We start from the raw sequence: 57,671 nt of genomic DNA, 5'->3' as shown, positions 1-57,671 counted from the left end.
AGTAGGCATATCCCGCTTGTTTGGCATGACCATCAGGATAAATCACCCAGACATTGCTGTTATTGGCGCTCGATAATAATGTTGTTTGGTTAAGGTAATCTGCGACAGTTAATCCACCAATAAACGGTTTAGTGACCGGAGAGAAAAGTAACCCTTCAATACGAACTGTTTTGGGCCTTTTGGGCGTAATTATCTCGAAATTGCCTTCTAGCTGAGGGTTGTTCTTCGGTGCGATCCGTATTACATCATAATCAAGATTGATGAATTCACGATAACCAACATTCCAACGACTGATTTGCTCATTCAATAAAGCAATGCTTGCTTTAGATTTTGGATGATCATGTGTGTAGGCAGTTAAACGTTGAAGTAAGGTTTGTTTTATTTTTTCCACTTCGCTCGCTTTATCTTGATTAAAAAGCATATTGTTCAATGGATAAGTGGTTAATGCAGCGAGTGGTCCGTTTGGGTTGTTATAAGCCATTTCTACGGTTTTTTGTTGGTTAATAATGTCAGTGAATATTTTTTCCAGCCGTTCTGGTTGGCTATATTCAAGTACTTTTTTTTCATCGGGTAAGTGTATCGTTAACACGGAAGCAAAGCCGCTTGCTGAAAAAGCAGCCATAAATAGTGCTAGAAGACAATAATTCATAAATGACAGCCTATAATTACTGAGGTTTGTAAGGTTTTAATATTTCCATGTCGATTTTTAAGGCATCAGGAATTAACCATTGTGAGGACTTAACGACATTGCCGTTTCTATCAACCCAGAAAGTGTTGCTCATGCTTTTACCACTTTTATCGAACTGAACGTTTTCTTGCCACACACTTGTATTTTCTTGCCACAGTACTGATTCGATATATTCGGTGGCGACTTGACGAGTTGATATGGTGGCTCGTTGACCGAATTGATACTCAGGTTGCCAATCGTATTGGGCTTGCCATTGATTATCGTTGGTTAAAGACGGGAAGTTTTTTAGAGGCAATACGCTGTAAAGGTTTGCGGTCGGCATATTGATTGTTTTGATGATTCTACCATTTTCAGTAACGATCATTGCACTGTCAGAAGAGAGCCATTTATACTGTTTTTTACCTGAAGTTGGATGTATATCAATGAATGCCAATACCATGAAAATTTGTGCTTTATCGTTGATAGTCACGTAGCTGCTTAAATAAGGGATCTGCTCGATTTGTTGCTTGGTTAATGTCACATTATCGACGCCGAATGCGGCAAATTTAATCGAATCATTAATACTAGAAAACTTAGTTGAACAGCCACTAGCGGTCATTAATCCCAAAGACAGCAGAGCCGAGATCAGAGGTTTCGCCGTTTTTATTTTGCTCGACATCGATATTATCCGTTTTATGTCAGTAATTTGTTGTTTCTGGTAAGCATAAAAAACATCCTTAACAAAGTTAAGGATGTTTGTAGGAGCAAACTTAGTTTGTTGTGCCGTCAGTGCCTGTTGTCCCATCACTGTCTGATGCAGCAACAACTGCTACAACAGCAACAGCAAGGGCACCAGCTACGATACCTGATGTAGCAACAGCGCCAGTAGCAGCGGCTGATGCACCTTCTGCTCCTGCAGCTACCGCAGCTTCTTCAGCAAACGCTGTACTTGATAAACTCAAAGCAACTAATGCCGCTAATGCAATTTTTTTCATAGTATATCCTTGTAAATTTACAAATAAAAACATCGATGTCGGCAATGCATAAGCACACCTATTAACATGGTATGCAAAATAGACACCAAAGTAAAAGTTTATCAATAGTCATTGAGTGTTTTAAAGAGTGATATCCCATTTAATTGTATTCATTTTTTTAATATAAATGCAGTCACTATGAATTAGTTGAGTAGGTATGATGTATTTAGTATGCTACGCGCCAGTGTCCACTTTAGTTTATTTAATAATATTAGTATTTAGGACTTTGCAGTGGTTAATAATGGATGGATGATGAAATCACTGGTTGTGCTCTTAGGGGGCTGCATTGTTTGCAAGCAAGCTTTTGCTTCCCCATGGTTAGAAACATCCGATCCTTTTGTGCGCTCAGATCTTGCGGCTCTGTCAGATTCAGGGAGGGTCAATAGCCCTACCAATCACTTTCCAATGCTCTGGTCGATGTTAGATAGTTCCATATCTCAGTTTAATGTTCTTTCTTCCTCTTTAAATTCTGAATATTCTCATCTCAGATACCGTTATCAAGCCGCTCAGTTAGAACGTGGAAATCGCAAATTTGCCGTAATTGTAAATAGCGAACCATTGGTAAATAATGCTTTTGGTCGAGAGAGTAATGATCATTGGGGCGCTTATGCTAGCTATGAAATGCTTAAGCCGCATTACGCTTTTCGTCTAACGACAGGGTATTCTGATGATGGTGAAGATCGCGATATCCGTTGGCAAGACAGTTACTTAGCGCTTAATACTGGTGGGTGGGTTTTTAGCATTGGTACTTTGCCTCGCTGGTGGGGACAAGGTTGGCAGCATAATTTGGTATTGAATACACACGAGTCGGTACCTGAGATTAGCCTTAGCTATACGAGCGAAAATAACTGGTTGGGTGTTTGGAGTTTGGAAACATTAGTCAGTGATGTTGATGATATTTACCAATACCAATGGTCTTCTCGATTAATAAGTAAGCCATTTTCTATACTGGAATATGGCCTTACTTACCATCAGTGGCTGAAACCTATTGATGACAGTGATTATCTAGATGAGCAAGTAACCTTCGATGCTAAGTTATCGCTACCTAGCGTTTGTGATTTTTATCATAGCGTCTATGTTGAAGTTGCTTCGGATCTTAGAGCCTCTCAGCTTGGGGCATTATTGTTTGGTTGGTCTGGTTTTATACCCTTCGATAAATACTCTTTTCGTTTGGTTATTGAACGACAACAAGGTCGTGATGATGATTTACATGTCTTGACAGACATGAAGTTATTTAATGATAAGTTCATGAGAAATAGCTATTTAGTGGAAGATGGTTGGTCTGTATCTGGTTACGTGCAGTTAGCGAATGACCATCAAATAGAAGCGACATATCAAGAGCAAACACAGTACCAACAGCAGGGCAAAGAATTGTATCAGGTAAGTTATCGACTCCCAGCGTTGAGTGGAAGACTTACCTTTGGTGTGGACAGAGAGCAAAGTGAAAGTAGTCAGACGAATTATTGGTCGAACTACGAATTTCGATTTTAACGTAGCTCTTTTAGATAAAAATAACTAATTAAAGATGATGGCTAGCATAAAATGATGAAGTGTAATTTTTTCTTTAACTCTTTCCTGCTGGTGTTTGTGGCTATTTTGCCAAGCACTGCGTTAAGTTTTACTCCAACAGCAGCGCAAATATCTCAATTTAAATCGCTTCCAAAGGCCCAGCAAGAGCAGTTAGCAAAGCAGTATGGGTTTGATTTAAATGCTATCTCTTCAGCATCTGCATCAAACGGAGTAAATGGAAAAGAAAAAATTGCTGAGCCGAAAAGAGCAACTTCCATTCAAGAGAATTCGAATGTTGAGTCGTTAAACTTAAAAGAATCTGATGAATCTGATGAATCTGAACTTCCGCTATTTGGTTACGATTTATTTGTTGGCACTCCAATGGATTTTACGCCAGTGGATAATCTTCCAATCCCTTTAGATTATGTAATGGCACCTGGCGATGAAATACTGGTTCAGCTTTATGGTAAATCCAATCAGCGCTATTCAGTGACTATCGATCGTGATGGTAAAGTGGATTTCCCGGAGTTAGGTGCCGAATACATTGCAGGACAAACATTTGGCGAAATTAAGCAATACATTGTAAGTTTGGTTGAAAGAAAGCTCATTGGTGTTGAGGCGGTCGTTTCTTTAGGAAGTATCAGAACGATTCAAATATACATTGCTGGTGAGGCAATTCAACCAGGTGCTTATAATGTTAATGGGCTTACTACGCTCACTCAAGCGATTGTAGCAAGTGGCGGCGTTAAAGAGAGTGGAAGTTTGCGCAACATTCAGCTCAAGCGCAAAGGTAAGGTCATTCAATATTTTGATGCTTATAATTTATTGCTTAACGGTGATAATTCACAGGATATACGGTTGCAAGCGGGTGATACATTATTTATTCCCACCAGACAAGCAAGTGTTGCCGTTAAAGGTGAAATTATTCGTCCCGCCAAATATGAGCTAAAAGGGAAAACCACTCTTGAATCCATCTTAAAAATGGCAGGTGGTGCTTTACCTAATGCCTATCTTTCATTAGTCAATGTTCGACGAGTGAGTACTAATGGCGTTGAACTTATTACCCTCGATTTTTTAAATCAACCTCACCGTTCATTTATGTTACAACCAGGGGATGAAGTGTCTCTAGCTCCTGTTAACCAAAGCTTTAGTAATGTGGTTGCCGTTCGTGGGGAGGCCATAAGGCAAGGTACCTATTCTTTTGTTCCTGGAATGAAAGTAAATGATGTGATTAAAGATATCGAACAAGATTTAAAGGAAACCGCCGATCTTCATTACGCTCTTTTAGTGAGAGAAGATGTGGCTCCCCGTAAGCTCAGAGTAAAACAATTCAGCTTACTTAACGCGATCTCTCAGCCTTCATCTGCGGATAATTTGCCACTTCAAGCTCGCGATCAAATTTTTATTTTTGATAATGGTATTGATTTGGAATATTGGTATCGCAAAGATAAAAATATAAAGGTAGATGTAGCCGCTACGGAGAAACCTAAGTTTGTTGAGGTAGTTGATCAAACTACAGGTGCGTTGGTGGAACTAGACACCACTAGTCAACTTGATCTTTTAGGGGAAGAAAAGGTTTCTAAGAGTGATAGCCTTAAAAAAAGCAGCCGAGAGTTATTACTTGAACCTATCATTGAGCGTTTGAGAGCACAGGCAACCTTTGATTCTCCTGCTCAACTTATCGAAGTAACCGGCGCAGTTAAATATCCAGGTGTTTATCCTTTACCTGACGATGTAAACTTTAAGGCGTTGATCGATGCTGCTGGTGGCTTTGCTGAGCATGCCTACCTTGCTCAGGCGGAAGTAACGCGTTCTCAGCGTGTCAATGATAGTTTTGATGTCGAGCACTATACAATTTTCCCTCGCAAACTAATCGATGGAGACATGTCGTTTGATTTTGTTGCTCAAGATTCGATCATGGTAAAACGTCAACCCGATTGGCAGCGCGATTTATCTATTGAGCTGCAAGGCGAGGTTAAGTTTCCTGGAACGTACACCTTTGCTCGTGGTGAAACCCTCTCTGATGTTATTGCTCGAGCTGGCGGTTTTACCCGATTTGCCTATCCTGCGGGTGCGGTATTTAGTCGTGAAAGTTTAAAGCGCCAAGAGCAAGAGCGATTAAAGTTACTTAATGTTCAGTTGAAACAGGAAATTGCTAGCCTAGCATTACGCCGTCAAAGCTCTTCAGCGAGCTACACCACTAGCCCTAATGATGCCATGGCGATCGCTGAAGAGTTAGAAAAAACAGAGGCGCTTGGACGGTTGGTTATCGACTTAAAGCAAGCTGTGGCGGGTGATAGTATTAATAATATCATGTTGGAGAGTGGCGATAAGTTATACGTGCCTGCTCTTCAACCAATACTCAGTGTCATGGGTGAGGTTCAATTTGCTTCGAATCATACTTATCGTCCGGGAATGAGTATAGAAGATTATATATCCGCAGCTGGAGGAACGAAAAAGCAAGCCGATACTGATAGAATCTATGTGATTCGTGCTGATGGTTCAGTTATGTTGCCAAATAATTCTTTCTGGTTTAGCCGGAAATCAAAACCACTGGAGCCAAGTGATACAATAGTGGTTCCAATTGATACCGATTACTTAGATGGGCTAAGTACTTTAACCTCTGCTACTCAGATACTGTACCAAATCGGTGTTGCTTGGAGCGCAATCAAAGATTAATGGGTTTTCGTCATTTTTATGTTGGCGTATTGAATGCGCCAACGTTTGCTAGTGTGTGATTATGAATAAACCAATGTTACAACAACCTATATTTAGTCATATGGATAAGTTAGGCGTTTCAGATGATGAGATTGACCTACGAGAACTTTTTGGGGCGTTATGGAAAGGTAAGTTGCTCATCGTATTATGTACGGCTGTTTTTGCAGTTGGTGGTGTGATTGTTGCGCTATCAAAACCGAATACCTATCAAGCGGAAGCGAGTTTAGTTGCTGCCAATGAAGATAGTGGTGGTGGATTAGCGTCAATGGCAGGGCAACTGGGCGGATTGGCATCCTTAGCTGGCATTAACCTAGGAAGTGGTCGCTCAGGAGATAAGGCGATGTCTTTGGCTGTATTGCAGTCTCGTCAGTTTATCAATGCTTTTATCAACCGCCATCAGTTACTTGTGCCTCTAATGGCCGCTGAATCTTGGGATCGTGTATCTGGTGAGATGGTTATCGACCCGGCTCTTTATGACGTAGAAACACAGCAATGGATCCGAAAAATTGAGCCTCCACTCTCTTCTACTCCTAGTGATTGGGAGGCTCATAAAGCATTCAAAGAAATCTTTTCTGTTTCAGAGGCGAAAGATAATGGGTTGGTAAAGGTATCAATTACCCATCTTTCACCACTTATAGCCCAGCAGTGGGTTGAATTGCTGGTTAAAGATTTAAATGATTGGATTAAAAATGAAAAATTGACAGAAACCCGTCAGAATATTAGTTATCTTGAGCAGCAACTAGAAAAAACCAAATTAGTTGATATGCAGTCTGTTTTTTATCAGTTGATTGAAGAGCAAATGAAAAGTTTAATGCTGGCAGAAGTTAAAGATGAATTTGCTTTTAAAACGATTGACCCAGCCGTTGTTCCTGAAGAAAAAGCAGGGCCGAAACGGGCATTGATTTGTGTTTTAGCGACGTTACTCGGTGGAATGCTCGGTGTTGCTATTGTGCTGGTTAGATTTGCTTTTAAAAAACCATAGGCTCGTTACTATCTTCATAGGTATTACATGAGCCTCTATCCATAACCGCAAGTTGTGTATTGTGCAAAAAATCCGATATCTTTGTTGCGATATCGGATTTTTTGCATTTAATTTAACCTTTATTAAGCGTGAGTTTATAAGTCTATTTTCCCTTTTCCTATTGTTAACTACACTTAGGCAGATTGGTGACTATTCCTCATCCCTGTTTTCAATGACGCCGTGTGTTTTCTTCCAACGCTCCCAGCGCTGGTAAGCAAGCTGCTGCATGTCGGTGGTTTTATCTGCTTCATCAATGATCTCTTCACCCAGTAGGTACTCAAAAATATCCTCTAAGGTCAGAATGCCTTGTACTGTGCCGTATTCATCAACGATTAACGCCAATTGCAGCCGTTTTTGCATCATTTGATCAAAGGCCTTTAATAAGCTCATTTTGTTGAGCAGCGCATGAAGCGGCCTCATGACTTCTTCTAAACGTTTACTGCCTTGGCCCTTTTGTTGCAGTTTAAATAGCTCTAAGCGATGCACAAAACCGATGATGTCCTCTTTGCTTTCGCCATAAATAAGCGGACGCGAAAAGGGCGTATCTCTATGTTGCACGAGAAACTCGTCGATAGTGAGTTGCGCGCTGGCGCGAAACAAAACCGGGCGCGGTGTCATCACTTGAGTCACTGGGACGTGCTGGATAGCCAACAAGTTATTGAGTATTTTTGATTCGCCATCGGCAAACTCACCGCTTTCATTGGCCAGCATGGCCATCGCGGAGAGTTCATCACGCATTTTGGGCGCTTCATGGTGACGCGCTAAGCGTTTGGTGATCTGCTCTGAAAACCAGACAAAAGGTGTCAGCGCCCAAACCATCCAGCGTAAAACTACCGCAGAAGCTGGCGCAAGTTGACGCCAATAGGTCGCACCAATGGTTTTCGGTACGATTTCCGACAACACCAAAATGCCTAGAGTTAGCACCGCAGAAAATACGCCGAGCCATTCGCTACCAAATACGACCGCCGCTTGTGCTCCTGCGCTGGCAGCACCGATGGTGTGAGCAATAGTGTTGAGCGTGAGAATCGATGCCAAGGGACGGTCAATGTCCGCTTTGAGTTTGTTCAGTCTGTCGGCAGAAGGGTGAGCGTTTTGGCGCAACTGAGCAAGGTAGCTTGGTGTGATGCTCAATAGCACAGCTTCAAGAACCGAACAGATAAAAGAGACACCGATGGCAACGGCAATATAAACCGTAAGCAAAAACATGATTGTTCCTTAGTTTTAATCTATACCAAATCAATACTGCGTTGAGTTTGCTCCATGCCAATGTCGGTCATTGGAGGCTCTACCTGCGTAGGATTGTACTGATATATTAGGTCGCTTAAGTGACCTGAAATATCAGGCATCCAAGCATAAGTACGCTATAAATAAGGGCTTACAGCGTCAAAAACAAGCGGATATTCTTTGTCAATCAGTAACAAATTGTGAGTTATTGCTCATATTGTGGTTAAAAGTGCGGCATAGAGACAAAAGATCAGCGACAAACCTTTGCCAGACGGGGGCTTTATGTTTTAGAGTGAGGTCAATTCGATAACACATGAGAAGGGAAACCTAATGAACAAGACCCAATTAATCGACTTTATCGCTGAAAAAGCAGACTTATCTAAAGCACAAGCAAAAGCTGCTCTTGAAGCGACTTTAGGCGCAGTTGAAGGCGCTCTCAAAGAGGGTGACCAAGTTCAACTAATTGGTTTTGGTACATTCAAAGTAAACCACCGTGCAGCGCGTACTGGCCGTAACCCGAAAACAGGTGCTGAGATTCAAATCGCAGCAGCTAACGTTCCAGCATTTGTAGCCGGTAAAGCACTGAAAGATTCAGTGAAATAATTTATACTACGCCGAGATACCCTCTCGGCGTAGATTTCTCCCATGAAAAAAATTCTTTTATCCATTCTATTTTCCCTAGTCTTAGTGGGATGCTCCTCCTCTAGCCATACGCCTAGTCTCGAACAATATTCCAATTATACCAGTGGACAAACCATGGGTGATGCCACTAGTTTTTATTGGTATACCGAGCGTTCAGCCTCTCCAAACAGCGCCGCCGATTATGTCGCATCAGGTGATTATGGTTGGTATAAAAGCAATTATCGTTGGGATGAAGGGACATTACGAGAGCTCAAGCGTGAAGGTGAGCAGCTACAAAAGAAATCGCTGGTACCTTATTCGGTTCACTTACGTTTTAATGACGCTGGTGAGGCAATTTATCAACAATACCGTGTCGATGGAAAAATACTGCCACTCGATGAAGAGCAGCTTTCCCATTATCTGCAACAAGCACAATACCTGATCTCAGAAACCAAAAATAAAGACAACCAAGGGTTAGAGCTGATTCAAGGAGTGTGGGATGGCGAAGTGTTTGAAACCTGTACGGGTCATGAATACACGCAGATGGAATTTAACCAAACGCTGCCCAGTTTTGTGGTCAGTCGTTTAGCATCATTGGATAACTACATTGCCTTTTTAGGTAAAATCCGCAATAACCGTGTCTATATCGAAGAGCTATTGATGCTGGCCGATGAGAATCATGGCTGTATCGAAAAACCGCAATTGTTGAAATGATGATTCACGTCATTTCCTGGTGGGTTTAGCACCAAGCAATACAGTCGTATGAACCTCAAGTATGAACATGAAGTATAAAAATAAGGCGCTCTATGAGCGCCTTATTGGATCATAACCTAGCTTTGTCGTTGTTATTTTGTTGTCTGTTGTTCACGAGCTATCGCGCGGTAGCCAATATCGCTGCGATAGAACATGCCATCCCAATTGACCTGTTTGGCTAATTGGTAAGCGCGCTGCTGCGCTTGTGAAACTGTGTTACCAAGTGCGGTTGCGCATAACACGCGACCACCGTTGGTGACGACTTCTCCAGCTTGGTTGCTTGTGCCTGCGTGGAAGATTTTCTCACCCGCGACTTCTTGCGTTGGTAAGCCAGAAATAACATCCCCTTTCGCGTAGTCGGCAGGGTAACCGCCAGCGGCCAAAACAATACCGATAGAAGCGCGTGGGTCCCATTTTGACTCCACTTGATCGAGTTTACCTTCTAGAGCGGCAAAGCAGAGTTCGACCAAATCCGATTGCATCCGCATCATGATCGGTTGAGTTTCAGGGTCACCAAAGCGGCAGTTGTACTCAATCACTTTCGGTGTGCCTTGCGCGTCAATCATTAGCCCAGCGTACAGAAAACCTGTGTAAGGGTTGCCTTCTGCCGCCATACCGCGCACCGTTGGATAAATGACCTCTTGCATCACGCGCTCATGGATCTCTGGCGTGACCACCGGAGCTGGCGAGTAAGCACCCATGCCGCCAGTATTGGGGCCAGTGTCTTTATCGCCGACGCGTTTATGATCTTGGCTGGTGGCCATAGGGAGAACATTTACGCCATCGACCATGACAATAAAGCTCGCTTCTTCTCCATCTAAGAACTCTTCAATCACCACGCGGCTGCCTGCATGACCAAAGGCATTGCCTGCGAGCATATCTTGAATCGCGTCTTCGGCCTCTTGCAGCGTCATCGCCACAATGACTCCTTTGCCAGCGGCAAGGCCATCAGCTTTGACCACAATCGGCGCGCCTTGCTGGCGGACGTATGCCAAAGCAGGTTCAATTTCTGTGAAATTAGCGTAAGCCGCCGTTGGAATATGATGACGAGCTAAGAAATCTTTGGTGAAGGCTTTTGAGCCTTCGAGCTGTGCTGCCGCTTGCGTCGGGCCAAAGATGGGTAAATCCGCCTTACGGAAAGCATCCACCACGCCAAGCACTAAGGGTGTTTCTGGGCCAACAATGGTCAGTTCAATACGTTTTTCTTGAGCAAAAGCGACCAAACCAGCAATGTCTTCCACTGCAATGTTGACGTTCTCAAGTTTAGGCTCAAGCGCTGTGCCCGCATTACCCGGAGCAACAAAGACAGTTTTAACATTTGGGTTTTGAGCGACTTTCCAACCCAGAGCGTGCTCACGACCGCCAGCACCTATAATCAGAATGTTCATCTATGAGTATCCTTTAACGTATAGAGTTTGTTGCCATTTACCCCCTCCTAACCTCCCCCTTAAAGGGGGAGGAACTTGGATGACAATATCTCCCCTAAAAGGGAAGTAAGGTCACTTGGTTTCTATTCCCTCCCCTTCTAGGGGAGGGCTAGGGTGGGGTAAGATTTTTAGTGACGGAAGTGACGCATACCAGTAAAAATCATCGCCATGCCGTGTTCATCGGCGGCGGCAATCACTTCGTCATCGCGCATCGAACCGCCCGGTTGAATCACACACTTGATGCCCGCTTGCGCCGCAGCATCAATGCCGTCACGGAACGGGAAGAAGGCATCAGAAGCCATTACACATCCTTCGACTTGCAAACCTTCATCGGCCGCTTTAATGCCCGCAATTTTGGCTGAATAAACGCGGCTCATTTGGCCTGCGCCCACGCCAACAGTCATGTCACCTTTTGAGTAAACAATCGCGTTTGATTTGACGTATTTAGCCACTTTCCAGCAGAAAAGAGCATCTTTGATCTCTTCTTCACTCGGTTGGCGCTTGGTTACGATTTTGAGATCATCAAGGCTAACCATGCCTTGATCGCGATCTTGCACCAGCAAGCCACCATTGACGCGTTTCACGTCAAAGCCCGTGGTTTTCGCTGACCACTCACCGCACTCAAGCAGGCGCACGTTTTTCTTCGCCGCAACCACTTCAATCGCTTCCGCTGAAACGGTTGGTGCGATGATCACTTCAACAAACTGGCGCTCAACAATCGCCGCTGCGGTTTGTGCGTCTAGCTCGCGGTTGAAAGCGATGATGCCACCAAAGGCAGACGTTGGGTCGGTTTGGTAAGCGCGGTTATAGGCTTGAAGAATATCGCTGCCCAAGGCAACGCCGCATGGGTTGGCGTGTTTGACAATCACACACGCTGGCTCAGCGAACTCTTTCACACACTCAAGAGCTGCGTCGGTATCGGCGATGTTGTTGTAAGAGAGCGCTTTACCTTGGAGTTGGCGTGCCGTAGAGACTGACGCTTCCTCTGGGTTGGCTTCAACATAGAAAGCGGCCGCTTGGTGACTGTTCTCACCGTAACGCATGTCTTGTTTTTTCAGGAATTGTTGGTTGAAGGTGCGCGGGAATTTGCTCTCTTCATCACCTTCTTTGTTCTCTCCGTAGGATGGAACCATAGTGCCGAAGTAGTTGGCGATCATGCCATCGTAAGCGGCGGTGTGTTCAAAAGCGGCAATCGCAAGGTCAAAACGTGTTTCGAGTGTTAGGGAATTGTCGTTCGCATCCATCTCGGCAATGACACGGTCGTAGTCATATGCATTCACCACTATGGTCACATCTTTGTGGTTTTTCGCCGCAGAACGCACCATAGTTGGCCCACCAATGTCGATATTTTCTACCGCATCAGCTAGGGTACAACCTGCTTTAGCAACGGTTTCGGCAAACGGGTAAAGGTTGACGACCACCATATCAATCGGCTTAATACCGTGTTGTTGCATGATGTCGTCATCTTGACCGCGGCGGCCCAGCACGCCACCGTGTACTTTCGGGTGCAATGTTTTTACGCGACCGTCCATCATCTCAGGAAAACCGGTGTAGTCAGAAACTTCTGTAACAGCAATACCTTGGTCTGCTAATAAGCGAGCGGTGCCACCAGTAGAAAGAATATCGACACCTCGCTTCGCGAGAGCTTGAGCGAACTCAACAATGCCGGTTTTGTCTGATACGCTGATCAATGCGCGGTGAATAGGACGAGCGTTATTCATGCTTCGGTCTTCCTCAAATCATGGAGTTAATGGGAAATTTGATGGCGCACATTCTAACCAAACAATCATCAAAAAGCTCGCGCAATCGTTTGGCATCGCAAATTTTTTTATAAAAACGGCGATATTGGGTATCAAACGTAATAAAAACGTTAAAGGAGAATGAGATGTTTCAAATTGGAGAGCTCGCCAAACGCTGTAAAGTTTCAACCGATACGCTGCGTTTTTATGAAAAAAATGCGCTAATAAAACCGGCGGGACGCAGTGAGTCTGGTTATCGTTTATATAATCAAAAAAATCAGCAGCAGGTGAGTTTTATTCTCAAAGCCAAAGAGCTAGGGCTCAGTTTGGATGAGATCAAAGAGTTACTGGAAATAAAGCTGGAAGCGACCGAACACAGCTGTGCAGAAGTGAAATCGATCACCAGCGCTAAGCTGGTGGTGATTGATCAAAAAATCGCCGAGTTAACGGCGATTCGTCAAGCGCTAAAAAAAATCAACGATGCGTGCTGCGGTCATATAGACGACAACGCCAGCCACTGCTCAATTTTAGCGGCATTGGAGTGATCTCATCAGCCGATAAGGCGTGAGTTGCTCACACTTTAAAATGGCTAATGCTCTGTTTCAGTTGTTGGCCACTGTCTGAGAGATATTGACTGGCTGTCGACACTTGATCGGCTTGGGCTGCAGCTTGGGAGCTGTGCTCGGCAATATGAGTCAGATTGCGATTAATCTCTTCTGTAGCGGTGGTTTGCTGGGCGCTTGCCTCAGCAATATGTTCATTGAGTGAGAGAATCTGTTTTACTTGCTCGTCGATCTCATTGAGTACTTGCTGAGCTAAAACGGCTTGTTGCTGTGTGGCGGTTGATTGTTGCTGCGTTTGAGCCATAAATTCTCCCAGCTCTTTTGCGCGAGCCTGTAATCTATTGATTATCTGCTCTATCTCGTTGGTGCTGGTTTGAGTACGCGTTGCCAGCGCCCGTACTTCATCCGCGACGACCGCAAAGCCTCGCCCTTGTTCACCAGCACGTGCTGCTTCAATCGCCGCATTCAGGGCCAATAAGTTGGTTTGTTCAGCTATCCCTTGGATGACCGCCAGTATCGCTCCGACATCTTGTGTCTCTTTCGCGAGGTTTTTAGTGGTGGTGTCAGTGGTGGTCAGTAGTGCAGACAAGGAGTCCATAAAATCAGAAGCTTTGCCAATCACCGAGCTGCCTTCTTTGCCTTTGCTGCTGGCCGTATGCGCGGCTTTCGCGGCACTACTCGCCGCATTAGCCACTTCTTGATTACTCGCATGCAGTTCGTTCATCGCTGATGCAACCGTATCGACGGATTGCTGCTGCTCTAAGGCTTTGATTGAGGCATGTTGTGAGAGTTGAGTAAGCTCATTTGCCGAGTGGTTAACATTGTCGGTGATCGGTGTGATATTGGTAATAGTATGACGAATCTTCTCTGTGAACTCATTGAAGGCTTGCGCTATGTGTGACAGCTCATCACTACCTTGCACAGAGAGCTGTTTGGTTAAATCACCGTCGCCTTTGGCGATTTCTTCGAGTGCCTGTTTGGTTTCTTCACACGGTTTAGTGATGCTATTTCCTATCACTACTGAAAGAATCAGCATCACAATAATGACGATGCTAAGAATGAGCAATATCGATTGTAGGCGTTGCCAAATCAACGCATTGACATCGTCGATGTAGACTCCAGAACCGAGGATCCAACCCCAAGGTTTAAATAATTTTACATAAGAGATTTTACCCACATCGACGCTAGAACCTGGTTTGGGCCACATATAGTCGACAAAGCCTTCACCCTGCTGTTTAGCGACTTTAGTAAATTCTACAAACAGTTTTTTTCCGGTCGGGTCTGCGGCATTGGAGAGATCTTTACCGTCCAATTGGGGCTTCATTGGGTGCATGATCATACTTGGCTGAAGGTCGTTGATCCAAAAATAATCATCAGCCTCGTAGCGCAGTTTCGCGATGGCTTGTTTGGCTTGAGTCTGTGCTTGTTGCTCGGACAAAATGCCATCGATTTGTAATTGGTGGAAGTAACTTAATACGCCGTATCCTGTTTCGACGATGTGGCGAGTTTTTGTCTGTTTTGATTGCATTAAATCGTGTTGATAACTATTGAGCATGGAGACAAATGGGATCAACAGTAGCAGTGTGGTGACCGTGATCAGCAGGTATAAACGCGTTCTAATTTTGGTCTGGCGCAAGTTCAGTAAGCTCATTGACGTCACTCCTTGTCAATCTTCCGAGTGGTTTTATCATTATAGGCCCATTTGACTTGGTGTTTAGATTGTTGCGTCGCCGAGCTCATCTTAGTCACTCCATTTTTTGGGGGATAAAGCCTTACTCATTGTATGCACTGTTCACGACAAGTGATTTGGGGATCGGTCGGTAAATTTCCATCACATGCACAATGTAACCAGTTTGTTGCGGTCGCGTAAATGCGACAACAGAAGAAGAGAGAGCCCGCTCAAACAATCAGATCTCTTTATTGCATTAATGCAAAGTAAAGCAGCCCGTTGATATTTTAGTTATCCGTTGGGTGAAAATGAAAAAACCGAGCGCAGAGGCTCGGTTTTAAAAGCGATGGTATCTAGTTGCTAGATTTGTGCAGTAGCTAGATTAGTTCATGCCGTATTTTTTTAGCTTCTTACGAAGAGTGCCGCGGTTGATGCCCATCATGGTTGCTGCGCGAGTTTGGTTACCGCGAGTGTACTGCATGATGGTGTCGAGTAGTGGCTGTTCAACTTCAGCAAGAACTAACTCGTATAGTTCTGTCACTTCTTGGCCGTTTAACTGCGCAAGGTAGTTTTTAAGAGATGCTTTAACTGAATCACGTAGTGGCTTTTGCGTGATTTGATCTTGTGAAGTTACGGTTGTTACTGTGAAAGCTTCTGAAGTCAGGTTTTGTTCGAACATATGCGGTCTAGCTCTTCTCTTAATTATGATGCAACGTTATCAAAATAACCTTCGAGCGCGTCAATTTGCAGCGGTGCTGCGTCAATAGCGTTGAAGGTACGGCGAAACTCACTCGCTTGTTCATGTTCTTTCAGATACCAACCCACATGCTTACGAGCGATGCGAGGGCCTAAATACTCACCATAGAAACTGTGGAGAGCCTGTACATGACCAAGCATAATATCTTTCACTTCCGCAGCCGGAAGTTCAGACATCGTGGTGCCGTTTTCCAAATAGTGTTGGATTTCTTGGAAAATCCACGGGCGACCTTGGGCAGGGCGTCCAATCATTAAAGCGTCAGCGCCGGTGTAATCCAGCACGTATTTCGCCTTCTCTGGGCTATCGATATCACCGTTAGCAATAACCGGAATAGAGATGGCGTTTTTCACCGCTTTAATGCTGTCGTATTCGGCCTCGCCTTTGTACATACACGCTTTGGTTCTGCCATGCAGGGCTAAAGCTTGTATGCCGCAGTCTTCGGCTAATTTAGCGATGTAGACACAGTTTTTGTTGTCTGTGTCCCAGCCAGTACGGGTCTTTAATGTCACTGGGACATCAACGGCGTTCACCACCGCTTTCAAGATCTGTTCAATCGTCTCCGGAAATTGGAGTAAGGCTGAACCCGCCAGCTTTTTATTCACTTTTTTTGCTGGGCAACCCATGTTGATGTCGATGATCTGAGCACCGTTCTCAACACTAAATTGGGCTGCATCGGCCATAAGCTGTGGGTCGGCTCCCGCAATTTGTACCGAGCGAATGCCCGATTCGCCCTCATGTACCATACGTTGCATCGACTTTGACGTATTCCATAGAGCAGGATTAGAGGACATCATTTCACTGACGGCCATGCCTGCTCCATAGCGAAGACACAACTCTCGAAATGGTCTGTCAGTTACTCCTGCCATAGGGGCAACGATAAGATTGTTCTTAAGTTGATAGTTTCCGATTTTCAAAACGTCATCACAGTTCTGTACCAGCAAGGGCGCGCATTTTACGCATTTTTTTACTGCGTGAAAAGACTAATATTTGAGCATTTACAATTTGTTTTAGTAAATCGTATAAAATACAGTCTATTAGCACGCAAAGTCTTATCTAGCCTTGCTTGCGACCCGAGATGCGGCACCACTCATTGAGCTCAATTATCGGGTCAATGTGAAGCTCGTCACGATAATGGTTGGCAACTTCTTCGGCTTGAGTGTCTAAAACACCGGACATCGCAAGTTGGCCATTGGGCTTAAGTAACCCTTTTATCACACCATTCAGGTCACGCAGTGGGCCGGCCAAAATGTTGGCCACAACCACGTCAGCGATTAAGCCTTCAGGTTGGTCTTGTGGCAAATACACTTCAAGTTGGTCAGCTACGCCATTGCGCCCTGCGTTGTCGTTAGAAGCAAGCAGTGCTTGTGGGTCGATATCAATACCGACGACTTTGGCTGCGCCCAATTTGATCGCCGCAATGGCTAAGATGCCTGAACCACAACCAAAATCGATGACGGTTTTGCCTGTCAGATCGAGCCCTTCGAGCCACTCTAAACATAATGCGGTCGTCGGGTGAGTACCTGTACCGAATGCAAGGCCCGGGTCGAGCATTACGTTGACAGCGTCAGGCTCTGGGATTTCACGCCAGCTTGGGCAAATCCACAAACGTTGACCAAATTTCATCGGGTGGAAGTTGTCCATCCATTCACGTTCCCAGTCTTTATCTTCGAGCTGTTCAACTTTGTAGGCAAAGTCATCACTCAGCAGTTTGCTTGAGCGAATTTGGTCTATGATCCATGCGCTATCGGCTTCGGCATCATACAGCGCCAGCACGTCGGTATCGCCCCAAAGGCGAGTTTCGCCCGGAAGCGGTTCAAAAACAGGGGTATCGTGAGCATCAAGAAAAGTGACGGATACTGCGCCCGTCTCTTCCATCAGCATGTCGCCAATTGGCTCGGCATTGGCGTTAGTTGCGTTCAGTTTAATTTGAATCCAAGGCATGTCAGTTGCTCTGTTATGTCGTCAGTTGGCGCAGAGTTTAGCAGAAACTGACTCGGCTGCCGAAAACAAAAATGCTCACCGAAGTGAGCATTTGGTCTCTCGCGACGCGAAAATTAGTGCTGTAAACCCAATTTCTTCTCAAGGTAGTGGATGTTCGCTCCACCGTGTTGGAAGTTCTCATCTTGCATGATTGATTGCTGCAAGGTGATATTGGTTTTAATGCCATCGACGATCATTTCGTTTAACGCATTTTTCATGCGCGCAATCGCCACGTCACGGTTTTCACCGTAAGTGATGAGCTTGCCGATCATTGAATCGTAATGTGGCGGCACTGTGTAGCCAGCATAAATGTGCGATTCCCAACGAACGCCCATACCGCCCGGCGCGTGAAAACGTTCAATTTTGCCCGGTGAAGGGAGGAAACGAACCGGATCTTCCGCGTTGATACGGCATTCAATTGCATGGCCACGGATCTTGATGTCATCTTGGGTAAACGACAGTGGTTGACCTGCGGCGACGCGAAGCTGTTCTTTGATGAGGTCAACGCCAGTGACCATTTCAGTGACTGGGTGCTCAACTTGAATACGCGTGTTCATCTCAATGAAGTAGAACTCGCCGTTTTCGTATAGGAACTCAAACGTACCGGCACCACGATAGCCAATTTCGAGACAAGCGCGTGTACAACGTTCACCAATGTATTTACGCATCTCTTCGGTAATACCTGGTGCTGGAGCTTCTTCAACCACTTTTTGGTGACGACGCTGCATTGAGCAGTCACGTTCACCAAGGTGAATTGCGCCACCTTGACCATCCGCAATAATTTGTACTTCAACGTGACGTGGGTTTTCTAGGAATTTTTCCATGTAAACCATGTCATTGTTGAATGCTGCTTTGGCTTCGGCACGCGTCATTGCGATCGCTTGGGTCAGTTCATTTTCGCTACGGACCACGCGCATACCACGACCGCCGCCGCCACCAGAAGCTTTGATGATCACAGGGTAGCCAATGCGTTTCGCATGAGCTTTGTTTTTGACTTCATCGCCATCCAGTGGGCCGTCAGAACCCGGCACACAAGGAACGCCCGCTTTTTTCATTGCGCTGATGGCTGACACTTTGTCACCCATCATGCGAATGGTATCGGCTTTCGGGCCAACAAAAATGAAGCCTGAACGCTCGACTTGTTCAGCAAAGTCGGCGTTTTCAGAAAGAAAACCGTAACCGGGGTGAATTGCTACGGCGCCAGTTACTTCTGCTGCAGAAATAATGCGTGGAATGTTTAAGTAGCTGTCAATACCACGTGCTGGGCCAATACAGATGGTTTCGTCGGCCAGCAGTACGTGTTTTAAATCACGATCGGCAGTTGAGTGCACGGCAACAGTTTTGATGCCAAGCTCTTTACATGCGCGCAGAATACGAAGTGCAATTTCACCTCGATTCGCGATGACTAATTTATCTAACATAAAACAAACCTCGATTATTCGATAACAACAAGCGGTTGGTCGAATTCAACGGTCTGGCCGTCTTCAAGTAGGATTGCAGTAACGATACCTGCTTTATCGGCTTCGATTTGGTTCATCATTTTCATCGCTTCAACGATGCATAGTGTGTCACCGACTGAAACACTTTGACCGACTTCGATGAACGCTTTTGAATCTGGACTTGGTGAGCGGTAGAAAGTACCGACCATTGGCGAAAGTACTTGGTGACCTTTTGGCGCTACAGGCGCGGCGGCTTCAGCCGTTGGCGCAGGGGCAGCGACTGGCGCGGCTTGTTGTGCTGGCGCTGGTGCAGCGTAATGCATCTGAGCCATCTGTACTGGCGCAGTGTTACGACTGATGCGTACCGATTCTTCACCTTCAGAGATTTCTAGTTCAGAAATGCCAGATTCTTCTACCAGTTCGATAAGCTTCTTGATTTTACGAATATCCATCTTTTCTTTCTCTTTATCTTGTGAATACGTCAGCCCTTAAGGTTGGGCCGTAGAGTGTTTGTTTATCGTTGATCGTATGTGGGTTATTTTGCCTGTAGCGCTTTTATGGCAGCTGCAAGAGCAAATTCATAACCTTGTGCACCTAACCCGCAAATCACCCCTTGCGCCTTATCCGACAGATAGGAGTGGTGGCGAAAAGGTTCACGTGCGTGAACGTTGGATAGATGCACTTCAATAAATGGGATGGCGACACCCAATAACGCATCGCGCAGTGCCACACTGGTGTGCGTCAATGCGGCGGGATTAATGATGATGAAGTCGACCTTGCCGTAAGCGGCATGGATGGCTTCGATCAGCTCATATTCGCGGTTCGATTGAAGATGTTCTAACTCAATATCTGCTTTTTGCGCTTGTTCGCGTAATGTCTCGACAATGTGCGCTAAGGTGTCAGAACCATAATGTGCAGGTTCACGTAGCCCTAACAGGTTAAGATTTGGCCCATTTAAGACCAGAATGCGAGATTTAGCAGTCATTGTGTCGACATCTCCCTATATCGTGAAACGAATATTAATATTCCCATATTATTCTTAGGTCAGAGTGAATTTTTCGTCAAAAATTCCCTGAATTTAAGAAATTGCCCAAGATTATAGCTAATTCAGCGCAAATGGCAGCAATTTACTGGTCTTATCAGATAGTTTACTCATTTAATTCTGCAACCGAGTTAACAGAATGAGAAGAACTGAGAGGGAAAGAAAAAGCCGCCACAAGTGTGACGGCTTAATCATCTCAATGCCTCGCGGCAGGTAGAATCGTTAGCGTTAAGACAATTCTGCTTTTTCGGCGATCAATTTATCCACTACGCTAGGATCGGCCAGTGTCGAGGTATCGCCCAAATTGCTGGTGTCGCCGGTGGCGATTTTACGCAAAATACGGCGCATGATTTTGCCAGAACGGGTTTTGGGCAGTGAATCGGTCCAGTGCAGTACATCGGGCGTTGCAATTGGGCCAATCTCTTTTCGTACCCAATCTTTGACCTCTTTGTGCAACTCGGCACTGGGGTAGACGCCATCATTTAAGGTGATGTAAGCATAAATGGCTTGGCCTTTAATATCGTGTGGTACGCCGACAATTGCCGCTTCTGCAATTTTATCAAAAGCAACCAAAGCTGATTCAATTTCCGCGGTGCCCATGCGGTGGCCAGAAACGTTTAACACGTCATCCACGCGGCCCGTTATCCAGTAGTAGCCATCCTCATCGCGGCGTGCGCCATCACTGGTGAAATACATACCTTTGAAGGTTGAAAAATAGGTTTGTTCAAAACGGTCATGATCGCCATAAACGGTGCGCATTTGGCCCGGCCATGAATCTAAAATAACCAAGTTACCTTCGGCAGCCCCTTCAATGATGTTGCCCATGTTATCGACCAAGGCTGGTTGCACGCCAAAAAATGGCCGTGTGGCCGAACCCGGTTTAAGTGCCGTCGCGCCCGGCAGTGGCGTAATTAAAATGCCACCCGTTTCGGTTTGCCACCATGTATCGACAATCGGTGATTTTTCGTTACCGATGGTTTTGTAGTACCACTCCCACGCTTCTGGGTTAATTGGTTCTCCCACCGAACCCATAATGCGCAAACTGGTGCGTGATGTCTCTTTGACGGCTTCATTGCCTTTCGCCATCAAGGCGCGAATAGCGGTCGGCGCAGTGTAAAGAATGTTGACTTGGTGTTTATCCACCACTTGACTCATGCGGTTGGTGTCTGGGTAGTTGGGAACCCCTTCAAACAGAACGGTTTTTGCACCATTGGCCAAAGGACCGTAAACCAAGTAGGTGTGGCCAGTGATCCAGCCCACATCGGCGGTACACCAAAACACTTCGCCCGGCTGATAGTCAAACACATATTTGAAGGTCATCGCCGCGTAAACAAGGTAGCCACCGGTTGTGTGCAGCACACCTTTGGGTTTACCCGTTGAACCAGAGGTATAGAGAATGAAGAGGGGATCTTCGGCTTTCATGGCTTCGGCTGGGCAGTGGTCGGAAGCTTTTGCGGTTGCTTCATGCCACCACACATCACGATGTTCGTGCCAGTCAATTTGGCCACCAGTGCGTTTAAAGACGATCACTTTGCTGATGTTTTTCACTTCAGGGTGGGTCAAGGCTTCATCGACGTTTTTCTTCAAGGGCACAGCGCGACCGCCACGTACACCTTCGTCGGCAGTGATGACTATTTTGGAATCAGAATCAATGATGCGACCGGAAAGGGCTTCCGGTGAAAAGCCACCAAACACCACAGTATGCACTGCGCCTATTCGAGTACAAGCGAGCATCGCAACGGCTGCTTCTGGCACCATAGGCATGTAAAGACAGACCACATCTCCTTTGCGAACTCCTTGATCTTTTAACACATTAGAAAAGCGACACACTTGTTGATGGAGTTCTTTAAAGGTGAGGGTTTTATCGTCAGCCGGGTCGTCACCTTCCCAGATAATCGCCACTTCATCACCACGAGTGGCAAGGTGGCGATCGATGCAGTTAGCGGAGACGTTTAATGTGCCGTCTTCAAACCAGCGAATATCTACATGGCCAGTATCAAACGAGGTTTGTTTCACTTGAGTGAAAGGCTTAATCCAATCCACAATCTTGCCGTGTTCACTCCAGAAGCCTTCTGGGTCGGTCACTGATTGTTGGTACATCGCTAGGTAAGTGTCATTATCCGCATGTGTTTTGGCTTTAATGTTCTCTTTTACCGGATAAACGTGGGCTTCACTCATTGCTTTTCTCCTTGTGAATTTGAACAATTTCCCTGTTGATTGGCGATCAAATTGCGCTGAAAGGAAAATCTGTATGTGGGTAACTGTCAGTCAGAGTGCGATTTTCTACAATTAGACTTTAGGATGAGTGTGGGGTAAGTGCTAGCGCGAGTAAGGTGCAACAAAGGGAGGCAGATCACCTTTGGTCAAGCGCACAAACACTAATGCCGCAGCGATGGCATCTTGCAGCGCGTCGTGTTTATCCTGCATCGGCAAGTCGAGATGGCGACAAATCGCCTCTAAGCTGAGGTCGATGTACGCGTTCGGCAGCATTCTCTCTAACTGATCATGATAGATTTGACTTACTTCGATGAGAGCATTGGGCAGTGGAAAGCCTAAATGTCGCCGACAAGCGAGGTCGAGGATTTTTTTGTCATAACGAATGTGATAGCCCACTAAAGGTCGGTTGCCGATAAAGTCTAATAGGTGAGTGATGGCCTCTTGCTCGTCGATGCCATCGACCAGATCTTGATGGCGAATTTTGTGGATTTTGACTGAACCCGAGTCGAGCGATTGTGGCGCGCTCAAACGCACTTCAAATGGCTGGCTGGTTAAAATGCGGTTGTCGATGATTTTGGTGGCGGCAATCGTCACTAACTCGGCGCGATTCGGGTCAAGGCTGGTGGTTTCGCAATCGAGCGACACATATTCCCCTTGCATCGGCGTCGCAAACAACGGCTGATAAGGCGAGTCTTTCAGCTTGTGAAACCAATAATGGCGTGTAAACCAATTCAATTGTTCGCCTCCACTATTCGCGAATTTGATAGTGATAGCCAAGCCACTGCTTGAATTTTTTCACCACGTGTAAACTGTGCCTGAGCAGGTCACGCTCGGTTCGGTCGAGCTGTTTTAAATCGAGTTTATTGGTGCTGTGTTGATTGCTCAGTTGCTGAGCTAAGCGCAATTTAAAGAACTGTTTGAGCGCTTCACTGAGATTATCGGCGGTTTCTTTTTCCAAAACCCGTTGCTCTACTAGCGCCTCGATGCGTTCAAAGGTGTTGTTTTGTTGAACTTGATGTTCAAGGCTTAGGGCGCGAATGCCATGCACAATCGGGAAAATGCCACCTTGTTTAATATCTAAGCCAGATTTGGAGTGTTTTACGGTGCCAAACAGCGTGAGTGGTACAGAAAAGCTCAGCGCGGGGCGAGTAAACTCCATCAAAATCAATTCTTGGTCGGCCATTAAATGGCTCAAGTGCTGTTTAATAGGGGCCAATAAGTGTTTGTTGCCCGCGACGGCGTGTGCGTCGGCCATGATCGCAATGTCCATCACTTGCTCGGGTTTGGCCGCTTTTACCCATTGGCTAAGCGTGGTTTTCCACTCATTTTGGCTTTTGACCCATTTGGGATTATTGACCATCACATTGCCCGGACAAAGCGGATAGCCGAGCTGCTGTAAGGTGTGGGTGAGCGTGTCCATGACCACCCCCATTTGATGCCACTGCAAGCCATCTTTGATGATCAGCGCGTTATCTTGGTCGGTTTTGAGGATCTGCTCTCCACGGCCTTCGGAGCCGAGTACGATCAAGCAGCAGTGATCATGCAGCGCGGGTGGCACAACCAAATGAAAGGCTTTTTCGATGATCTGTTCATTGACTGCTGAAATCAGCTCCATAATAAAACGAGTGCGAATGCCATTGTTGATTAGGCTTTCAACCAGTTGCCGTTGTTTGTTGGAGGCGAGAGCTAACTCTTCCACGCAGTTGGCGCGAGCAATACTTAACGTCAGCACGTGAGAATGAGTGGAGAAAGCACTGAGAATTTGTGTCATGTCCAGCATGCCAACGGCTTGATGACCATCACACACCATCACTCGTTTTATGCGGTTGCGCGTCATGGCAATCATCGCATTAAACAGAAAATCGCCATCGTTGATGTGCAGCACAGGAAAGGTAGCAATTTCCCCAACAGGGGTATCGAGCGGGTGGTTATCGAGCATGACGGAATGCAGCATATTGGTGCGCGTGACGATAGCATAGGGGTGCGCACTGGGGTTTTCGATTAAGCGTTGATCATGCTCGGCAAGACGAACTAAGGCCGCATCAACTCCGTTATCGCGTAATTGCTGGGTTACTTGGTTGAGCGGTTGATCTGGGCTTAAAATCATCGGTGGATGGTAAATCGAGTCATCAACCTTAGTTAAAATAAATTCGGCTAAATTCTTCTGCTGATGCGCCACATCAAGCAGAGCCTGGCGTTTGGCGAGGTTATTGTCGAAGTAGGCGGCGAACTGACCGTTGTCATTATACAGTTCGAGAAAGACGGCTTTCGGCAGCAGATAGCTTAAGGTATCTTCCAGCGCCACGTACTGATGCTTGGCTTTTTCTTCAAACAGTGCGCGTACATCAAACATGTCATCGTTGGCGTAGTGAGCAAAAATCTCTTTGCCATCTGGCGAGCGTTCTTCGACCGCGCCTTTGATCAGTACGTGTAGATACACGCTGGGTCTGTCACTGGCCTGCAGCAGATCGTTGCTACGAAAATACGCTACATCCAAGGATGAGCGAAGTCGCTGTTGCTGCGGCGGTGTTAAGCGGTCAAAGGGCGGTGACTGCATGTTGAATTTGTCAGGCATAACGATCGTCACTCAGAAGAAATTCCTATCTAAGTGTGACAAAAATCGCCACTACCTCCAGACGACTTTGGTCTAATGAGTGATATGACCCGCAAGGTTGTGAATAAGGAAACAGATTTGTCAGTAAACTTCCCTTTTTAGAAGCCTAAACTGCCTGCATAATACGGCGGTTTTCTCTCCCTCATTTTGTTCAGGATGAATCATGCTTAACCCCTCTCCATATGGTTGGATATCGCAGTACTTTATTGGTTTCTTCTTTGCGTATGGCGTCTATTTGCCATTTTGGGCGCTGTGGTTTGAAAACCAAGGCGTATCAGCAACCGATATCGGCGTATTAATCGGTATGGGCTTTGCTACGCGTTGCGTCGCTAATTTGGTGATTACGCCGCGTATCCATAAGGCCGAGCTTCTTCTACCAGCACTGCGTTGGTTAAGTTTGGCGGCGTTTTTATTTATTGGTTTTCACTTCTTTACGGGCGGCAGTTTCTGGCTGATGGCGTTAGCCACTGTGTTGTTCAACCTCTGCTGTGGCCCCGTGGTGCCGCTATCCGATGCGATGGCTAACTATTATGCGCGCTTAAAAATGCTCGATTATGGTCGCACTCGCTTATGGGGGTCGGTAGCTTTTATCGCCGGCTCTACTGTGGTTGGCGTACTTGTGGCACGTTATGGTTCTGACATGATCCTCTACACCGCCTTGGCTGGGGTGTTTGTTTCGCTATTGATTAGCTTGCGCAATCCCAACCCAATGCCCGTGACGGTTGGTGATGCACATGCCGTCCGGCCGAAACTGACGCAGTTATTGCGTGAGTGGCCAGTGATAAAATTCTTGATTTTAGCGGCGCTGATCCAAGGCAGTCACGCGGCGTATTACAGTTTCAGTTCGATTCACTGGAAAGCGGCGGGGCATTCGGAAGAGCTGATTGGCTATTTATGGAGCCTTGGGGTTGCCGCTGAAGTTGCGGTATTTGCGCTCAGCAAACGCCTTTTTTCAGGCTGGTCACTACGCACATTATTTGTTGTCGCGTCGATTGGGGTTGTGGTGCGCTGGACCTTAATGGCGTCGACCACCGCGCTGCTTGCGCTAGGGACGATTCAACTGCTGCATGGGGTGACGTTTGCGATGGCGCATATAGCGGCGATTCAATACATTCAGCACGCACCGCAAAGCAAAATGGTGGCTATGCAAGCGCTGTATAACGCCATTCCACTTGGGGCATTTATTGCGTTGATGACTACCTTGAGTGGCTGGGGTTATGAACGCTGGGGCGCGAATGTATTTTGGGCGATGGCGGCAATGGGCATTTTGGCGCTGTTGATTAAAGTCGAACCCACATCATCCAATGAGTCAGGTACTGAGGTAATGAAAGCGGCGCCTGAAGCACAGAATTAACCTTAACTGATTGAGATTAAAAATTATCCTTAGTTAAATGAAGCCTCTTCTTTGAAGAGGCTTTTTTGAACCGATAAGGATATCAAATGCAAGGATGGATCGTCGTTCCCGTTTCGCTCGCTTACTTAGGCGTGCTGTTTCTCGTCGCTTGGTATGGTGATAGGCAAAGCCAATGGCTGGCGAAATGGCGACCGTGGATCTACAGCTTATCGATCGCGGTCTATTGCACCTCTTGGACTTTTTACGGCACTGTGGGTCAAGCGGCTAGCAACCCTTGGTCATTTCTGCCTATCTACATTGCGCCTATTTTAGTGTTTACCCTTGGCTGGCGTATGTTGGCGCGGCTGATTTTGATTGCGAAGCGCGAACATATTACCTCCATCGCCGATTTTATTGCTGCTCGCTACGGAAAATCGCAAGGATTAGCGGTAACCGTAACTTTGATTGCCGTGGTGGGCATTTTACCTTACATCGCCTTGCAACTGCGCGGCATCACTATGGGGCTTGAGATTGTCGCCCCCAACCTCGCTACGCAATTTGGTTATCAGAATTATCACGTCTCGTGGTTTGTGGTCGCGGCTTTAGCGCTATTTACTATGCTGTTTGGTACACGGCATATTGATAACACCGAGCACCACCGCGGCATGATGATGGCGATTGCGTTTGAATCGATTGTTAAATTGGTCGCTTTTTTAACCGTGGGCGGTTTCATCATTTATCTGGCTTCAAGCCGTGAAACGGTTGATCTAAGTGCGATTGCCCAGCAGACGTATCAAGCGCCCAACTGGCCAACGCTGTTGATCCACACCGTATTAACCATGATGGCGATCATCTGCTTACCGCGTCAGTTTCATACCATGGTGGTAGAAAATGAACGCGCGCAAGATCTACACACGGCGCGCTGGTTATTTCCTCTTTACCTGACTTTAATGGGATTATTTGTTCTACCTATTGCATGGGTTGGGCAAAGTTTGTTAAGTGGCAGCCCCGCCGATACTTATGTACTCAGCGTGCCTATGTCGGTGGGCGCCGAGCAGATAGCGTTACTGGCGTTTTTAGGTGGCACATCAGCGGCCAGCGGCATGGTGATTGTCTCGACCATTGCATTGGCGATCATGGTTTCTAATGATTTGGTGATGCCGCTTCTGCTGCGCCGCATGCGCTTAACTCAGCGCAACTACCGTCATTTATCTGGGTTGTTGCTCAACATCCGTCGCGGGTTGATTCTGTTGCTGCTGCTTGGTGCTTGGGGCTTTTATCAGGCGTTGGATGCGATTGGTTCTTTATCGGCGATCGGTTTTCTCTCATTTGCGGCGATTACCCAATTTGCCCCTTCATTGATTGGTGGCATGTACTGGCGTGAAGGCAACCGCAAAGGCGTTTATGTTGGATTGGCGGTCGGTTTTACTGTGTGGCTAGTAACCTTAATGAGCCAAACCGACATGCTGGCGGGCGATGCACAAACTAACGTTCTGTTATGGATGATCACCCCGCCGGATTGGTTGGTGCAGATGGGGCTGAAAAACTCAGATTGGGGCATGATGCTCAGCGTTGTGCTCAACACATTCTGCTACGTTATTGTCTCTATGGTGACTCGTCCGAGTTTGAGTGAGCGTTTACAATCGGCCTCTTTTGTCGGTACGCCGCTGCCTGAGAGTGAGAATCTCAGCTTGTATCAAAGCCGCGTGACAGTGGCTGAGCTTGAAATGTTGGCCGCTCGTTTTGTGGGGCGCACTCGCGTTCGCACTGCTTTTCGCCAATATTGGAGCCAGCAGAGAGAGACGTTACTACCTAACCAACAAGCGCCATCTACCTTAATCCGTCATACAGAAAGAGTGCTGGCGGGGGTGTTTGGTGCTTCTTCAGCCAAATTAGTGCTCACTTCCGCGCTGCAAGGACGCAACATGCAGCTTGAGGAAGTGGCGACCATTGTTGATGAAGCATCCGAGCTGTACGACTTTAGTCGCGGCTTATTGCAAGGGGCCATTGAGCATATTGGTCAAGGAATTACCGTGGTCGATAAAAAGTTACGGCTGGTGGCGTGGAACCAACGCTATCTCGAACTGTTTGAGTTTCCCGCTGGACTGATTCAAGTGGGGCGACCGATTGCGGATGTGATACGGCACAATGCGCAACACGGATTGTGTGGCCCTGGTGACCCTGAGGATCACGTGCGGCGGCGGGTGTATCACCTTGAGCAAGGAACCAGACACACCTCGGCGCGTATTCGCCCAGATGGACGAGTTATTGAAGTGCAAGGCAACCCGATGCCGGGCGGCGGATTTGTGATGAGCTTTAGCGACATCACCGTTTTTCGCGAAGCGGAGCAGGCATTAAAAGAGGCCAATGAAACCTTGGAAGAGCGCGTGCACCAACGAACCCTAGAGCTTGAAACCCTCAACAAACGCTTGGTGGCGGCAACTCAAAAATCAGACCAAGAATCGCAATCAAAATCGCGCTTTTTGGCCGCTGTCAGCCACGATTTAATGCAGCCGTTGAACGCTGCGCGCCTGTTTGCCTCTTCGCTCTCGGAGGTGGCCAAAGAGACGGAAGTGAAAACGTTGGCGGGTTATATAGAGAGTGCTCTGGGCGCGGCTGAAGATCTGATTGGTGATTTGCTGGATATTTCACGTTTAGAGTCTGGCAAGCTCGATGTGCATTCTCATAGCTTTGCTATTAATGATGTATTTTCGAATCTTAACGCTGAATTTAGCGCTTTAGCTAAGCAGCAAGGGATTGATTTTAAAGTAATCCCATCCTCGCTCTATGTGATGTCTGACCCTAAATTATTGCGTCGCGTGGTACAAAACTTTCTCACTAACGCGTTTCGCTATAACCCTAAAGGTAAAGTGGTGCTGGGTGTACGCCGAGTGCGAGATCAGGTCAGGATTGATGTTTGGGATAATGGCATTGGTATCGAGCAAGATAAGCAGCAAGAAATCTTCGAAGAGTTTAACCGTGGTAGTCAAGTCCGTTCGGACCAAGGTTTGGGGCTCGGTTTAGCGATTTCAAAAGGCATTGCATATGTGCTGGGTCATGAAATTTCGATGCGCTCTTGGCATGGAAAAGGCAGCGTGTTTTCGCTCTCTTTGACGCGCGCTGAAGCTGTCAAACAGGCTCCGACCCTGGCGATAGAGCAAGGTATGCCATCTGATCTCAATCATCTGCGCGTACTGTGTGTGGACAACGAAGCTGATATTTTAGTCGGCATGAACGATCTGCTCGCAAGGTGGGGGTGTGATGTCAAAGTAGCAGCGGACTTACTGCAAAGTCTGAAAGCATTAGAAAACAATTGGTTGCCTGATGTTATTTTGTCGGATTACCGCTTAGATAATGGTCGCACTGGTTTAGAAGTGTTGCAGCAGTGTCGCTTGCGGCTTGGAGATAGCTTTGAAGGGGTCATCATCAGCGCTGATCGCACTGAAGAGATGATGGATGCGATTAAATCCAATGGCTTTAGCTTTATTCCCAAACCAATAAAACCACTCAAACTGCGCGCGCTGTTGAATCGAGTCAGTTAAGCATGCAGCATAAAGCCGATGCGTGGGCATCGGCTTTATGGTTGTTATCACACTTCACTGCGGAGCGAACATCGAGCATGACGCTCGCAGGTGAAGATTAGTGGTCGTGAGCTTGCCCCGCGCCTTTCGGGAAGCGGATTGACTCCACCATTTCTTGCACTTCGGTTGGAACTTCTGCGGTAAATTTATTCACCACAATCGATACCACGAAGTTCAAACACATACCTAACGTACCAATGCCTTCAGGGCTGATACCAAACAACCAGTTATCTGGCGTGCTGGCTGCCGGGTTAATGAATTTGAAGTAGATGATGTAGGCTGCAGTAAAGATAATCCCTGCGACCATGCCCGCGATCGCGCCTTCTTTATTCATCTTCTTGTAGAAGATGCCCAAAATAATGGCCGGGAAGAAGGAGGCGGCTGCCAAGCCGAAGGCAAACGCTACCACCTGAGCCACAAAACCCGGTGGGTTAATGCCTAGGTAACCAGCACCCACAATCGCAATGATGGCGGCTAAGCGTGCGGCTAACAGCTCTTGTTTATCGGTCATGTTTGGTTTGAAGCCTTTCTTCAATAAGTCGTGAGAAATTGACGTCGAGATAACCAGTAAAAGACCTGCGGCTGTCGAAAGCGCAGCCGCTAAACCCCCAGCGGCGAGTAAGCCAACCACCCAGTTTGGCAGTTTTGCCAATTCAGGAGACGCCAATACGATGATGTCACGGTTAATGTTCATCTCGTTGCGCTCATCGCCAGAGTAGAACATACGACCGTCGTTGTTCTTATCTTTCCAGCTTACAAGGCCAGTATTCTCCCAGTTCTTAAACCAAGTAGGCGCGTCTGTTGCGGGTACGCCTTGCATGTCTGGGCCATTAATGGTCTCAATCATGTTCACACGAGCAAAAGCAGCAACACCTGGCGCTGTGGTATATAGCAAAGAGATGAACAGCAATGCCCAACCTGCTGAGATACGCGCATCACGCACTTTAGGCACAGTGAAGAAGCGAATAATGACGTGAGGAAGACCAGCAGTACCCACCATCAAGGCTGCGCAGATAAAGAACACGTCAACCTTGCTCTTGTTGCCTTCGGTATAGGCGGTGAAGCCGAGCTCTTGAGTTAAGCCATCGAGTTTATCGAGTAGGTAAACATCGGTACCGGTAATGGTTGAGCCCATACCAATTTGTGGCAGAGGGTTACCTGTCATCATGATCGAGGTGAAAATGGCGGGAACAAGGAAGGCGAAAATGAGCACGCAGAACTGTGCAACTTGCGTATAAGTGATGCCTTTCATGCCACCGAGTACCGCATAGAAAAACACGATCCCCATACCGATGACGATACCAACGTTAATATCCACTTCGAGGAAGCGAGAGAATACCACGCCGACGCCGCGCATTTGCCCCGCAACATAAGTAAACGAGATAAAGATGGCGCAAAATACCGCCACCATACGCGCGGTCTTTGAGTAGTATCGCTCACCGATAAAATCTGGCACGGTGAACTGGCCAAATTTACGCAAGTAAGGTGCAAGGCAAAGTGCCAATAACACATAGCCGCCTGTCCAGCCCATCAAGTACACGGTACCATCATAGCCAATGAACGAGATGATACCCGCCATTGAGATAAATGAAGCGGCTGACATCCAGTCCGCTGCGGTTGCCATGCCGTTGGCAACAGGGTGAACACCACCGCCAGCAACATAGAATTCACTGGTCGATCCTGCACGGGCCCAAATGGCAATGCCGATATAGAGTGCAAACGTAATACCGACCAGAATAAACGTCCAAGTTTGAATATCCATTTCGTAAACCTCTTAGTCTTCCTGCACGTTGTATTTCTTGTCGAGCGCATTCATGCGCACAACGTAAATAAAGATCAAGGCGACAAAGGTATAGATGGACCCTTGTTGTGCGAACCAGAACCCTAGTTTGAACCCGCCTAAATGAATCGTATTAAGTGCGTCGACGAAAAGAACGCCTGCACCATATGATACCAAGAACCACACTGCCAGCAGTGAGCCCATAATTCCCAAGTTTTCCTTCCAGTAGGCTTGAGCATGTTCGGTTGATTGGAACGCCATGACCTTCTCCTTCGGTTTGCATATCGTAGTGTTAATTTAATGTTACGAAATTAAGATAGCAGTGAAAGGGTGGTGGGTCTGTGCAACTTTAGTCGGGAGGTTGTTTTTTCCAATTCATTGTAACTAAATGAAATGCCTCAATTTAGAAGGTCTTTCTTATGTTGAATAAATGTTAAATTAGCCAAAAGTATAAGATCATAAGCTCTTGATTGGAAAATCGCTCATGGCGAGTTAACGATTTTTTATGTGGTTGGTTATTCATGCCGCGATAAAAACGATCAATGTTTACATAAAGTTGTCTTAAAAACGGATTAAACTAAGGCACAATGGAACGCGAATTTATGTTGGTTACTCAATCAATAATAATTAAATCAATAAGGAAGGAATATGGATGCAATCGCTATCAATGGTTTTTTTCTCGTAGGTGCTTTGCTGATTGCATTAAGTGTGTTGTTAAGTCCAGTCTCTTCTAAGTTAGGAATTCCTATTCTGCTCGTTTTTTTATTGGTGGGTATGTTGGCTGGGGAGGATGGCCCCGGTGGCATCTTATTTGATAATTATCCGATTGCTTATTTAGTCAGTAACTTAGCGCTCGCTATCATTTTATTGGATGGCGGCATGCGTACCCGCGTTGCCAGTTTTCGGATTGCCTTTTGGCCGTCAGTCTCATTAGCGACGATTGGGGTAGCAATTACCACTATGCTAACGGGGTTAATGGCTGCATGGCTGTTTAATTTGGAGTTGCTACAAGGCCTATTGGTTGGTGCGATTGTCGGCTCAACCGATGCGGCGGCGGTTTTTTCTCTGCTGAAAGGACGAAGCTTGAATGAGCGCGTCGGTTCAACGTTAGAGATTGAATCGGGCACTAACGATCCAATGGCGGTGTTTTTAACCGTGACATTAATTGCGGTACTGGGTAGCCAAGGCGATGATCTCAGCGCAGGATTCTTGCTGCTGAGTTTTATCCAGCAATTTGGCCTCGGGGCTTTATTTGGATTAGCCGGAGGTTGGCTGCTCTGGAAGCTGATTAATAGCAATCAACTTCCAGAAGGGCTCTACTCCATTTTGGCCATCAGTGGCGGTTTGATTATCTTTGCGCTGTCCAATTCACTCGGCGGCAGTGGTATTTTATCCATCTACTTGACGGGTTTATTGCTGGGCAATAAACCGACTCGTTGCCGCTATTCCATTTTGAACGTACTGGATGGGATGACGTGGCTTAGCCAAATTGGCATGTTCTTGGTGCTTGGGTTATTGGTCACACCTTCTGAATTGCTGACCATTGCGGTGCCGGGCTTTGCGCTCGCCTTTGGTATGATTTTGTTTGCGCGCCCCATTTCTGTATGGATTGGTTTATTGCCATTCAAAGCATTTACTGCGCGTGAAAAGTGGTTTATCTCTTGGGTTGGACTGCGCGGCGCTGTACCCATTATTTTAGCGGTTTTCCCAATGATGGCCGGTTTGCCGAATGCGCAGCTCTATTTCAACTTAGCCTTCTTCGTGGTGATGGTGTCGCTAGTGGTACAAGGGGGAACCTTGATGAAAGCGGCCGCTTTGGCTCGCGTTGAACTACCGCCCAAACCTGAGCCAATTTCACGTACCGGTGTTGAGATATACCCGTGCAGCGAATGGGAAATGTTGGTCTATAAACTCAAGCAAGATAAATGGTGTATTGGTGAGCCATTACGCAACCTCTCTATGCCTGAAGGAACACGTATTACCGCCGTGTTTCGTGATGAACAACTGCTTCACCCATCGGGCAGCACCAAGTTGCAAGAGGGCGATGTCTTGTGCGTGTTAGCACAGGAGAAAGATCTCGAATCACTGAGCAACCTATTCAGTGAAGCGCCAGAAAAAGCCTCGTTAGAGCGCTTCTTTGGTGATTTCTTTTTGGATGTGGATGCAAAACTCGTTGATGTCGCAGCCTATTATGGTTTGACGATTGAGCACCTCAATCAAGAGATGACGCTCAACGATTTGCTGATCCAAGAGCTCGGAGCCACACAAGTACTGGGTGACCATTTTGAATGGCAAGGTCTGTATCTGGTCGTAGCGGACGTGGCCGATTGGCAAGCAACCAAAGTCGGTTTGCGATTACCTTTAGAAGAGACGTTAGATGAAGCGAGCGAGTAGCCGACTACTCGCCCAACTCATTGAGTAAAATTACTGCTTGAGTGCGGTTTTTAACCCCAAGTTTACGGAAAATAGCCGTCATGTGCGCTTTGATGGTCGCCTCAGAAACATTAAGCTCATAGGCGATTTGTTTGTTGAGTAGCCCATCAGAGAGCATGCCTAATACTTTGTATTGTTGCGGGGTTAAGGCGGCAATTTTCTTGGTTAAATCATTGCATGCGGCGTGATTGGCAATTAACCCTTCAGGGAAAAATGGGTCACCGGCTAGGACTTGATTGAGCGCCGAGATCAGCGCGCGCATGTCACTCGATTTAGGAATAAAACCAAAGGCACCGTGGCTTTTTACTTGCGCCACCACCGAAGGTTCTTCACTGGCTGAAATCACCACAATCGGTAAATCAGGGTATTCGGCTCGCAAGTGAATGAGCCCTGACATCCCATTTGCGCCTGGCATTTTGAGATCCAACAATAGCAAATCCACATCGCTCTGTTTGGTTAATAAGGTTAACAGAGCATCTAGCGAATCCGCTTCCAATAAATTGGCACCGCTTATCGCCATATGCACTGATTGAAATAGCGCATTGCGAAACAGAGGGTGGTCGTCAGCAATGATGATGGTGTAGGTCGAATCCATGACGTTTTACACTTTTAGCAATGTCGTTAAATCGATTATTGACCGCGATCTCTCGCTGAACAATCTTTATACGCTAAAAGTCTGAACTGTATCCACTTTTTGTCTGATACTTAGTAGTGACTGAGCCTGATCTGAGAGTGGTGCATGCCAAGCGGTTCGAGAAGAAGTGATGGCGTTCACGCGCCATTATTGCCGACTGTTGCAATGGCTTGCTTAAACAGGCGGCAATAACGGGTAAACCTTAAAGCTGGTGGGCGATGAGGTGCGCTAAAAAGCGATCGGCTGGCATAAAACCGCTGATACGTGCGTTTGAAACGCGTTCACCTTGCGCATTCCAAAACTCAATCGTCGGTAACCCTAGCACGTTCATCGCCTTGAGTAGCTCAATATCTTGTGGCTGATTTTTGGTGACGTCCGCTTGCAATAGCACAAAGTTTTGCAGTTTCTGCGCGACCTCTTGCTGATGGAAAGTGTACTTTTCAAACTCTTTACACGCCACGCACCAGTCGGCGTAGAAATCGAGCATGACGGGTTTACCTGCTAATTTGGCTTGGCTCAACTGCAAGTTGAGCTCGGCAATATTATTCACCCGAATGAACTCGATATGGCTACGGCTTGCTAGGTTGGTTTGTTCTGGCTTAAACCACACATCCAACGCAGGTTGCGCTGAAGCAAACAGACCCAATACCGCAATAATGCCAACCATGCTCTGTTTCCAGCCACCAAACGGCAAGCTGTTTTTACAATGATAGAGCCAACCAAACGCGACGATCCCAAGCGCGGACCAGAGCGCCGTTGACCACACTGGTGGCAATAAGCGTTCTAGTAAGAAGATCGGCGCAGCCAGTAAAATAAAGCCAAATAGTGTTTTTACTCTCTCCATCCAGCCACCGGCTTTGGGGAGTAGTTTGTTACCAAATACGGCGACCAAAATCAGCGGAATCCCCATGCCCATAGCTAAGGCATACAGTGCAATCGCCCCTGTGAATAGGTCGCCACTTTGCGCGACATACAGCAGCGCGCCAGAGAGAGGCGCGGTGGTGCACGGTGAGCAAACCAAACCGGAAATCGCGCCCATAGCAAACACGCCAAGACTGTTCCCGCCTTGCTGCTTATTACTCAGGCTGCTTAGCCACGTCTGCACTTTGCTTGGCAGTTGTAAGGTATAAACGCCAAACATCGACAGGGCGAGTAGCACAAATAGGGTACTGAGGCCAATCAGTACATAAGGGTGCTGCATCGCGGCTTGAAATTGTAACCCAGCCGAAGCGACGACTAGGCCAAGTACGGTATAAGTGAGCGCCATACCTTGCACGTAAATAAACGATAAAATCAACGCGCGCCGTGGTGAAAGTTGACCACGACCAAGCACGATACTGGTGAGGATCGGGTACATCGGGAGTACGCAAGGGGTAAAGGCGAGGCCAACGCCAAGTGCTAAAAAGAGCAGCGGTGTCCACCAAGAATCGGCGAGGCGGCTTGCTAGCCCGTCTTGTTCAGCCACGGGCGCTTTTGGTGAAGCTGTTTCGATTTTCGCCATATTGGCCGCCGTGTTGTTGTCAGAGCGAGTATCGCTTGCCACAGCTTGAAGGTCGATAATTCGCGTTTCTGGTGGATAGCAAAAGCCCGCTTTTGCACACCCTTGGTACTGGATAATTAATTTGGCGTTCGCTGCTGCACTGAGGAGCGGTATGTCGACAAACAGTGGCTCAGTATAAATCTTCACATCACCAAAAAATTCATCGTGATATGGCTGACCATCGAGCATCTCGATTTCACCAAGCTGCGCATTTTCGGCGCTGATACTGATCCGATCTTGGTAGAGGTAATAGCCCTGCTTGACCTGCCAATCTAAGAATACCTGTCTACCTTGCTGCTCGGCATGAAAAGGAAACGCTTGGTCAACTGGGACAAATTGATTGTCGGCTGAGGCCAAACCGAGGTTGTTACCACTATTGAATGGATTGTCATTGCCGAAGACCGCCAACGCAGGTTGGGAAAGTGTCAGCAGAGCTAGCAGTACAAAGGAAAAGAGTAGGCGCATACAAAAATCGAGTCTTCATTAGGTGAGTGTCATCTTAACCCAATCAGACCGCTTTTCGGCGCAATAAGTTTCACAGTGATGGAAAAATCGTCGCTGATGAGGCAGTGAAGCGAGAAAAGCCAAGTGAGGTTGTGGAGCTCACTTGGCTGGGCGATGGGGGTTAAGCGACACCTAGGCGAGTTTTCACCACCGCTTCACACGCTTCAATATTATTGATGTCTTTGGGAATAATAAGCACAGTGTCATTACCACCGACCGTTCCTAAAATCTCAGTGTGGGGATCAATATCAACCAATCGCGCGACCAATTGAGCACTTCCAGGATGAGTTTTCACCACCACAGTGGATTGATTGTGAGTGATAAACTCAATTTGTGAGGCGATAGATGACTCAACACGCACTGGCGCGGTTTCGACCGTAATGCAGTACACTTTTTTCCCGCACGCATTTTGCACTTTCACCACACCAAGTTGGGAAAGCAAGCGTGACACAGTGGATTGGCTAATGCCTTCGTAGCCGAGCTCTATTAGCCTGAGTCGTAGCTCATTTTGGTTAGCAAAACTTTGTTGTTGTAGGATTTTTTTACAAGCGGAAGCTAACGTTTTGTCATCGGTTTGCATTGCGCCGTGGGGGATTTTTCTGTTCACGGGCGGTTCCTTTTATACACGCTACTGCGTCTGGGGTATCGGTGATCCTTACCATGCCAGCACACTCCCAAAGCCATAGAGTGTGAGTTCACGTTATGTTTAACGCCAATGGCGCAACGGTTGAGCATTGCTCTTTTCCCCTCTATAAGTGGTGGGGGATTATTATTGATGCCTGTAGCTTAACATTAATCAATGTGTCGCTTTTTGCGGGGGATCACCAAATAATAAACTAGATTACCGATTGATTTTTGGCGTTTTATGTTGATTTGATGGAATAATATGCACGGAAATATGCAAGATTCGTAAGTTGGTCCAGCGCCGAGTTAGGACGCTGGAGGCTGGCAGGGCTGTAAACGCGATGGATGCGCGCTTAGTGCTGTTTTAGCAACGTTCAGTCATGATTTCGCGCGAGAATACTTTCTCACAATAGTGGCATTTGAGATGCACATTCTCTTGTTTGAGCTGCACTTTAAAGCGGCTCTCGACAGGCTCGCCATGAGAGATGCAGTTGCTGTTTGGGCAACGAAATACGCTGTCAATTCGCTCTGGCAAAGTGAGGGTCAGTTTGTTGACCACTTTATACTCTTCAATTTGATTGACGGTGGCTTTCGGGGCATACAGTGCTAATTGGTTCGCTTGCTCTTTGGTGAGATAAAGGTTTTCTATTTTAATCAGATCTTTATTACCTAACGCAGAAGAGGGTAGGTTTAGGCCAATCGTCACACGTTGATTGGTTTCATTTAACTTAAACAAAGAGAGAATTTTGATCCCAAGGTTGGCAGGGATATGGTCAATCACGCTACCGTTACGAATCGCTTCAACTTGCAATTGGGTCTCTTTTACCATGATGTTATCTCCTACTTATAAGGTTGGGTTAAGAACAAGGGCTAATAAAGCTTCACGCGCATAAACGCCGTTTTCGGCTTGTTGGAAATAGTAGGCGTAAGGTGTTTTATCGACATCGGTGGTGATTTCATCGACCCGAGGCAGTGGGTGCAGCACTTTTAAATTGTGGCGAGCTTCTTTTAATGTTTCTGCGGTTAAGATGTAAGCCGATTTCATGTGTGCGTATTCGGATGCATCAAAGCGCTCTTTTTGTACGCGCGTCATGTACAGCACATCCAGTTCAGGCACGACCTCTTCAATGCTAGCGTGCAAACTAAACGCAATGCCAGCCTCTGAGAGCTCTTCGCAAATGTAATCTGGCATCGCCAGCACTTCTGGGGCGATAAAAAAGAAACGTACATTGTTGAATTTCGATAAGGCTTGGGTGAGCGAATGGACGGTGCGGCCATATTTTAAGTCGCCGACGAACGCGACGTTAAGGTTATCGAGCCTGCCTTGCGTTTCATAAATGGAAAACAGATCGAGCAAGGTTTGGGTTGGATGTTGGTTAGCACCATCGCCACCGTTGACTACGGGAACGCCGTTGGAAAACTCAGAGGCTAAACGTGCAGCGCCTTCTTGTGGGTGGCGCATGACAAATGCATCGACATAAGAGGAAATAACTTGCACCGAGTCAGCTAAGGTTTCCCCTTTCTTGGCAAGTGACGTATTGCCGCCATTATCAAAACCAATCACTGTGCCGCCTAGGCGCTGCACTGCCGTTTCAAACGACAAACGGGTACGTGTAGAAGGTTCAAAGAAGCAGCTTGCCACCACTTTATTTTTGAGAAGTTCAGGGTTTGGTTCCGCTTTAAGCCTTGTTGCAGTTTCAACAATCAGCTCCAGTTCCGCGCGGCTCAGTTCTGGAATGGAAATGATGTGCTTGTTAAATAACGAATGCGCCATAACGTGTCTTCCCTCTGTATGGTTCGCTTTGGCTACTAGCCTTTGCGAAATTTTGCTTAAAAAAAAGCCCCCTAAAATAGGAGGCTTCAATAACGTTCAGAACAGAAAAACAAAACAGCTAACTCGACCGGCGCCGGGTGTAATGGATGGCGTTGATGGGGAGTGCTGCGGTTCATTTTCTGCTCCGTTTAGACAAATTGCGAAGGATTATACGGACAAAAAACACGCTGGCAATACTCTTTGAAAAATATCCAGAAAATGGATTTTTATGCGAAATTAGCTTGATTTCGATGTTATTTACTACGCGTTTACAGCTAAAGCATAAGTGCGATTTGTGAGTGTTATTGACTGAAAAAAAATGCGAGCTTTATTCAAGCTCGCATCGATTCAACATCAAAGAGATGAAGTAGACGATTCATCGCCTACATTCATTATCTACTATTCGTTACCTAAGTTAGCTGCCCTAAGTTAGTTACCTAAGGTGGCCACCATCACGGCTTTGATGGTGTGCATGCGGTTTTCAGCTTCATCGAACACGATGGAATGCTCAGATTCAATCACTTCATCGGTCACTTCAACGCCTTTGGCAAGCACTGGGTAGTTTTTCGCAAGCTCTTTGCCAACGGTGGTATCTTCGCCGTGGAAAGCAGGCAAGCAGTGCATGAATTTCACATGTGGGTTACCAGTGGCTTTTAGCATTGCCATGTTCACTTGGTAAGGCAGCATCAATTCAATGCGCTCTGCCCATGCTTCTTTCGCTTCACCCATCGATACCCAAACATCGGTGTAAAGGAAATCACAGCCTTGAACGCCTTCTTGAACATCATCTGTGAGTGTAATTTTCGCGCCTGTTTGCTTTGCAATAGTGCGACATTCCGCGACTAATTCTTCTGTTGGCCAGAACGCTTTGGGTGCAACAAGGCGAATGTCCATCCCCATTTTCGCAGCGCCCACCATCAAGGAGTTACCCATGTTGTTGCGTGCATCACCGAGGTAGGCAAATTTCATTTCATGGAGGCGTTTGCCACGGCCATGTTCGATCATGGTAAGGAAATCAGCCAGAATTTGTGTTGGGTGGAATTCGTCAGTTAAGCCGTTCCATACTGGTACGCCAGCGTAGGCACCAAGCTCTTCAACGATCTCTTGACCAAAGCCGCGATATTCGATGCCGTCATACATGCGGCCTAAGACGCGCGCAGTATCTTTCATCGATTCTTTGTGGCCAATTTGTGAACCTGATGGGCCTAAGTAGGAGACTTGAGCACCTTGGTCAAACGCCGCTACTTCGAATGCACAGCGAGTGCGAGTTGAGGTTTTTTCAAAGATAAGTGCAATGTTTTTGCCTTTGAGACGAGGCTGCTCATAACCGTTGTATTTGGCTTTTTTCAGCTCAAGTGATAGATCCAATAGGTGCTGGATTTCGCGTGGAGTGAAATCAAGAAGTTTTAGAAAGTTACGATTGCGTAAGTTAAAAGCCATGATCTTTTCCTCATTTGCAACGCTTGCTTCTGATGAAAGGGTGGAAGAAAGCGTTAATATTTGTTTAAAGTTAAAAACAGTTGTTTAAAGTTAAAAACAGATTCGGTTTATAAAATAGATTTTAAAAACAATGTTTTAGTCACGCGTAATATTGGTACCTGCTGTGCCTTCTAAGATGCGTAGGCCATCTTCTAACGCACCGATCCCAACGACTTTCCCGCCTTGTTGAATGAATTCGCACGAGGCTTCAATTTTGGGCCCCATAGAACCGGCATCAAATTGATAGTTGGCAAGCTCGCTTGGCGTTGTGCTGCGCAGCGCATGTTGGGTTGGTTTACCCCAATCAAGGTAAACGGCGTCAGCATCGGTCAAAATCAGCAGCGCGTCGGCGTTCAATTGTTTGGCAAGAAAGGCAGCCGACATGTCTTTGTCGATCACTGCTTCTACACCGACTAATTTGCCGTTTTCACGTTTGACTGGAATACCGCCACCACCAGTGCAAATCACTAAATGACCGGCACTGATAAGCTGGGAAATCGCATCATGTTCGACGATACCTATCGGTTGAGGGCTCGGAACCACACGGCGGAAGTATTGGCCGTCGGGTTTGACTGTCCAGTGGTATTTCTCAGCCAATTCACGCGCTTCTGCTTCTTGATAAACTGGGCCAATCGGTTTGGTTGGGTTGGCAAATGCAGGGTCTTTCGGGTCGACCATCATTTGGGTCAACATGCACGAAATATTGCGTTCAGGCAGCATGTTTTTGAACTCTTGCATCAACATGTAGCCAATCATCCCTTGAGTTTCACTGCCCAATACGTCGAGTGGGTATGGCGCTACTTTTTTGTATTCGAGACCTTGTAGTGCCAGCAGGCCAACTTGAGGGCCATTGCCATGCACCAGCACCACGTTATAGTGTTTGGCTATTTCGGAAATGGTTTTGACTGCAATTTCAATGTTGCGACGTTGAACATCTGCTTCTAATGGCTGACCACGACGAAGTAGCGCGTTTCCACCTAATGCAACAACAACGGTTTGTTTGCTCATAATTCTATCTCTTCTAAGGTGGGTTGAGGCGTGCAGAGGAAATTTGCCTCAACCCATTTGATTAACCTAAGGGCTAGATACCGTCACGCTCAATTGGGCAGCTCATGCAGCGTGCACCGCCACGGCCACGACCCAATTCGTCACCAGGAATAGACAGAACAGTGATGCCTGCTTTGTCGTATTTTTCATTGGTATAAGTGTTGCCTTCATAGCCAATCACTACGCCAGGTTTGACGGTTAGGACATTGTTTGCATCGTTCCACTGTTCACGTTCTGCGTTGAAGTTGTCACCGCCCGTTGTGATTAGGTTGAGCTTGTCAACGCCAAGCGCTTTTTCGATGGCGGTCACGAAATAACCTTCTTCTTTCACGTTCACGGCACCAGACTCATCGCCTGTGAGGCTCCAGCATTTCACATCTTTGCGTACCACTTCTGGGTAAACAGAGAAGGTGTCTTCACGCATGTGTGTCATGACGGTATCTAAGTGCATGCAAGAGCGGTGTTTTGGTAGTTCCATCGCAATGATTTGCTTCGCTTGGCCATGTTTAAATAGGCCCGCAGCTAAGTGTTCAACACCTTGCGCTGTGGTGCGCTCAGACATACCAATCAGTACTGCACCTTTGCCAATCACAAGAACGTCGCCACCTTCAATGGTTGAATTATCGTAATTAATGCTCTCGTCATCACCGAAGTATTTAATGAAGTCTTGGCCCGCAAAGCTTGGATGCCAGCGGTAAATCGCACGCACATGGTTGGTTTCACGTTGACGTGCAGGTTTTGCCATCGGGTTGATTGACACGCCACCGTATACCCAGCAAGACGTATCGCGAGTAAAGAGATGGTTTGGTAGTGGTTCAATGATGAAATCGGTTGGTGCATGCAAGCCTTGCATCATTGAAGAGGATTTCATTGGCATTTCAGCGTAAGACAAACCACCTGTCAGGATTTTTGCCAATTCAAGGTTTGGCAGATCGCTGAGGTAGCAGCGCACGTCATTCGCAAATGTTTTGCCAAGGCGGTAATCCGATACTTGTTGAGTAAGCAGCCACTCTTTTGCGACGGGAACCGCTAGCGTGTCGGCTAATAGATCGGTCAGCAGTAAAACTTCAACACCTTGGTCACGTAGCGTTTGTGTGAACGCATCATGCTCTTTCCCCGCACGCTCTACGGCCAATACATCATCAAACAAAAGGTCGTGACAGTTGGATGGTGTTAGGTGAGTGAGTGAGCGTCTTGGGCGGTGAACAAGAACTCGACGTAATTGACCAATTTCAGAACCAACATATAACTTACTCATAATAGTATCTCTCTTAATTTATATGCATTTATGCCGTTATATTTTTGACATTAAATTCAACTTGTTCTGGATAAATACATAATTATTTCTGTAGGGAATTCAGTATGAATTTATTTATTCACTTCTTTGTTCTGCAATTAATATTACCCTTGGTCTGTATATGTTCTTAGAGGTCCATCACAGAATGATTTATATTGAAATTCGGCGAAAATAATAGTTTTTTAACAATGTTTATGCAGTGTTTATATTGTGAGTGTCATATTTATTACTGCTTTTTTTATGGATGTTCATTCAATTTAAATCTCACGCAGCACTACTCTATATAGGCTCGGTATTTTGGTTGGGAATTTTATGCACCAAAAACACATCGATAATTCATCGAATGGGTTAAGAATATGCACTTGAAAAGGGTATATAGTTGAATGTGAGTCGAAGAAATGGGCTGTGTTAACATAACTTTCTTAATAAAACTTGATCTCACGCAGGCTTTCTAATGTAGATGTTTTGTCTGAATGGGCGTAATAGAGGACGGAAAATGAGAGATGACATAGCAGGCGATCTGAATTTGGTGATAAAGGAATATAGGCCGCGTTTTATTTAGTCACCAAAAGTGGTTATTTATCCCAGCCGATTGCTATAAAAAAATAGCCATCAAAACTAATGGTTATCTAACGACGTTGAAAGCCATCATTTCCTGATTTGGCTAACGTATCATGTTTAGAACTGGGTAGCTGCGCAGCCAATGAGCCTAAGTCGGCCTGCCAATAAAAAAGCCGCAATCATGCGGCTTTTAAAGGGTGTGGCGCGGTTTTTACCTACGACATATCGTTCATCAGTTTGGCGCTATAGCATCGCACCTAGGCTGAGAGATAGCATAATGAATACGCACAATATGCCTAACAGTGGTGCGACCCATTTCACCCAGCGAACATAAGGTACACGAGCAATTGCTAAGCCGCCCATCACTACCGCAGAGGTTGGCGTGATGAGGTTGACTATCCCTGAAGCCGATTGGTAAGCCGTGACGACAAGGTCGCGGCCAACGCCTGCAAAGTCAGCCAATGGAGCCATGATGGGCATGGTTAATACCGCAAGGCCAGAAGACGAAGGCACAAGGAAAGAGAGAAGAATTTCCAGTAAATACATTACGTTAATAAAAATGACGGATGAAAGGCCAGTAACCATTTGCTCGGCTGAGAACAAAATAGTGTCGGTGATCATCCCGCGGTCCATGATCACCACAATGCCGCGTGCGATACCAATGATCAGCGCTACGCCTAATAGGTCTCGTGCACCATCAATAAAGCTGGTGGTGAATTCCTCTTCACTCATACGAGCAATTAAACCGATAATAATTGTTGCGCCCAAGAACATGGCTGAGATCTCAGCCATCCACCATCCAGCAACAGATACCCCATAAATCATCACGCCAAAAGCGGCCGCGAAAATGGTCAAAATAACTTTGCGGGTGGCGGTGAACTCGAGTTTCTCTCCACTTTGGTTGCCAAGGAAGTGAGCTTTGTTCTCTTCGTACTTATCGTACACAATCGATTTACTTTGATCCGCTTGCACCATTTTCGCGTAGCGCATCACGTACAGCACACAGATAACCCAACCGACAGCTAACATTGCTAAGCGCAACATGATGCCATCAGTAAACGGAATGCCCGCTGCGTTGGCCGCAATTACGGTGGCAAACGGGTTGATAGTGGAGCCCAGCGTACCGATACCCGCGCCAAGCAGTACGGTAGCGGCGGCAACCAGTGGGTCAAAACGAGCGGCCATCATCACTGGTACGAGTAAGGTGTAGAAAGGTAAGGATTCTTCCGCCATACCGTAAATCGTACCGCCTGCGGCAAACAGCGCCATCAGGATGGGTATCATCAACTCTTCACGCCCTTCAAGCCGCGCTGTTACGCGTTCAATGCCCGCATCAATCGCACCTGTTTTGGTCACTAGGCCCAAAAAGCCACCAATGACCAAAATGAACAGAGACACGTCAATCGCGGCAGCTTCGTAGCTGTTGTGGTCATAAAAGCCGTCAATCGGTGCCATCAACACATCGATCACCCCTTGTGGGTTACCTTCTGCGTGTTGATAAGTTCCCGCAATAGGCACTTCTTTGCCCAGTTCTTCATTCATGGTGCGCTGATACTGACCGGCAGGCACAATCCAGGTTAAAAGGGCCACAAGAGCAATTAGAATGAAAAGGATGGTGTAAGCGGAAGGAAACTTAAAGTTAGCAAAGAAGCCACCTTTAGGTTCCGTGGATACAGTTTGGGTTGTCATAGCGATCTCCTTACACTCAGAGAACAACGAGATTCTGAGTGTGTTCAGCGGCTAATGTTCTTCAGTCTTCCAGCCCATTAAAATATTATCTACTAGGGGTGAAAGAATAAAAAGTTATTGGAACTTCAATTAAATACGTTAAATGAAAAGTTTTAATTATTATTAAGTGAACATAAATGCTCACTTGCTCAGATATCTGTATAAATTCTAAGGTGAGTTTTAAAGCGTAACTTTGTCTTGCTTCACAAAACAATAGTACCGAGTTACACACCATTTTTTTAGGGAATTTAATTTAGGGTAATTGAGTGTAAATAATGGAATTATATTCTTACGCTTTTTATTCGAAGACATGGAGATAGGCGGATAATCGTTGTAGGGTAAATATATTGAAATTTTATTCATTAAGCTGAATGAGTGAAGAGAAGTAATTATTTATTGCTTTATTGATATGTATCAATATTTTATACGTGACAAATAAAAAGGGAGCCAAAGCTCCCTTATAACAATAGTAGAGATTACATCAAAATATTGGAGAACAACAAACCAAAACCAATACTAAACACCATGCTTAACAAGCCTGGGAGCATAAAGCTGTGGTTGAAAATATACTTACCAATACGAGTGGTACCAGTCCGGTCAAAGTCGATAGATGCGATGATAGGGCCGTAGTTTGGAATGAAGAAGTAACCGTTAACGGCAACGAAAACCGCAATAATAATGGCTGGTGGCAAACCCAAGGTTATTGCAACAGGGACTAACACGGCTGTTGTTGCGCCTTGGCTATTGACCATCACCGACAGAGCAAATAACGCGAACGCGAATGTCCATGGTGCGACTTCCACTAGGCCAGAGACCGCTTCTTTGACCATGGCACCATGGCCGGCAATGAAGGTGTCACCTAACCAAGCGATACCGAAGATCGCCACGATGGCACGCATACCTGCATGGAATACGGAACCTTGGCTGATGGCGTTGCCGTCAGGTTTGCACAGTAAAATGATCAGCGCCGCGATAGACAGCATCACGATTTCAATCGTGTGCGCCATCCCCATGGCTGAGCCGTTAAATTGTGGGCGCAAGCTAGGCAATGCACCCATCACCACCACCACAATGGCACCGAACAAAAATAGCCCGACCGATTTTTTCGCTTGTGGCGTGATTTGAATATCAGCAATTGATACTTCTTGTTCCATCTCTGCGCGAAATTCTGGGTCTTGCAAGCGACGTTGATATTCTGGGTCGTCTTTCAGCTCAACACCGATTTTATTGACGAATAAGCACGCGCAAGCCAAACCAAGAATGGTACTTGGGATGGTGATCATCAACACATCCGTTAGCGTGATGCCTTGTGGTTCTAAGAAGGCGACTAACGCCACGACGGCGGCCGCAATTGGGCTAGCTACAATCGCAAATTGTGACGCGATCACCGCCATACCTAAAGGACGTTCTGGACGAATACCACTGCGACGGCTCACTTCAGCAATAACGGGCAGTACTGAATAGGCCACGTGACCTGTACCAGCCATCATTGTAAAAAAGTAAGTTACCAAAGGGGCGATGAAAGTGATGTGGCGAGGGTTTTTATGCAAAATGTTAGTGGCAATTTTGATCAAATAATCTAAACCGCCAGCCGCTTGCATTGAGGCTGCTGCTGCAACCACGGCCATGATCATCAACATCACATCAATCGGTGGGCTGGTTGGTTGCATGCCAAATCCAAAGCTCAGTACAGCAAGGCCAATACCGCCCATCACACCAAGCCCAATACCACCAATCCTTGCACCAATTAGGATACATCCTAATACGATAAGGAACTCAATTAAGAACATCTTATACTCCTAAAGATAATGAAAAATAGGGTCATTCTACAGGTTCAGCGATATTGAACGGTATGCTTTGCGCCATGATGTAACGCAATTTTTCCTCACTTAATAACTTGTAGAAAGTAAAAAGGCTCTGAATCAGAGCCTTTTTTGATTATTCGTAGCGTTTCGCTTTGTACTGAGGGCGCATAAAGTTTTCGACGGACAAGATGTCATCGAGCTCTTCGGCGGTGAGTAAGCCTCGCTCAAGCACCACTTCACGTACGCTCTTACCCGTTTCCGCACAAATTTTACCCACGATGTCACCTTCATGGTGGCCAATATATGGGTTAAGGTAAGTCACGATACCGATAGAGTTGAATACGTAAGCTTCACACACTTCTTTATTGACAGTGATGCCGTCAACACACTTGTCACGAAGGTTTATGCAGGCGTTTGAAAGAATTTCAATTGACTCAAACATGCTTTGTGCAATCACAGGTTCCATCACGTTTAGCTGTAATTGGCCACCTTCTGCGGCAAAGGAAATAGTGTTGTCGTTACCAAGTACTTTAAAGCACACTTGGTTGACCACTTCAGGCACCACAGGGTTTACTTTTGCAGGCATGATGGAAGACCCAGCTTGCAGTTCAGGTAGGTTCAACTCGTTTAGACCCGCGCGAGGGCCAGATGAAAGAAGACGTAAGTCATTACAGATTTTAGAGAGTTTCACAGCAAGGCGTTTTAGCGCGCCGTGCGCCATAACATAAGCACCGCAGTCAGAGGTTGCTTCAATTAAATCTTCCGCTGGTACCACAGCTAAGCCAGTCACCGCAGCAAGGTGTTTCACCGCCGCCGCTTGATATCCCGGCGCCGCATTCAGGCCAGTACCGATCGCTGTTGCGCCAAGGTTAATCTCAAGCAGCAGTTTAGAGGTGTACTCTAGGTTGCGGATCTCTTCATTAATGGTGACCGCCCAAGCGCGGAACTCTTGACCTACGGTCATCGGTACGGCGTCTTGCAATTGAGTACGACCCATTTTCAAAATGCCAGAGAACTCTTGGCTTTTTAGCTCAAACGCACCTTTTAGATAGGCAATAGAATCAATCAGTTTCAGGATGCTGTTGTATACCGCAATGCGAAAACCAGTAGGGTAAGCACAGTTGGTTGATTGGCTTTTATTAACGTGGTCATTGGGGTTGATGAACTCGTACTGACCCTTTTCTTTACCCATCAATTCCAGAGCAAGGTTTGCGATCACTTCGTTGGTGTTCATATTGACAGAAGTACCGGCGCCGCCTTGGTATACGTCTGACGGAAATTGATCCATGCACTTACCTGTTTCTAGGATCAAGTCACACGCTTGGAGGATGTAATTAGCCACTTGGCTTGGAATGACGCCGAGCTCTTTGTTGGCTAGCGTGGCGGCTTTTTTAGTCATCACCATACCGCGTACAAATTCAGGCACATCAGAAATGGTTGATTTTGAAATATTAAAGTTTTCGATAGCGCGCAGCGTATGAATGCCGTAATACGCGTCAGCAGGAACGTGACGTTGACCTAATAGATCTTCTTCGATACGAGTGGCCGAGTTAGTTGTAGCAGCTGTCGTTTCTGATAGGGTAGCCATAACAGGATCCTTAGAGAATTATTCTGATAATTAGTGAAATTATTAGCCATTTCTGCAGTTTAAGAATCCATTCGTCAGAATTTTAGGCTGGAAAATCCGTCCTGACTTCTGTGGCACATCATACTCAACCTAGATTTAAAAAATAGTAAGTGGATCACCTTTTAGGTCAATATTTTATGAAAATTTGATACGCACTCACATGCGTTATTTTTAGGTTTTAAAAACAGTTATCGCGTTGATAAATAGTTGTGATGCCGGCGGTTGGATTTGTCTGTGTGGTATGAGATTTGTTCAGGTTTTGTTAGCAAAATGAGCGAATGAATGGATTTCAGATAGAGCCAATATTCGGTCTATTTTAAGATAGATACTGGCTCTATTTAGTCATTTAGGCTGTGAGGTGGTGCTCTTTGATTGAGCGTTGAGTGTTGTAGTCGCCTGTGGTTGACGGTAAGGTGAGAGCAATAAACAAAGGAGGGCGTGTGTTTCCAATCTTACTTCTGGCTTTTATTTTTGTGCCAATCATTGAAATTGGTCTCTTTATCCAAGTAGGCAGCTTGCTAGGTATGTGGCCAACTATCGCCTTGGTGCTGATTACGGCATTTGTTGGTGCATCATTGGTTCGTAGTCAAGGGATACAAACTTTACTTAGCGTTCAACACCGCTTGCACCAAGGTGAGCTACCTGCGCAGCAAATTATTGAGGGCGTGATGCTGGCGGTGGCGGGTGTGCTGCTTTTAGTACCGGGTTTTTTGACCGATGCACTTGGTATGGTGGTGCTATTGCCTGCACCTCGGGCTTTGCTTGCCAACTATTTGATGAATAAAGTGGTGGTGAATGGTGTATCAGGCCGTTTTCAGGCGCAGTTTGATGATAGCCGTCATAACAAAGCCCCATTTGATCGTGATTTTGAACCATCTGAAACGGGAAAAACCTTCGAAGGTGAATTTGAACGTAAAGATGATGATCGTAATAGGTTGAAATAAAAGACTTTTTATGGTGTTCCTTACTCTATTGTTTTGAGTTGTAAAAATTAAATGCCGAAATAGATTGCTTAGTGCAACGTTAGCGAATATAGTTACTTCGCTCTGTTGTTCAGGGGTTATTAATGAAACAAAAAATAAAAGTAAAAGTAAATTCTCAGAATCCCATCGTAAAAGTTGATGTCCTCAGTGTTTCCCTTACCTTATTAGTAACATTAAATAATTCAATCTATCAGTGCATTGCGCATAAGCGCGATAACTTTATGAATTTAAATAAAAGGGACACATTATGTCTAACAAAACAACTGGTTCTGTAAAATGGTTTAACGAAACTAAAGGTTTCGGCTTCCTTACTCAAGATAACGGCGGCGCTGACGTGTTCGTACACTTCAATGCAATCGCTTCTGACGGTTTCAAAACTCTAATTGAAGGCCAAAAAGTGTCTTTCAATGTAGAAAACGGTCAAAAAGGCCTACAAGCAGCTCAAGTAACTGTTCTGTAATCTAGCCTAATATCTAGAATTAATAAAAAGGTCGCCTAGGCGGCCTTTTTGCTATTTGGTGATTTATCTTCCTACCGTGTTTAGAACACTAGCGCTGTTATTGTGCACCTTCAAAGCCCATTTGACGCCACGCTTCAAACGCAATAATAGCGACCGCATTAGAGAGATTTAAACTGCGAGCTTCTGCCATCATAGGAATACGAATACGTTGTGTCATCGGTAGGCTTTCGATGACTTGCGCTGGTAATCCACGAGTTTCTGGGCCAAACATCAACACATCCCCTTTTTGAAACTGCGCATCGACGTGGTGCCCCGTGGTTTTAGTGGTACAAGCAAAAATCCGGTACGTTTCGCGCTCTGCATTAAGGTAGTCCATAAAGGCATCCAAGTTGGCATGACGCGTTACGCGCGCTAAATCGTGGTAATCAAGCCCTGCGCGGCGCACTTTCTTCTCTTCTAGATCAAAACCTAGCGGTTCAATAAGATGCAAATTAGCGCCGCAATTGGCACACAAGCGAATAATATTTCCGGTATTAGGGGCGATTTCAGGTTCGTAAAGTGCGATATCAAACATGGTATAGCTGCTCTTAAGGAGTGTGGGCCGGAAGTATAAGGTGACGAGCCTATTGAGTACAAGTCACCCGTTATTTGGCAATATAGGCATAAGTGGAATTTAACTATCCAACGGGAGCGTGAATTGTACTTTTAACCCACCTAATTGGCTGCGACTTGCGTGAATAGTACCGCTGTGTTGACGAATGGCACTTTCAGTGATGGCTAAACCTAACCCTGTACCACCACTGTGCCTATCTCGCGCAGTGGAAACACGGTAAAAGGGGCGGAAAATATCGTCTAACTCGTTTTCGGGAACGCCTTCACCATTGTCTTCCACGCAAACCGATAGTCTGCCTTTTTCGACCGAAAAGGTAATATTGATTTCATCTTTGCCATAGTAAATGGCGTTACGCACAATGTTTTCCAATGCGCTCATCAGCAGTTTTGGTGTGCCGGAAATCGTGTGCGGTGGAATCGCATTATAGGTGAGTCTTTTTTCCATCTGCTCCGCCTCAAATTGGGCATCACTCAATAATTCCTCCCATAAACTGGATAGCGGTTGAGTTTCTCGGCTGAGATGGCTATTGGTTTGCATACGCGAAAGCGTCAGCAGTTCACCGATCATCTGCTCTAAACGCTGTGCTTCGGTGTCGATTCGCTCCAATTCTGAGCTGCTACCTTGTTTACGAGTGGCAAGTGCATTGGCCATTCTCAGTCGAGTTAAAGGGGAGCGCAGTTCGTGTGAAATATCCGACAGCAATCGCTGCTGGCCAGAAATCATTTGATTGACGGCTTCTACCATTTGGTTAAAGCTTCGTCCCGCTTGGCGAAATTCACTGGTGCCTTTTTCTAAGCTTGGGTCGACCACAAATTCGCCGCGAGCGACCCGTTTGGCGGCTTGCTCGAGGCGGCTGGCGGGTTGACTCAATGCCCATGCGAGCCATAAGAGTAGTGGTGTACTGACGAGCATCACGGCAAGCAGTAGGCCGAACGGACGGTCGAATAGTTGCAATAAGAACGGAGGGGGCTCATTCCAGCGAATACCGACAAACATGAGTAGATCTTGCTTAGCAAGGGTAATTGGCAATGGACCTGAAATCATATAACGGCCATAGAGCTTCTGTTGTGGCTTATCAATGGATTCAATGCTGGTCACGAAATTTTGGAGTGCTTTAAACTTAAAGTCGGCTTGAGTTTTGGTGGTGAGAATTGTGCCATCTGGCGTTGTGATAAAAAATTGTGGCGTGCCGTTCTTCTCGCGCATGTGCCCTTCACCACGCTTGTTGCTGCTATTTTCTAAACGAAATAGGATACGTGTGAGTTCATGCTCATCTTTAAACATACTCTCTATTTTCTGTTTTAAGTGTGTAAGACGTTGGTATTCATCGCTAGGTATATCACGGGTTTTGCGAGGATCAAGGTGCGGCAGTGCTAATACTGCGATCAGCACCAGCAGCATCGTAAACCAAAAAATGGCAAAAATTCTGCCATAAAGGCTGTTGATTTTAGGTAGGCGCATTAATCCTCCAGAATCATGAGGTAGCCACGACCACGCAGCGTTTTAATCCGTGATTTACCATCGACACGCTCAGGTAATTTCTTGCGTAAATTCGAGACGTGCATATCAATCGCGCGGTCAAAGGCCGCCAACCGTTTTCCTAGAACATCAAGGCTGAGCGCTTCTTTAGTTAAGGTTTCGCCTGGGTTTTGCACAAAATGAGTCAGCAAGGCAAATTCCGTGGTGGTAAGGTCCAGCAATTGCCCTTGGCAATAGGCTTCCTGCTTGCTGGGGTATACTTGAATATCTTGGCACTCAATGACGTCATTATGTTTGGTGCCATTGGTGGTTTGGGTTCGGCGCAAAATCGCGCGAATGCGTGCCAGCAGCTCTCGGTCACTGAAAGGCTTCGGTAAATAGTCATCCGCGCCGAGTTCTAAACCGATGACGCGATCGATCTCCTCTCCTTTGGCGGTGAGCATTAATACCGGGGTATGCCAGTTTTCACGTAACTTTTTCAGCGTTTCCATCCCATTAAGCTTAGGCATCATTACATCGAGTAAGACAAGATCAATGCGATCATGAATGGCCGCGAGCCCGCTCTCTCCATCATTCGCTTCAGAGACATCGAAGCCTTCATAGCTCAAGACTTCTTTTAGTAAGCTGGTGAGCTCAGTATCATCATCAATCAGAAGAATATGCGCCATGTGTCGCCTCGTCGTTGGGGAAGTTATGGGTACAGTTTACTGCGAAATAGGCAAGATATTCAGTGAGCAATAAGCTCTTTACGATTCTTTACGCTCACTATACGTTGCTTTACCGTACAGGCCCTATTCTACACTCAAGCGCTGTGAATACAGCTTGTTAGAATCCACTTAGTGAAGGAATAGATGATGAAAATGGCAAAAAAATTAGTACTTGCGGCGGTGATACTTCCTCTGACTCTTAGCACAGCAAGCGTCTTTGCATTTGGTGGTAAAGAGCAGCATAAAGGCCCAAATGATGAGTGTGGCGGTTTTGATCGCGGCATGATGCAGCAGCTTGATTTGACGTCTGATCAACAAGCAAAGTTGAAAGGAATGCGTGAGGCGAATCGCGAAGCGATGAAGGGTGAGCACAAAGGTCAACGCCAAGCGAAAATGAAAGCGCACCATGACAAAGTACAGGCTCTCGTGCTCGCTGAGAACTTTGATGCGGCAGCGGCAAATGAACTAGCCAAAGAGATGGTCGATCAACAGGTCGCTCACCGTGTCAAGATGCTAGAAAAACGTCATGACATGATGAGTGTGCTAACTCCGGAACAAAAAGCAAAACTGCAAACGCTACAACAAGATCGCATGCAGAAGTGCATGGAAAATGGTCCTAAGCACATGAAAAAAAATAGCTAGTCATTGATAACCGCTAATCATTGATAATAGGCCTCGGGTGAGGCCTGTTCATTTTTGTGTCATATTCATTCTTAATTTGAGAAGGTATACTACCTGCTCATTCTCAAGCTGATTTTAGTGATATGAAACAAGAATACGCACGCCTTGTTACGCTTGCTGCCTGGACAGCAACCCTTGTAGCCTCATTGTTGCTGATAGTAAAAGTGATCGCTTGGTGGGTTACTGGCTCGGTCAGCCTACTCGCATCCTTGATTGATTCCTTACTTGATATTGCCGCTTCCGTGGTCAATTTAATTGTGGTGCGTTACGCACTGCAGCCCGCAGATAAAGAGCACGCCTTTGGTCATGGTAAGGCGGAATCGCTTGCGGCTCTTGCCCAAGCGATGTTCATTTCAGGCTCGGCCTGTTTTCTTATCCTCAATGGGGTTGACCGTTTTTTCCGCCCACACGAATTAACTTCTCCTGAATATGGCGTTTATGTCAGCCTGTTTGCAATGCTAGTGACTTTTGGCTTAGTGTTGTTCCAAAAGCATGTGGTGAAAAAAACGGGCAGCCAAGCCATTGCTGCGGATTCATTGCATTACCAAACCGATTTGTTCATGAATGCGGCGATTATGATCGCGCTTATATTGAGCTGGTTTGGCTTTAAACAGGCCGATGCCATCTTTGCGATCGGCATTGGCGTTTATATTCTTTATAGTGCTTTTCGTATGGTACAAGAGGCCATTCAGACCTTATTGGATCGTAAGTTACCTGATGAAGAATTGAAGCAAATCCGCACAGAATGTCTTTCTGTGGCTGGTGTGTTGGGTGTACATCAATTAAGAACTCGCATGTCTGGACCTGTAAGATTCATTCAATTACATCTGGAACTAGATGACAATATCCGCTTGATTGAGGCGCATCGCATTTCCGATGAGGTGGAAGATAAGCTACTCGAGGCTTTTCCCGGAGCTGATGTATTAATCCACCAAGATCCTTATTCTGTGGTGTTTGGACCAGAAAAAAAGCAAAAATCACAAGGGTGGTAGCGACAAAAACGCGCTTATTAACTATCTTTTTAAGAACAATAAATAAGCCTGATTCTGATATGAATCAACAAAGCATTAACTCAAAACTGTAATACTCTTACATAAGTAGCAAACTTACATAATTTCGTGCAAATAACAGTAGTATTCCTCTTTAGGAAAGGTAACATTATGCACAGATTAGAAAGATTTTGCTGTCGGTTTTATCGCTAACGGACAGCGTAAAAAATTAGTATTAAGTTCCCAAAAAATCGAGGGTGAGCATGATTAAGAAGATCGGTGTTTTGACTAGTGGCGGTGACGCACCTGGCATGAACGCAGCAATCCGTGGTGTTGTTCGTACGGCACTCGGTGCTGATTTGGAAGTATTTGGTATTTACGATGGCTACCTTGGTCTTTATGAAGATCGCATTAAAAAATTGGATCGTTCAAGCGTTTCTGACGTTATCAATAAAGGTGGTACTTTCCTAGGTTCTGCGCGTTTCCCTGAATTTCGTGAAGTCGCAGTACGTGAAAAAGCGATCGAGAACCTAAGAAAGCATGGTATTGATGCTTTAGTTGTCATCGGCGGTGACGGTTCTTACATGGGTGCGAAAAAGCTGACCGAAATGGGTTTTCCATGCGTTGGTTTACCAGGCACGATTGATAACGACATTGCAGGTACCGATTACACCATTGGCTACTTAACGGCATTAAATACGGTTATCGATGCGATTGACCGTTTACGTGATACTTCCTCTTCTCATCAACGTATTTCTATTGTTGAAATTATGGGTCGTCATTGCGGTGATTTGACTCTGATGTCGGCGATTGCAGGCGGTTGTGAATACATCATCACCCCTGAAACTGGCCTGAATATGGAGCAACTGATTGCAAATGTTCAAGACGGTATTAAGAAAGGTAAGAAACACGCCATTATTGCACTGACTGAGTTGATGATGGATGCTAACCAACTGGCGAAAGAAATTGAAAAAGCAACGGGACGTGAAACTCGCGCTACCGTGCTGGGTCATATTCAACGTGGTGGTCGCCCGACGGCGTTTGATCGTGTTCTTGCGTCACGCATGGGTAATTTTGCAGTACATTTACTGCTTGATGGCCACGGTGGTCGTTGTGTTGGTATTCAGAAAGAGCAGTTGGTTCACCACGATATTATCGACGCAATTGAAAATATGAAGCGTCCAGTTCGCACTGATTTGTATAAAGTGGCTGAAGAGTTATTCTAATCACTTCTTCCATCTCGGTATAAAGTGATTAAGTAAAAAAGACCGCATTGCGGTAATGCCGATCAGTTAAGGCCAAAGTGATCGGTTGAACGATCCTTCAGAGCTGTCAAAATCCAAGTGTATTTAATGCACTTGGATTTTTTTATGGATGTTTCTCAAGCTCTAAACATAATTAATGATTGGAAACCTAGCAACGTTGAGACTTTGTCTGACTTACTTCCAATTGACCTCATCAACGAAGCTTATTCTCTTACTGATACCGTCACGATGAGAAAGAGGAAATTAACTCTAGAATCCATGGTTTGGTTACTTGTTGGAATGGCTATCTACAACAATAAATCCATGAAAGACTTAGTTAACCAACTTGATATTGTCGACCGTACGGGTAAAGCTTTTGTCGCACCGAGTGCGCTGACTCAACGTCGAAAGACGTTGGGTGAAGGCGCAATTAAAGCGGTCTTTGAGCGAATGACGACTTCATGGTTAAAAAGTGCAAAGTTACCCCAGTGGAATGGATTAACGCTTCTTGGCGTCGATGGCGTTGTTTGGCGCACGCCCGATAACCCGCAAAATGAAAATGCATTTTCTCGACAAAAAGGGACACAATATCCGCAGGTGAGAATGGTCTGCCAAATGGAACTAAGCAGTCACATTATCACGGCCAGTGCCTTTGATAATTACAATACAAACGAAATGGTATTAGCTGAAAAACTGATAGAAACAACACCGAATCATAGCGTGACAATGTTCGATAAGGGGTTCTATTCTTTAGGCTTATTACATAAATGGCAAGACTCTGGCTCAGAGCGCCATTGGCTTATCCCCCTCAAGAAAAATACACAATATGACATTGTTCAATCTTTAGGGCGAAATGACAAACTTGTTCAATTACACAGTAATCCAAGAGCTAGAAAGCGATGGTCTGATTTACCAAAGTCGATAACCGCTCGACTTGTCACTCGTAAAATTAAAGGAAAAGACTACCAAGTATTAACTTCTATGACAGATCCCCTGCGTTACCCATCAAAAGATATTACTGGTCTTTATGAGCATCGTTGGGAGATAGAGCTAGGCTACCGAGAGCAAAAACAATACATGCTTGGAAACCGTCTCACGCTGCGAAGTCGTTTACCAGAGTTGGTAAAGCAGGAGTTATGGGGCATCTTGCTTACTTACAATTTAATTCGATATCAGATGGTAGAGCTCTGCTTCAATTTAAAGGGAAACTATCTTCCTTATCAACTGAGTTTTAACGGCACATTAGCTCATGTATCTGCGTTACTTGTAGGCTTACCTTACTCAACACCAGGAGCAATACCTCGTCAGTTAAAGGGTTTTCACAACATGGCTGAAAGCTTAATACTTGAAGGGCGAAGGGAAAGAACATTCCCTAGAACAGTTAAGCCTAGACCACAACGGTATGCTAAGAGTAAAAATCCGCCTTCTTAGAAGGCGGCTTTGGTTTATAGCCCCCTATAAGGGGGCATCCCTGCGCTGCTAGTTTATCTTCAACTCTAACTGCGCCTCATATTCTTGATCTTTCTTGTCTTGGTGCCTTACGTAACGCCTGATGATTTCTTCATTCACACCAACTGTGTCAACAAAGTATCCCCTTGCCCAAAAATGATTACCCCACAGTTTCTTTCTTATATGTGGGAACTTGTTAAACAAGCGGATTGCTGAACGCCCTTTCAATACTCCCATCAACGTTGATATCGAAACTTTTGGTGGAACTATCACAACCAAGTGAACG

48 protein-coding genes (1 of these 48 running past the window's edge) are annotated in these 57,671 nt (G+C 46.0%); 15 read left to right on the top strand and 33 right to left on the bottom strand.

Annotation, left to right across the window (positions count from 1 at the left end; all coding sequences use genetic code 11):
* From AACQ42_RS02445 to AACQ42_RS02435, 3 genes are all read right to left on the bottom strand, one after another.
* On the bottom strand, positions 1-622 hold the 5' portion of the coding sequence (locus AACQ42_RS02445) for a capsule biosynthesis GfcC family protein (RefSeq protein ID WP_019282255.1). The gene continues 131 nt to the left of window position 1, outside the view; the window shows 622 of its 753 coding nt (coding positions 1-622); the start codon lies at positions 620-622; its stop codon lies off the left edge, out of view.
* A gap of 43 nt (positions 623-665) precedes the next feature.
* Positions 666-1,346: a YjbF family lipoprotein gene (locus tag AACQ42_RS02440; RefSeq protein ID WP_019282254.1), complete on the bottom strand. Its 681-nt coding sequence runs from the start codon at positions 1,344-1,346 to the stop codon at positions 666-668.
* Between the two features lie 91 nt (positions 1,347-1,437).
* Positions 1,438-1,662: a hypothetical protein gene (locus AACQ42_RS02435; protein WP_017048458.1), complete on the bottom strand. Its 225-nt coding sequence runs from the start codon at positions 1,660-1,662 to the stop codon at positions 1,438-1,440.
* 270 nt (positions 1,663-1,932) lie between these two features.
* Between AACQ42_RS02435 and AACQ42_RS02430 the strand changes: the two genes are divergently transcribed.
* The 3 genes from AACQ42_RS02430 to AACQ42_RS02420 all read left to right on the top strand — a co-directional run bounded on the left by AACQ42_RS02430 (position 1,933) and on the right by AACQ42_RS02420 (position 6,910).
* Complete coding sequence (locus tag AACQ42_RS02430; protein ID WP_231494650.1) at positions 1,933-3,192, top strand: capsule assembly Wzi family protein; 1,260 nt, start codon at positions 1,933-1,935, stop codon at positions 3,190-3,192.
* A gap of 51 nt (positions 3,193-3,243) precedes the next feature.
* Positions 3,244-5,889: an SLBB domain-containing protein gene (locus tag AACQ42_RS02425; RefSeq protein ID WP_094166254.1), complete on the top strand. Its 2,646-nt coding sequence runs from the start codon at positions 3,244-3,246 to the stop codon at positions 5,887-5,889.
* A gap of 73 nt (positions 5,890-5,962) precedes the next feature.
* Positions 5,963-6,910 (top strand): Wzz/FepE/Etk N-terminal domain-containing protein, encoded by a 948-nt coding sequence (locus tag AACQ42_RS02420; protein ID WP_094166253.1) that lies wholly within the window; start codon positions 5,963-5,965, stop codon positions 6,908-6,910.
* Positions 6,911-7,099: 189 nt separating this feature from the next.
* Here AACQ42_RS02420 and AACQ42_RS02415 read toward each other — a convergent pair whose 3' ends face one another.
* Positions 7,100-8,155, bottom strand: a complete 1,056-nt coding sequence (locus AACQ42_RS02415) for a CNNM domain-containing protein (RefSeq protein WP_017048454.1) — start codon at positions 8,153-8,155, stop codon at positions 7,100-7,102.
* A 348-nt stretch (positions 8,156-8,503) separates the two neighbouring features.
* On the opposite strand from AACQ42_RS02415, the gene hupA reads away from it, so the two are divergent.
* Positions 8,504-8,776, top strand: coding sequence for a nucleoid-associated protein HU-alpha (gene hupA / locus AACQ42_RS02410; RefSeq protein ID WP_010320328.1), 273 nt, complete (start codon positions 8,504-8,506; stop codon positions 8,774-8,776).
* A 42-nt stretch (positions 8,777-8,818) separates the two neighbouring features.
* Positions 8,819-9,508, top strand: a complete 690-nt coding sequence (locus AACQ42_RS02405; RefSeq protein WP_094166252.1) for a DUF1481 domain-containing protein — start codon at positions 8,819-8,821, stop codon at positions 9,506-9,508.
* A 131-nt stretch (positions 9,509-9,639) separates the two neighbouring features.
* On the opposite strand, the gene purD is transcribed toward AACQ42_RS02405, so the two are convergent.
* Together purD and purH are read right to left on the bottom strand one after the other, a co-directional pair.
* Positions 9,640-10,935 (bottom strand): phosphoribosylamine--glycine ligase, encoded by a 1,296-nt coding sequence (gene purD, locus AACQ42_RS02400; protein ID WP_094133280.1) that lies wholly within the window; start codon positions 10,933-10,935, stop codon positions 9,640-9,642.
* Between the two features lie 167 nt (positions 10,936-11,102).
* A complete protein-coding gene (gene purH, locus AACQ42_RS02395) occupies positions 11,103-12,695 on the bottom strand; it encodes a bifunctional phosphoribosylaminoimidazolecarboxamide formyltransferase/IMP cyclohydrolase (RefSeq protein ID WP_094166251.1) in 1,593 nt (530 codons plus the stop codon).
* Between the two features lie 164 nt (positions 12,696-12,859).
* On the opposite strand from purH, the gene zntR reads away from it, so the two are divergent.
* On the top strand, positions 12,860-13,258 hold the full coding sequence (gene zntR, locus AACQ42_RS02390; protein WP_017046798.1) for a Zn(2+)-responsive transcriptional regulator: 399 nt from the start codon (positions 12,860-12,862) through the stop codon (positions 13,256-13,258).
* A gap of 28 nt (positions 13,259-13,286) precedes the next feature.
* On the opposite strand, the gene AACQ42_RS02385 is transcribed toward zntR, so the two are convergent.
* From AACQ42_RS02385 to AACQ42_RS02340, 10 genes are all read right to left on the bottom strand, one after another.
* The gene (locus AACQ42_RS02385) at positions 13,287-14,927 is read right to left on the bottom strand and encodes a methyl-accepting chemotaxis protein (RefSeq protein ID WP_094166250.1); all 1,641 of its coding nucleotides are present in this window, start codon (positions 14,925-14,927) and stop codon (positions 13,287-13,289) included.
* Positions 14,928-15,327: 400 nt separating this feature from the next.
* Positions 15,328-15,624: a DNA-binding transcriptional regulator Fis gene (gene fis, locus AACQ42_RS02380; protein WP_010320338.1), complete on the bottom strand. Its 297-nt coding sequence runs from the start codon at positions 15,622-15,624 to the stop codon at positions 15,328-15,330.
* Between the two features lie 23 nt (positions 15,625-15,647).
* Positions 15,648-16,616 (bottom strand): tRNA dihydrouridine synthase DusB, encoded by a 969-nt coding sequence (gene dusB, locus AACQ42_RS02375; protein WP_010320339.1) that lies wholly within the window; start codon positions 16,614-16,616, stop codon positions 15,648-15,650.
* 139 nt (positions 16,617-16,755) lie between these two features.
* A complete protein-coding gene (gene prmA, locus AACQ42_RS02370) occupies positions 16,756-17,643 on the bottom strand; it encodes a 50S ribosomal protein L11 methyltransferase (RefSeq protein WP_013855808.1) in 888 nt (295 codons plus the stop codon).
* A gap of 113 nt (positions 17,644-17,756) precedes the next feature.
* Positions 17,757-19,103 carry an acetyl-CoA carboxylase biotin carboxylase subunit gene (accC, locus tag AACQ42_RS02365; RefSeq protein WP_013855809.1) on the bottom strand — a complete coding sequence of 449 codons (1,347 nt, stop codon included), beginning with the start codon at positions 19,101-19,103 and terminating at the stop codon, positions 17,757-17,759.
* A gap of 14 nt (positions 19,104-19,117) precedes the next feature.
* The gene (gene accB, locus AACQ42_RS02360; protein WP_013855810.1) at positions 19,118-19,573 is read right to left on the bottom strand and encodes an acetyl-CoA carboxylase biotin carboxyl carrier protein; all 456 of its coding nucleotides are present in this window, start codon (positions 19,571-19,573) and stop codon (positions 19,118-19,120) included.
* An 83-nt stretch (positions 19,574-19,656) separates the two neighbouring features.
* The gene (aroQ, locus tag AACQ42_RS02355) at positions 19,657-20,106 is read right to left on the bottom strand and encodes a type II 3-dehydroquinate dehydratase (protein WP_013855811.1); all 450 of its coding nucleotides are present in this window, start codon (positions 20,104-20,106) and stop codon (positions 19,657-19,659) included.
* Between the two features lie 285 nt (positions 20,107-20,391).
* Complete coding sequence (gene acs / locus AACQ42_RS02350; protein ID WP_026027881.1) at positions 20,392-22,341, bottom strand: acetate--CoA ligase; 1,950 nt, start codon at positions 22,339-22,341, stop codon at positions 20,392-20,394.
* Positions 22,342-22,482: 141 nt separating this feature from the next.
* Positions 22,483-23,115, bottom strand: coding sequence for a 3'-5' exonuclease (locus AACQ42_RS02345; protein ID WP_026027882.1), 633 nt, complete (start codon positions 23,113-23,115; stop codon positions 22,483-22,485).
* 13 nt (positions 23,116-23,128) lie between these two features.
* Entirely contained in the window at positions 23,129-24,955 is a 1,827-nt protein-coding gene (locus tag AACQ42_RS02340; protein ID WP_094125103.1) for a DUF294 nucleotidyltransferase-like domain-containing protein, read from the bottom strand.
* Between the two features lie 202 nt (positions 24,956-25,157).
* Between AACQ42_RS02340 and AACQ42_RS02335 the strand changes: the two genes are divergently transcribed.
* Together AACQ42_RS02335 and AACQ42_RS02330 are read left to right on the top strand one after the other, a co-directional pair.
* Positions 25,158-26,348, top strand: a complete 1,191-nt coding sequence (locus tag AACQ42_RS02335) for a 3-phenylpropionate MFS transporter (RefSeq protein ID WP_094146942.1) — start codon at positions 25,158-25,160, stop codon at positions 26,346-26,348.
* Between the two features lie 86 nt (positions 26,349-26,434).
* Positions 26,435-29,869 carry a PAS domain-containing hybrid sensor histidine kinase/response regulator gene (locus AACQ42_RS02330; protein ID WP_094166249.1) on the top strand — a complete coding sequence of 1,145 codons (3,435 nt, stop codon included), beginning with the start codon at positions 26,435-26,437 and terminating at the stop codon, positions 29,867-29,869.
* A gap of 97 nt (positions 29,870-29,966) precedes the next feature.
* Here AACQ42_RS02330 and AACQ42_RS02325 read toward each other — a convergent pair whose 3' ends face one another.
* On the bottom strand, positions 29,967-31,670 hold the full coding sequence (locus AACQ42_RS02325) for a sodium:solute symporter family protein (RefSeq protein WP_094166248.1): 1,704 nt from the start codon (positions 31,668-31,670) through the stop codon (positions 29,967-29,969).
* 12 nt (positions 31,671-31,682) lie between these two features.
* Positions 31,683-31,949 (bottom strand): DUF4212 domain-containing protein, encoded by a 267-nt coding sequence (locus tag AACQ42_RS02320; protein ID WP_013855818.1) that lies wholly within the window; start codon positions 31,947-31,949, stop codon positions 31,683-31,685.
* Positions 31,950-32,336: 387 nt separating this feature from the next.
* Here AACQ42_RS02320 and AACQ42_RS02315 point away from each other — a divergent pair, with 387 nt between their 5' ends.
* Positions 32,337-34,082, top strand: a complete 1,746-nt coding sequence (locus tag AACQ42_RS02315) for a potassium/proton antiporter (protein WP_094166247.1) — start codon at positions 32,337-32,339, stop codon at positions 34,080-34,082.
* A 4-nt stretch (positions 34,083-34,086) separates the two neighbouring features.
* Here the strand turns inward: AACQ42_RS02315 and AACQ42_RS02310 are convergent, their stop codons facing one another.
* The 11 genes from AACQ42_RS02310 to aspA all read right to left on the bottom strand — a co-directional run bounded on the left by AACQ42_RS02310 (position 34,087) and on the right by aspA (position 48,741).
* Positions 34,087-34,716, bottom strand: coding sequence for a response regulator transcription factor (locus AACQ42_RS02310; RefSeq protein ID WP_094166246.1), 630 nt, complete (start codon positions 34,714-34,716; stop codon positions 34,087-34,089).
* A 241-nt stretch (positions 34,717-34,957) separates the two neighbouring features.
* Positions 34,958-36,760 (bottom strand): protein-disulfide reductase DsbD, encoded by a 1,803-nt coding sequence (locus tag AACQ42_RS02305; RefSeq protein ID WP_094166245.1) that lies wholly within the window; start codon positions 36,758-36,760, stop codon positions 34,958-34,960.
* A 160-nt stretch (positions 36,761-36,920) separates the two neighbouring features.
* Positions 36,921-37,379, bottom strand: a complete 459-nt coding sequence (locus AACQ42_RS02300; protein ID WP_088718009.1) for an arginine repressor — start codon at positions 37,377-37,379, stop codon at positions 36,921-36,923.
* A 408-nt stretch (positions 37,380-37,787) separates the two neighbouring features.
* Positions 37,788-38,252, bottom strand: a complete 465-nt coding sequence (pyrI, locus tag AACQ42_RS02295) for an aspartate carbamoyltransferase regulatory subunit (protein ID WP_017042201.1) — start codon at positions 38,250-38,252, stop codon at positions 37,788-37,790.
* A 15-nt stretch (positions 38,253-38,267) separates the two neighbouring features.
* Entirely contained in the window at positions 38,268-39,197 is a 930-nt protein-coding gene (pyrB, locus tag AACQ42_RS02290; protein ID WP_017042200.1) for an aspartate carbamoyltransferase, read from the bottom strand.
* A 468-nt stretch (positions 39,198-39,665) separates the two neighbouring features.
* Positions 39,666-40,676, bottom strand: a complete 1,011-nt coding sequence (locus AACQ42_RS02285; RefSeq protein ID WP_013855826.1) for an ornithine carbamoyltransferase — start codon at positions 40,674-40,676, stop codon at positions 39,666-39,668.
* A 135-nt stretch (positions 40,677-40,811) separates the two neighbouring features.
* Positions 40,812-41,723, bottom strand: coding sequence for a carbamate kinase (gene arcC, locus AACQ42_RS02280; protein ID WP_013855827.1), 912 nt, complete (start codon positions 41,721-41,723; stop codon positions 40,812-40,814).
* A 73-nt stretch (positions 41,724-41,796) separates the two neighbouring features.
* A complete protein-coding gene (arcA, locus tag AACQ42_RS02275) occupies positions 41,797-43,020 on the bottom strand; it encodes an arginine deiminase (protein ID WP_017046788.1) in 1,224 nt (407 codons plus the stop codon).
* Positions 43,021-43,863: 843 nt separating this feature from the next.
* Positions 43,864-45,309 (bottom strand): YfcC family protein, encoded by a 1,446-nt coding sequence (locus AACQ42_RS02270; RefSeq protein WP_026027156.1) that lies wholly within the window; start codon positions 45,307-45,309, stop codon positions 43,864-43,866.
* 515 nt (positions 45,310-45,824) lie between these two features.
* A complete protein-coding gene (locus tag AACQ42_RS02265; protein WP_017042196.1) occupies positions 45,825-47,138 on the bottom strand; it encodes an anaerobic C4-dicarboxylate transporter family protein in 1,314 nt (437 codons plus the stop codon).
* A 148-nt stretch (positions 47,139-47,286) separates the two neighbouring features.
* Positions 47,287-48,741: an aspartate ammonia-lyase gene (aspA, locus tag AACQ42_RS02260; RefSeq protein ID WP_013855832.1), complete on the bottom strand. Its 1,455-nt coding sequence runs from the start codon at positions 48,739-48,741 to the stop codon at positions 47,287-47,289.
* Between the two features lie 479 nt (positions 48,742-49,220).
* Between aspA and AACQ42_RS02255 the strand changes: the two genes are divergently transcribed.
* Together AACQ42_RS02255 and cspE are read left to right on the top strand one after the other, a co-directional pair.
* Positions 49,221-49,724 carry an FxsA family protein gene (locus tag AACQ42_RS02255; protein WP_303396289.1) on the top strand — a complete coding sequence of 168 codons (504 nt, stop codon included), beginning with the start codon at positions 49,221-49,223 and terminating at the stop codon, positions 49,722-49,724.
* Positions 49,725-50,010: 286 nt separating this feature from the next.
* Positions 50,011-50,223 (top strand): transcription antiterminator/RNA stability regulator CspE, encoded by a 213-nt coding sequence (gene cspE / locus AACQ42_RS02250; RefSeq protein WP_013855834.1) that lies wholly within the window; start codon positions 50,011-50,013, stop codon positions 50,221-50,223.
* Positions 50,224-50,320: 97 nt separating this feature from the next.
* On the opposite strand, the gene trmL is transcribed toward cspE, so the two are convergent.
* From trmL to AACQ42_RS02235, 3 genes are all read right to left on the bottom strand, one after another.
* A complete protein-coding gene (gene trmL / locus AACQ42_RS02245) occupies positions 50,321-50,797 on the bottom strand; it encodes a tRNA (uridine(34)/cytosine(34)/5-carboxymethylaminomethyluridine(34)-2'-O)-methyltransferase TrmL (protein ID WP_013855835.1) in 477 nt (158 codons plus the stop codon).
* Between the two features lie 99 nt (positions 50,798-50,896).
* Positions 50,897-52,297 (bottom strand): envelope stress sensor histidine kinase CpxA, encoded by a 1,401-nt coding sequence (gene cpxA, locus AACQ42_RS02240; protein ID WP_094166243.1) that lies wholly within the window; start codon positions 52,295-52,297, stop codon positions 50,897-50,899.
* Entirely contained in the window at positions 52,297-52,983 is a 687-nt protein-coding gene (locus AACQ42_RS02235; RefSeq protein WP_094166242.1) for a response regulator, read from the bottom strand. Before AACQ42_RS02235 ends, cpxA begins: the two co-directional genes overlap by 1 nt.
* 183 nt (positions 52,984-53,166) lie before the next feature.
* Here AACQ42_RS02235 and AACQ42_RS02230 point away from each other — a divergent pair, with 183 nt between their 5' ends.
* The 4 genes from AACQ42_RS02230 (at position 53,167) to AACQ42_RS02215 (ending at position 57,367) form a co-directional block, all read left to right on the top strand.
* Positions 53,167-53,664, top strand: a complete 498-nt coding sequence (locus AACQ42_RS02230) for a CpxP family protein (protein ID WP_017049227.1) — start codon at positions 53,167-53,169, stop codon at positions 53,662-53,664.
* Between the two features lie 122 nt (positions 53,665-53,786).
* Positions 53,787-54,695: a CDF family cation-efflux transporter FieF gene (fieF, locus tag AACQ42_RS02225; RefSeq protein ID WP_010318335.1), complete on the top strand. Its 909-nt coding sequence runs from the start codon at positions 53,787-53,789 to the stop codon at positions 54,693-54,695.
* Between the two features lie 260 nt (positions 54,696-54,955).
* On the top strand, positions 54,956-55,918 hold the full coding sequence (gene pfkA / locus AACQ42_RS02220) for a 6-phosphofructokinase (RefSeq protein WP_026027886.1): 963 nt from the start codon (positions 54,956-54,958) through the stop codon (positions 55,916-55,918).
* A gap of 144 nt (positions 55,919-56,062) precedes the next feature.
* Positions 56,063-57,367, top strand: coding sequence for an IS4-like element ISVa16 family transposase (locus AACQ42_RS02215; RefSeq protein WP_094166241.1), 1,305 nt, complete (start codon positions 56,063-56,065; stop codon positions 57,365-57,367).
* Between the two features lie 48 nt (positions 57,368-57,415).
* Here AACQ42_RS02215 and tnpA read toward each other — a convergent pair.
* A partial coding sequence (gene tnpA / locus AACQ42_RS02210) for an IS200/IS605 family transposase (RefSeq protein WP_141195641.1) occupies positions 57,416-57,671 on the bottom strand: 256 nt, incomplete at its 5' end.

Source organism: Vibrio sp. V12_P9A6T4 (assembly GCF_963874835.1).
Taxonomy (GTDB): domain Bacteria; phylum Pseudomonadota; class Gammaproteobacteria; order Enterobacterales; family Vibrionaceae; genus Vibrio; species Vibrio anguillarum.
Note: the sequence above shows the minus strand (reverse complement) of the source record. Positions and strands in the feature narration are given on the sequence as shown.

What these genes read in the sequence shown, in the direction of transcription:
- AACQ42_RS02440 (WP_019282254.1), bottom strand. Translation starts at nt 1,346, where the DNA reads ATGTCGAGCAAAATAAAAACGGCGAAACCTCTGATCTCGGCTCTGCTG.
- AACQ42_RS02435 (WP_017048458.1), bottom strand. Translation starts at nt 1,662, where the DNA reads ATGAAAAAAATTGCATTAGCGGCATTAGTTGCTTTGAGTTTATCAAGT.
- AACQ42_RS02425 (WP_094166254.1), top strand. Translation starts at nt 3,244, where the DNA reads ATGATGAAGTGTAATTTTTTCTTTAACTCTTTCCTGCTGGTGTTTGTG.
- AACQ42_RS02420 (WP_094166253.1), top strand. Translation starts at nt 5,963, where the DNA reads ATGTTACAACAACCTATATTTAGTCATATGGATAAGTTAGGCGTTTCA.
- AACQ42_RS02415 (WP_017048454.1), bottom strand. Translation starts at nt 8,155, where the DNA reads ATGTTTTTGCTTACGGTTTATATTGCCGTTGCCATCGGTGTCTCTTTT.
- hupA (WP_010320328.1), top strand. Translation starts at nt 8,504, where the DNA reads ATGAACAAGACCCAATTAATCGACTTTATCGCTGAAAAAGCAGACTTA.
- AACQ42_RS02405 (WP_094166252.1), top strand. Translation starts at nt 8,819, where the DNA reads ATGAAAAAAATTCTTTTATCCATTCTATTTTCCCTAGTCTTAGTGGGA.
- purD (WP_094133280.1), bottom strand. Translation starts at nt 10,935, where the DNA reads ATGAACATTCTGATTATAGGTGCTGGCGGTCGTGAGCACGCTCTGGGT.
- purH (WP_094166251.1), bottom strand. Translation starts at nt 12,695, where the DNA reads ATGAATAACGCTCGTCCTATTCACCGCGCATTGATCAGCGTATCAGAC.
- zntR (WP_017046798.1), top strand. Translation starts at nt 12,860, where the DNA reads ATGTTTCAAATTGGAGAGCTCGCCAAACGCTGTAAAGTTTCAACCGAT.
- AACQ42_RS02385 (WP_094166250.1), bottom strand. Translation starts at nt 14,927, where the DNA reads ATGAGCTTACTGAACTTGCGCCAGACCAAAATTAGAACGCGTTTATAC.
- fis (WP_010320338.1), bottom strand. Translation starts at nt 15,624, where the DNA reads ATGTTCGAACAAAACCTGACTTCAGAAGCTTTCACAGTAACAACCGTA.
- prmA (WP_013855808.1), bottom strand. Translation starts at nt 17,643, where the DNA reads ATGCCTTGGATTCAAATTAAACTGAACGCAACTAACGCCAATGCCGAG.
- accC (WP_013855809.1), bottom strand. Translation starts at nt 19,103, where the DNA reads ATGTTAGATAAATTAGTCATCGCGAATCGAGGTGAAATTGCACTTCGT.
- accB (WP_013855810.1), bottom strand. Translation starts at nt 19,573, where the DNA reads ATGGATATTCGTAAAATCAAGAAGCTTATCGAACTGGTAGAAGAATCT.
- aroQ (WP_013855811.1), bottom strand. Translation starts at nt 20,106, where the DNA reads ATGACTGCTAAATCTCGCATTCTGGTCTTAAATGGGCCAAATCTTAAC.
- acs (WP_026027881.1), bottom strand. Translation starts at nt 22,341, where the DNA reads ATGAGTGAAGCCCACGTTTATCCGGTAAAAGAGAACATTAAAGCCAAA.
- AACQ42_RS02340 (WP_094125103.1), bottom strand. Translation starts at nt 24,955, where the DNA reads ATGCCTGACAAATTCAACATGCAGTCACCGCCCTTTGACCGCTTAACA.
- AACQ42_RS02335 (WP_094146942.1), top strand. Translation starts at nt 25,158, where the DNA reads ATGCTTAACCCCTCTCCATATGGTTGGATATCGCAGTACTTTATTGGT.
- AACQ42_RS02330 (WP_094166249.1), top strand. Translation starts at nt 26,435, where the DNA reads ATGCAAGGATGGATCGTCGTTCCCGTTTCGCTCGCTTACTTAGGCGTG.
- AACQ42_RS02325 (WP_094166248.1), bottom strand. Translation starts at nt 31,670, where the DNA reads ATGGATATTCAAACTTGGACGTTTATTCTGGTCGGTATTACGTTTGCA.
- AACQ42_RS02320 (WP_013855818.1), bottom strand. Translation starts at nt 31,949, where the DNA reads ATGGCGTTCCAATCAACCGAACATGCTCAAGCCTACTGGAAGGAAAAC.
- AACQ42_RS02315 (WP_094166247.1), top strand. Translation starts at nt 32,337, where the DNA reads ATGGATGCAATCGCTATCAATGGTTTTTTTCTCGTAGGTGCTTTGCTG.
- AACQ42_RS02310 (WP_094166246.1), bottom strand. Translation starts at nt 34,716, where the DNA reads ATGGATTCGACCTACACCATCATCATTGCTGACGACCACCCTCTGTTT.
- AACQ42_RS02305 (WP_094166245.1), bottom strand. Translation starts at nt 36,760, where the DNA reads ATGCGCCTACTCTTTTCCTTTGTACTGCTAGCTCTGCTGACACTTTCC.
- AACQ42_RS02300 (WP_088718009.1), bottom strand. Translation starts at nt 37,379, where the DNA reads ATGCAAACCGATGACAAAACGTTAGCTTCCGCTTGTAAAAAAATCCTA.
- pyrI (WP_017042201.1), bottom strand. Translation starts at nt 38,252, where the DNA reads ATGGTAAAAGAGACCCAATTGCAAGTTGAAGCGATTCGTAACGGTAGC.
- pyrB (WP_017042200.1), bottom strand. Translation starts at nt 39,197, where the DNA reads ATGGCGCATTCGTTATTTAACAAGCACATCATTTCCATTCCAGAACTG.
- AACQ42_RS02285 (WP_013855826.1), bottom strand. Translation starts at nt 40,676, where the DNA reads ATGGCTTTTAACTTACGCAATCGTAACTTTCTAAAACTTCTTGATTTC.
- arcC (WP_013855827.1), bottom strand. Translation starts at nt 41,723, where the DNA reads ATGAGCAAACAAACCGTTGTTGTTGCATTAGGTGGAAACGCGCTACTT.
- arcA (WP_017046788.1), bottom strand. Translation starts at nt 43,020, where the DNA reads ATGAGTAAGTTATATGTTGGTTCTGAAATTGGTCAATTACGTCGAGTT.
- AACQ42_RS02270 (WP_026027156.1), bottom strand. Translation starts at nt 45,309, where the DNA reads ATGACAACCCAAACTGTATCCACGGAACCTAAAGGTGGCTTCTTTGCT.
- AACQ42_RS02265 (WP_017042196.1), bottom strand. Translation starts at nt 47,138, where the DNA reads ATGTTCTTAATTGAGTTCCTTATCGTATTAGGATGTATCCTAATTGGT.
- aspA (WP_013855832.1), bottom strand. Translation starts at nt 48,741, where the DNA reads ATGGCTACCCTATCAGAAACGACAGCTGCTACAACTAACTCGGCCACT.
- cspE (WP_013855834.1), top strand. Translation starts at nt 50,011, where the DNA reads ATGTCTAACAAAACAACTGGTTCTGTAAAATGGTTTAACGAAACTAAA.
- trmL (WP_013855835.1), bottom strand. Translation starts at nt 50,797, where the DNA reads ATGTTTGATATCGCACTTTACGAACCTGAAATCGCCCCTAATACCGGA.
- cpxA (WP_094166243.1), bottom strand. Translation starts at nt 52,297, where the DNA reads ATGCGCCTACCTAAAATCAACAGCCTTTATGGCAGAATTTTTGCCATT.
- AACQ42_RS02235 (WP_094166242.1), bottom strand. Translation starts at nt 52,983, where the DNA reads ATGGCGCATATTCTTCTGATTGATGATGATACTGAGCTCACCAGCTTA.
- AACQ42_RS02230 (WP_017049227.1), top strand. Translation starts at nt 53,167, where the DNA reads ATGATGAAAATGGCAAAAAAATTAGTACTTGCGGCGGTGATACTTCCT.
- fieF (WP_010318335.1), top strand. Translation starts at nt 53,787, where the DNA reads ATGAAACAAGAATACGCACGCCTTGTTACGCTTGCTGCCTGGACAGCA.
- pfkA (WP_026027886.1), top strand. Translation starts at nt 54,956, where the DNA reads ATGATTAAGAAGATCGGTGTTTTGACTAGTGGCGGTGACGCACCTGGC.
- AACQ42_RS02215 (WP_094166241.1), top strand. Translation starts at nt 56,063, where the DNA reads ATGGATGTTTCTCAAGCTCTAAACATAATTAATGATTGGAAACCTAGC.